At 47.0% G+C, this 56,015-nt stretch carries 23 protein-coding genes; 12 read left to right on the plus strand and 11 right to left on the minus strand.

The features are described 5' to 3' along the window. Positions 1–140: 140 nt before the first annotated feature. The 4 genes from IDZ20_RS04660 to IDZ20_RS04675 all read left to right on the plus strand — a co-directional run bounded on the left by IDZ20_RS04660 (position 141) and on the right by IDZ20_RS04675 (position 1,742). On the plus strand, positions 141–398 hold the full coding sequence (locus IDZ20_RS04660) for a type II toxin-antitoxin system ParD family antitoxin (RefSeq protein ID WP_188150273.1): 258 nt from the start codon (positions 141–143) through the stop codon (positions 396–398). A 5-nt stretch (positions 399–403) separates the two neighbouring features. After that, the gene (locus IDZ20_RS04665) at positions 404–703 is read left to right on the plus strand and encodes a type II toxin-antitoxin system RelE/ParE family toxin (protein WP_188150274.1); all 300 of its coding nucleotides are present in this window, start codon (positions 404–406) and stop codon (positions 701–703) included. 548 nt (positions 704–1,251) lie between these two features. Beyond that, positions 1,252–1,425: a methylation-associated defense system helix-turn-helix domain-containing protein MAD1 gene (gene mads1, locus IDZ20_RS04670; RefSeq protein WP_425443415.1), complete on the plus strand. Its 174-nt coding sequence runs from the start codon at positions 1,252–1,254 to the stop codon at positions 1,423–1,425. Beyond that, positions 1,422–1,742, plus strand: a complete 321-nt coding sequence (locus tag IDZ20_RS04675) for an SNF2-related protein (RefSeq protein ID WP_245792113.1) — start codon at positions 1,422–1,424, stop codon at positions 1,740–1,742. The genes mads1 and IDZ20_RS04675 overlap by 4 nt, the downstream gene beginning before the upstream one ends. A gap of 13 nt (positions 1,743–1,755) precedes the next feature. Here IDZ20_RS04675 and IDZ20_RS04680 read toward each other — a convergent pair whose 3' ends face one another. Then, positions 1,756–7,641, minus strand: a complete 5,886-nt coding sequence (locus IDZ20_RS04680) for an outer membrane protein assembly factor BamB family protein (RefSeq protein WP_188150275.1) — start codon at positions 7,639–7,641, stop codon at positions 1,756–1,758. A 560-nt stretch (positions 7,642–8,201) separates the two neighbouring features. Here IDZ20_RS04680 and IDZ20_RS04685 point away from each other — a divergent pair. After that, positions 8,202–9,716, plus strand: a complete 1,515-nt coding sequence (locus IDZ20_RS04685) for a methyl-accepting chemotaxis protein (protein ID WP_223144895.1) — start codon at positions 8,202–8,204, stop codon at positions 9,714–9,716. A gap of 162 nt (positions 9,717–9,878) precedes the next feature. On the opposite strand, the gene IDZ20_RS04690 is transcribed toward IDZ20_RS04685, so the two are convergent. Together IDZ20_RS04690 and IDZ20_RS04695 are read right to left on the minus strand one after the other, a co-directional pair. After that, complete coding sequence (locus IDZ20_RS04690) at positions 9,879–11,933, minus strand: cellulose binding domain-containing protein (RefSeq protein WP_188150276.1); 2,055 nt, start codon at positions 11,931–11,933, stop codon at positions 9,879–9,881. A gap of 309 nt (positions 11,934–12,242) precedes the next feature. Then, a complete protein-coding gene (locus IDZ20_RS04695) occupies positions 12,243–15,290 on the minus strand; it encodes a carbohydrate-binding domain-containing protein (RefSeq protein ID WP_188150277.1) in 3,048 nt (1,015 codons plus the stop codon). A 940-nt stretch (positions 15,291–16,230) separates the two neighbouring features. Between IDZ20_RS04695 and IDZ20_RS04700 the strand changes: the two genes are divergently transcribed. The 3 genes from IDZ20_RS04700 (at position 16,231) to IDZ20_RS04710 (ending at position 23,602) form a co-directional block, all read left to right on the plus strand. Then, positions 16,231–20,019, plus strand: coding sequence for an FG-GAP-like repeat-containing protein (locus IDZ20_RS04700; protein WP_188150278.1), 3,789 nt, complete (start codon positions 16,231–16,233; stop codon positions 20,017–20,019). A 329-nt stretch (positions 20,020–20,348) separates the two neighbouring features. Beyond that, positions 20,349–22,034: a hypothetical protein gene (locus IDZ20_RS04705; protein WP_245792114.1), complete on the plus strand. Its 1,686-nt coding sequence runs from the start codon at positions 20,349–20,351 to the stop codon at positions 22,032–22,034. Between the two features lie 302 nt (positions 22,035–22,336). After that, positions 22,337–23,602, plus strand: coding sequence for a glycoside hydrolase family 5 protein (locus IDZ20_RS04710; RefSeq protein WP_245792116.1), 1,266 nt, complete (start codon positions 22,337–22,339; stop codon positions 23,600–23,602). 185 nt (positions 23,603–23,787) lie between these two features. Here IDZ20_RS04710 and IDZ20_RS04715 read toward each other — a convergent pair whose 3' ends face one another. Next, positions 23,788–25,200, minus strand: coding sequence for a CotH kinase family protein (locus tag IDZ20_RS04715; protein WP_188150279.1), 1,413 nt, complete (start codon positions 25,198–25,200; stop codon positions 23,788–23,790). Positions 25,201–26,237: 1,037 nt separating this feature from the next. Here IDZ20_RS04715 and IDZ20_RS04720 point away from each other — a divergent pair. Further along, positions 26,238–28,055 carry a cellulase family glycosylhydrolase gene (locus IDZ20_RS04720; RefSeq protein WP_188150280.1) on the plus strand — a complete coding sequence of 606 codons (1,818 nt, stop codon included), beginning with the start codon at positions 26,238–26,240 and terminating at the stop codon, positions 28,053–28,055. Positions 28,056–28,279: 224 nt separating this feature from the next. Further along, positions 28,280–33,283, plus strand: a complete 5,004-nt coding sequence (locus IDZ20_RS04725) for a two-component regulator propeller domain-containing protein (protein WP_188150281.1) — start codon at positions 28,280–28,282, stop codon at positions 33,281–33,283. A gap of 106 nt (positions 33,284–33,389) precedes the next feature. Here IDZ20_RS04725 and IDZ20_RS04730 read toward each other — a convergent pair whose 3' ends face one another. From IDZ20_RS04730 to IDZ20_RS04740, 3 genes are all read right to left on the minus strand, one after another. Next, the gene (locus tag IDZ20_RS04730; protein ID WP_342745114.1) at positions 33,390–35,837 is read right to left on the minus strand and encodes a condensation domain-containing protein; all 2,448 of its coding nucleotides are present in this window, start codon (positions 35,835–35,837) and stop codon (positions 33,390–33,392) included. 128 nt (positions 35,838–35,965) lie between these two features. Next, positions 35,966–41,026 (minus strand): polyketide synthase, encoded by a 5,061-nt coding sequence (locus IDZ20_RS04735; RefSeq protein WP_188150283.1) that lies wholly within the window; start codon positions 41,024–41,026, stop codon positions 35,966–35,968. Between the two features lie 96 nt (positions 41,027–41,122). Next, positions 41,123–41,668 (minus strand): hypothetical protein, encoded by a 546-nt coding sequence (locus IDZ20_RS04740; protein ID WP_188150284.1) that lies wholly within the window; start codon positions 41,666–41,668, stop codon positions 41,123–41,125. A 992-nt stretch (positions 41,669–42,660) separates the two neighbouring features. Between IDZ20_RS04740 and IDZ20_RS16485 the strand changes: the two genes are divergently transcribed. Further along, positions 42,661–43,830, plus strand: coding sequence for a lytic polysaccharide monooxygenase (locus IDZ20_RS16485; RefSeq protein WP_425443416.1), 1,170 nt, complete (start codon positions 42,661–42,663; stop codon positions 43,828–43,830). Between the two features lie 222 nt (positions 43,831–44,052). On the opposite strand, the gene IDZ20_RS04750 is transcribed toward IDZ20_RS16485, so the two are convergent. From IDZ20_RS04750 to IDZ20_RS04760, 3 genes are all read right to left on the minus strand, one after another. Then, positions 44,053–45,186 carry a cellulose binding domain-containing protein gene (locus tag IDZ20_RS04750; protein ID WP_188150286.1) on the minus strand — a complete coding sequence of 378 codons (1,134 nt, stop codon included), beginning with the start codon at positions 45,184–45,186 and terminating at the stop codon, positions 44,053–44,055. Positions 45,187–45,716: 530 nt separating this feature from the next. Continuing rightward, a complete protein-coding gene (locus IDZ20_RS04755; RefSeq protein WP_188150287.1) occupies positions 45,717–47,339 on the minus strand; it encodes a hypothetical protein in 1,623 nt (540 codons plus the stop codon). A gap of 398 nt (positions 47,340–47,737) precedes the next feature. Continuing rightward, positions 47,738–48,184 carry an RrF2 family transcriptional regulator gene (locus IDZ20_RS04760; RefSeq protein WP_188150288.1) on the minus strand — a complete coding sequence of 149 codons (447 nt, stop codon included), beginning with the start codon at positions 48,182–48,184 and terminating at the stop codon, positions 47,738–47,740. Between the two features lie 240 nt (positions 48,185–48,424). Between IDZ20_RS04760 and IDZ20_RS04765 the strand changes: the two genes are divergently transcribed. After that, positions 48,425–50,695, plus strand: a complete 2,271-nt coding sequence (locus IDZ20_RS04765) for a nitric-oxide reductase large subunit (protein ID WP_188150289.1) — start codon at positions 48,425–48,427, stop codon at positions 50,693–50,695. A 94-nt stretch (positions 50,696–50,789) separates the two neighbouring features. Here the strand turns inward: IDZ20_RS04765 and IDZ20_RS04770 are convergent. Then, on the minus strand, positions 50,790–56,015 hold a 5,226-nt coding region (locus IDZ20_RS04770), incomplete at its 5' end, for a tandem-95 repeat protein (protein WP_188150290.1).

Below are 56,015 nucleotides of genomic sequence, written 5' to 3' on the forward strand. Positions count from 1 at the left end.
TTCTACGGATGAGCGGGAATAGATTGCACATCGCTTTAGCGTCTCCAACTCATCTCGCCCACTCCAACAATACAAACATTGACAATCTTTGTATTGTTGCCTAGCATAATTTGTATAAATGTCTACCCTTGGAGTTCATTATGCACGTGTCACTGACTAGCGAGCTAGAGTCTCGCGTTAAAGCAAAAGTTGAAAGCGGCCTATACAACAATGCCAGCGAAGTGATCCGCGAAGCACTGCGTTTTATGGACACACACGAAGACTGGATCCACGAAGTGAAATTGGCCCGCCTGCGTGAACAACTTAAAGTTGGCACTGACCAGCTAGATCGCGGTGAAGGCATTACCATAGAATCAAAATCCGCTTTAGATTCACTGTTCGATGACATTAAGGCTTAAACCACGTGCCAGCACACCAGCTCGTTATAGCCCCTGCCGCCAAAACAGATCTAAAAGATATCTACCAGTATGGGCTGCGGCAATGGGGACAAACCCAGTCCGAAAGTTACCTTGAGAGTATAAAAGAACAGTTCTGGGCCCTTACCGAACAAGCCCTGATCGGCGTAGATCGCTCTGAACTCCTATCAGGCGCCAGAAGCCTGCCTATTGAGAGCCATACCCTGTTTTACAGAGTCACGCCTGAAACGGTAGAAATTATCCGCGTACTACACGGCCGCCAAGACCCGCAGCGACACTTAAAATAGCTCAACAACCATCAATACCTAGCAGAAACTGAGCGAGTTCCGAACGACTTTTCATATTGATAATTGCCACCAAATACGAAACCCCAACTGTTATCAGTTGGGGTTTTTTATTGCCTGCAACCCGCGCTACAGCCCTTGTGCGGCAAGAGTTTACGGACTTCGCGTCATTTCTAATCTCGGACTATTTGAGGCATATATTCTCTGAATTGCCGACAAAATGTCTGGAACATTTTGTGCCGCCTCGCGCCCGTAGGGGTTAAGCCACGGATGGCTTAACGTACATACTCTCTGTGCCTCTCCCTGCCTCACAAGACCCAAGTCCATGACCAGAGAATAGAGAACCCTTTAAGATCAGTAGCTTATTATCGGACCGAGGAAAGGAGTTTGATTGGTAAATTGGGTAGGTGGAGGAAGTACCAAAACTAGTGCTCACTTTGCCATTGGATCAAACTAGGATTGATCCATGTACTTATTGCACTAGTTTGACAGTTTTTACCAGCCGTTAGATGGCCATGGGTAAATGAGGCGTAATCAAGAACGATGAAATACTGACAATTAAAGAAGTCGCCGATTTTTTGAAGGTCAATGAACGTACCGTTTACCGTCTAGCCGCTGCCAAGAAAATACCCGCTTTCAAAGTGGGCAATGCTTGGCGTTTTAAAAAGCACGATATTGAAACGTGGATTGCCCAACAAACCAAAGAAACCGGGGGCGAAAAATGATTTCACCCTACCACGCCAAATACTACGCCCACGAGCTCACCTACCTTCACGCGGCAGACAGTGTGGATCGGCTCTCACAGTCACTGTTCGATGCAACGGTAGATTTGAATCCTCATCAGATTGAAGCAGCACTTTTTTCATTGCGAAACCCCTTCCAGCAAGGTGTATTACTGGCGGATGAGGTCGGTCTTGGCAAAACCATTGAAGCCGCTCTCGTCCTTTGTCAGCACTCGGCGGAACGCCGACGTCGTTTGGTGATCGTTTGCCCTGCCGCATTACGCAAGCAGTGGGCGCAGAAGCTGGCTCACCGCCAATGAGCCAGCTGTTCAGTTATTGAAGGGAAATAGATGTGAGAGCACTACCTGAAATATAGAGCTTTCCGGCACTACTGATACTTAGCTGCCCAGCAGCCTCATAAGTCCAATCGATATCTCTTGTCACTCTGTTAATTGCATATGTCGATGCGTCATCACCAACGAAGATGTGAGTTTTGGTAACGACAATATTCGATGTCAAACTGCGGGCTGACCAAATCCAATCCGTTTCACCAGACGCTTCATCTATCGAATAAAGGGAATTATTTGCTAAAACAAATATCTTCCCGTCAGATGAGGAAGGCTGGCCGTGAAAGCCGCTGCTTAAGTGCTGCCAACTAATCTCACGATTATTCGTGTCAAATAGTACAAGCGACCCAGATTGCGTAACAACCACATTTTTTGACTGAGTAAGTACCGTTGCCACCCCGACAGAGTAGCCTCCCCAATTTAAATCTGGGAATTCAACCGCAAATGCCAGCTCACCTGTTAGCTTATCAATCACCTTTAAGTGTGTTGTAAATGCATAAACATATTGATCATCTACCGCGGGCGTGAAGTCGTCGTATTGAGGCCCTGAGTTAAACCATAACTGCGCTCCACTGACGCCATCAAAACCGTAAGTCCCACCGTAGTATCCACCGGCAATATAAACATCACCATCGTGGATGGTAGGCGCCAAATAGCTAGACCACTGATTGCCATAGGACGACTCAAAATTTAATTCTCCGGAAGCGGCGTCGACACTTCGAATAAACGAGTCTTCATGCCCCCCAGTCTGGAAATACACCTGGCCGTCACTATATGCAGGTGCATTTATCGAGTTAATGTCAGGGTAATTCAAAAACCATTCCGTATCGCCCGTAAACGCATCAACGGCAAATACCGACTGATAATCACCGTAGTGCGACAGGTTAGATACAAACACCTGTGATTCAGATGCTACTGCCGGAGAAAGCGTAGTCGCGCCGTCGAAGCTAACTTGCCAATCAAACACAAAATCAAGTTCGTCCAAAATCAACGGGGTATAACCGGTGTGTGAACTATCTCCTTGATACGTTCCCCACTCAATCGGCAGTGGATAATTAGAGCCCATATTAGGGTCTGTGCCAGCATAGAACTCTTCAAGGTTTGTAAACTGATCACTATCCCAGTCAAGTTCTGCATCAGTTGGGTCATTTAAATCCAAGCCATTTTCGGCTTCCCACTGATCATGGATGAGGTCTGAATCTGTATCGGCACTAACGGGGGATGAGAGATGAATAATAATTTCATCATAATCACTTAGACCATCCCCATCTGTGTCACTCAGGCCTGGGTTCGACCCTGCATCATGCTCTTCAAGGTTGGAGAGGCCATCTTCATCTTTATCATCAGAAGCATCGTCAGCAAGAGGATCTAATGAATACTCCACTTCGTACCCATCTTCCATTAAGTCAGCATCAGAATCTGAAAGTAGCGGATCGGTTAAGTGAGTTTGTAATTCATCGAAATCAGTGAGGCCATCATCATCTGTATCGTTGATAACTACCGATGTTCCCAACGCTACTTCTTCACCATCGAACAAACCATCAGAATCGCTATCGGCATTGAGAGGGTCTGAACCATGCGTAAACACTTCATCGCCATCACTTAAACCATCGTTATCGGAATCTGCAATCGTCGCAGAAGTGCGAGCGGCATACTCTTGAAGGGCCGTTAAGCCATCCTCATCATTATCTGAGCTTGCATCCGCGCTATCATTTCGGTTTAAGTCACTACCACCTTCCCACCAGTCTGGCAAACCGTCCGAGTCACTATCCAAGTCCGGCACCAGCGCAATAAAATCAGCGTCAAACGACAATTGCTCTGTACTTACAAAATCTTCTGACGTTTTAAAAACCTCACCTGAGCTATTAGAAATATAAATATCGCCATTGGCTCGCAGATCAATATCGTAAACACTGCCCAAAGCATTCAATCTTTTTTGTTCCACTGCACTCGAGCTGTAATGAATAATTTCCCCCGACCAAGCTCCGAGAAATAACTCACCACTTTCACTGACAGCGACGCTTCTAGAATCATCGACAATCAAAGTGTCAACCACGCTCATACTCGCGGGGTCGTATACATGTAGCGAACTGCCACTAAGTCCGTAGATATAGCCATCAAGACCAATATTCAGGTCAATAAGCGCAAACGACTCTGTATAACTAACCGAATCATCCTCTAGATCGAAAACTACGATGCCTTGAGTTGAACTCCCGCTAGTAGCCATATTCGTGGCGTACACCTTACTGCCGATCGCGCCGATACCTCCGTATGAGCTGTTATTAACCGTTGACCAAGCAGGTGCTTGAATATGCCGCCACTCATTACGCTCTGGAGTATATACGCTTAGTCTCGGCTCAAATGTGCCGTTAAATACAGCAATTTTCCCATCGTCCATCACCACTGCATCTCTAGCGTCCCAGTAATTGTTTATTCGAGGAATTTCGATAACTCGAATTACGTCTCCATCCAGGTCTACAAAATCAAGGTAGCGACTATCACGCACTGAAACATTACTTACACCGGAATCAAAAATATTGCGCAGAGGGGAGATGCGTATTGCATCCAAAAAGACCCCACAAGAAGCATCTGAGCTTTCAACCACTATTCGAATATCGTGATAGCCTGACGGAAGCGTTAAGTTCATTTCTTCCCAATCAAGCTGAGATGGCCAAATTGTCGTTAAAATTTCACCGTTAACACTGATTGAAACCTCTTTATCGTAGGATGAATAACAATTTGTTAAGACCGAAATCGAAAGATCCACTGGGACAAAATATTTAGCCCAAGAAATTTCTAGGTCAGAGCCGATATAGAGGCTTCTATCTCCAACTAGGGACTCGGAACTACTCAAACTGACCTGGCCCACATCCCCAGTAAGCACCCAGTCAGAAGGAATTTCACTATTTTCAAAAGAAATGGCTATATCACTTACAATCTCGGGAAAAGATGTTTCATCCTGAGGGTCAGTTTCCAATAGAAATTCGTAAAGGTTCTCAACACCGTCGTTATCTGCATCAAACAGAGCATCGGATGCATATGCACCATCAAGCCCATACTCTACTTCCCAGCTATCCGGCATAGAGTCGCCGTCAGTATCGGAAAGCAGTGGATTAAGAGAATAGGTATTAAGTTCTTCATCATCGCTCAATCCGTCAGCATCGGTATCTTCCAAGAAGGGGGATGTGCCGGCTATAAATTCTTCAGTATTACTCAAACCATCGTCGTCACTATCCAGGCTTGCATCACTGGAGTTCTGGTCATTCAAACCGTGTTGAAGCTCCCACCAATAGGGCAAACCATCTTTATCCGAGTCAACTAAAAGAGGCACCACCTCAATCGTCACCCCGCGAGAAAGCGACCGAAACGCAACAATGCCGTTCTCATAGGGTAGAATTTTTTCGTAACGGCTCTCACTTAACTCATATTCGAATACGGCATCACTTAAATCCGACGAATAACCGACAAGGCTATCGTGTTCCACACCTTGCGTAAGCGCGACACCGATGTTGGAAGTCCAGGCAAAATCCGTAAATTCAACTTCATTCGAGCCAGGTAATTTAAAGGTAAACCTAGCATCGCCATCAAGAAAGTCGGATACCACAGCAGCACCAGCTACAACCAAAGACTCGTCTGGAGAAACAGCAATAAATTGAGCATCAAGGCCATTACCCAATGAGTGGCTCAAAGTATTAGAAACGAGCCCTTCGTCATTAAATTGCACTGTATTAATATATTGCCAGGATGAGCCCTCAAGACGATAAAAATTACCCGTAGCGGTATATTTATACGCAATTTGCCTATCCCAAGAATCGTAAGTCTCCGTAACTTGGTCAGATGAATCCAAGGCAATGTAGCGTGTATCGTAGCCGTATTTGGTGATAAGAATTTTATTAGAACCAGCCACAAGAATTTGTTGAATGGCCTCAGAAAATAAATCAACGATTTCTGATTCATTCACACCACCATGCGCATATTTGAAGAGCGCGCCAGTAGAATAACCCACATATAATTCAGTCTCGTTTAAAACCCCTAGCGATTCTGGGCTACCATAACCGCCAGCCAGCAGAAGAATAGGGTTTAAATATGTCTGGCTCGCAATATCCCACAAATAGACGGCTTTATTCGCCGGACTTAACATATATATAACGCCGCCCAGTTCACTTACCTGTGTAATGCTATCTGGGGATACTCTTGAGTTAACATCACAAACGCCCTCGACACCGTGTTCACTTAAGTTACAAGCAGAATCTGATGGAAATGCATCTATAACTAAACCAGAAGTACTATCAGCCTCACTAAATCCACTATTCCATTCATCAGGGAATCCGTCACGATCACTATCTACCGAGGCTGCAATATCTGCTGGAAAATCATCCTCGACGTTTACCACGCCATCGCCATCGATATCATTGCTAACCAAATAAGACAGGGTGCGTAATGTGGCATCTTCAAAATACAAGATTGAGTAGGTGTCTGGCGTGGAAGAAGGGTAGATACCAACAAGATCGCCTTCTATTTCAAGCGCCTCAATGATTTGTTTTTCAGACGAGGTGCGGACCAAAGAGAAACTACCCACCTGCTGAGTCAGCAATATAAATCCACCGTCATCCAACCAAGCAGCGAAGTCAAAACCCAAACCAACAGCACCCTCGTGAACTAGGCTCTCTGCGTTATATATATCCCCCGAGCCAACTAAGACCTGAGATTCATCCGGTGAAACGATGATAGGTGGGTTATACCTATAATCGCCGTGATAAGGCGTTTCACCGTCGCTATCAATGGTCCCGGTAGCCTGGTTAATATATTCGTAAAGAAGGTCATTTGGGTTTGAAGTATCCCGAAAAAAATAGACTCTATCTAACGCATCATTCCAAGCGTAAACACTAGAGTAGTGATTCCACTCTACCCAATCTGTCTGTATACCTTGCTCGTTGAATATATAATGGCTTTCCCATGCGCCACTATTGTCTTGCGCTAAAAGGAAATTTCCAACAGCGGCAAGGCCATCCACTGCCTCAGCCGTGCTTGCAAAATCCAAGTTAACCGCGAGGGTTAGCGTATCTAAATAGCCAATATTGCCACTTTCGTATCCAACATATACACGCTGGTGGGCCGCCGAAAACACAAGTTCGTTAATCGAGTCCTCAGGGATATTTAGCGTATCTGTTTCAGCGTAGCTATTCGCGTTGTTATCAAATAAAACAGCAATCTGCGATGTTTCAACAAAAATAATCCAACGGTCGCCACCAATAGAAATAATATCTAGATTATCAACGCCCTGCTTACCCAGCCAGGTCGCATAACACTCGACCCCATTGCCTTCAGCGGATAGAGCACATGCATCGTGAAGGGGATAGACATCACTGTTGTCGCCCACACCGTCTTGATCGGTATCGGCCCACTCCGAAGCGTCAGTTGGAAATAAATCAACATCATTCTCCACCCCGTCACCATCGACGTCGGTGTCGGAATTATCACCAAACCCATCGCCATCTAAATCACTCGACTCGGCCGCATCCTCAGGGAAGACATCAACGTCATTGTCTACGCCATCTCCATCTCGATCTGGATCAGCGTTATCCCCGATACCATCACCGTCTAGATCAACTTGTTCTGTGGCGTCACGCGGGAACATATCTTCTGTGTTTAAGGTTCCGTCACCATCGATGTCGGTATCGGAATTATCACCAAGCCCATCGCCATCTAAATCACTAGATTCCAAGGCATTGTCTGGAAACGCATCTTGAGAGTTTGGAACACCATCCCCATCCCCATCCCTATCAGAGGTTGTGGTAGACCCACCGCCTCCGCCGCACGAAGCTAAAATAACAGCTATAAAAATTAAGATTAATAAACGAAAGCTCGGCACGACAATCTCCCTATCACATTATTGGACTACTTTGACGCCAAATTGTATAAAATCGTCGCTACCAAAGCACCAACATTTTTATAACCAGGTGAAATATGTTGAGGCTCGACAAAATTAGCAATTCAGGTAGCGCTTTTTAGGACAGGCATCATAAGCCCCACGCGCCAGCATAGCGGCGCCGAGATCATAGTGTGGAAATGCGACGAGCTGTAGTCGCCGCCATCATAAATGAATGAATCAATGTAATAACGCAGCGCGCTTACCCCAATAATGGGTTAAGTCAAAGAATCCTGCTTTTCATATCAGGATAATACTCTCTGATACTGCTTCCACACATCAAAGCCCATGACCACAGATTGGAGCCCCTTTAAAATCAATAAAGCACTAGGGCGTGTTTTAGGGCAGCAGGTTATCCCCATCACTAAAAACAAATAAGCAAACAAAAACAATTTCTTACATACATTAATGAGCGGCGCGCCAAACGGCGGTAATATTCTGCTAATCATCTAACCGCGTCTAGACTTCGTAAGAGTCTTTTAAGATTTTCAGAGGTGATTGCGGTGCGTAATGTAGATAGAGACCAGCTTGTTGATTTTGTGATGAATTATCGCGTGAAAATTGACAAGGTTATGATGTGGGTGACGCTCTGTGCGTGGCTAATGTCCTTTGCATTTGCCTCCGTGTACGGTACTTGGATGTTGGCGTTGTTTATCGGTGGCTTTTTTTCGTGCGTTAATTATTTTGCTATTAAAGTCATTGATCATCCGTATCTGACCCCCGCGATTATTGCGGTGGTGTTTATGTTATTTGTGTCTCTGCATGTACACCAAATGCACGGCATGATCGAAGCTCATTTTGGTTACTTCATTTTTTTGGCCGCTCTTTTTGTCTATCTCAGTTGGATACCTTTGGTGGTTGCCGCGGCGGCGGCGGCAATACTTCATGTCGTTATTCATATGATGCAGGACGCTGGTTTTCATATTTACTTATTCCCTGACCATATGCACTCTTGGTCTATTGTGGCCTTGCACGCCTTTTACGTAGTGATTGAAACAATTGTTCTCGTTATTATGGTGAACCTTGTTCAGCGCTTACTCTCGGTATCGCAGGAGCTTGTGCGGCTCACAGAAACGATGATTTTGGACGAGAAGCACATCAATATACATGCGCGAGCGAATGCGTCAGATAATGCCATACTTGGCCGACTCAATTGGTTGTTCGACGGTATTAGTGGCGTAATTACAATGGCGCTTTCCGCACAAAAGCAGGCCGATAAAAGCATGGCGGCACTGACAACAAACACTTCCCACCTTGTTGAAATAGCCAATCAATCGCGTCGCTCAGCGGCGGAGATTACTCAATCTATGGATAATATGCATGGGTCTTTTGTTGGTGTTTCAAGTCAAATTCAGCGAGCCGCTTTTTTGGCTGAAGAAACAGCCAATGCACAAAACACGGGAAAAACAGCTGTAAAAACTTCACGCGATGGCATTGCTGATTTGTCTCATATTTTGAATGATACGGCATTGTCGATTAATGGCTTAGCAACCGATTGCGAAGCGGTTACAACCACCTTGACGGAGATTCAAGGAATTGCAGAGCAAACTAACTTATTGGCGCTCAATGCGGCTATTGAGGCGGCGCGTGCGGGTGAACAAGGACGTGGTTTTGCTGTGGTTGCCGATGAAGTGCGAGCCTTGGCAAAACGTACACAAGTGTCTACTGAAAATATAAAAGTGATTGTGAATCGTTTGGTTATTGGCTCTTCAAATTCAGTGAAGGCGATGGAGGAGAGTCGCACCCGAGTAATGGAAAATGTAGACCACTCTGAGTTGGTTGAAAAAGTGTTTGTGCAAATAGCCAATGCTATTGACGAAATCAATGGCATTAGCCAACAAATCGCGGCGGCGACAGAGGAACAGACCCAAACATCGGAATTCATTGTTAAGCAAAGCTTACAGGTAAATACCTTAAGTGATGAAGCGGCGAGTATCGTGCAGCAAAATACCGATACCATCCGGGAGCTGGAAGGAGCCTTTGTCGAGTTAAACGCAGCACTTACAAAATTCGGGTAGTCATAAAATCAGCCACTTCTTACGTTCTTTCTTTTCTATTTAAAACGCAACAGCCTGCTCATTTTTGTCATAGCCTTGATCCAACCCAATAAAAAAGCCGCAGCGGGTTGCTGCGGCTTCACGTTCAATTGCTAGTGCCCGCTCTGCAAGTTCCGAGTAAATCTACTGAGTGAAAATCCTGCTCTCTCCGCAGGTTTGATAACCAACACAGCTCGCATTATTCAACCAGTGAAACCCAGTTAAACTGTGATCGTCACAGATGATGACTTCGTAACCGAACCAGTCACACCAAAGCACACCTTCCGGCGGTTCTTCTTCCTGAGCTTCCACGGTAACAATTTTTGTAATTGTATGGGTAAAGTTGTCGGTATCGCGAACGAAGAGTCTAAAACTGTATGCCCCCTCGGGAAGTGACGCGGTGTAGGTATCCACCCAGTAGGTATCTGTAGCGCGGTCACTACTTTGCAGACTTAGTTCCACGCCGTCGGGCGCCGTGAGGGATATTACAGCCAAGCCTGCACCGTCTTCGGCTAGTGCGGTTAAGGTGAATTCCTCATTCGCATAAATCACTTCCGGTACTTCAATTGTTGCACTAGGTATCGCTGATAGCGGGAAAACCTCTACCAGCAATTCGGCCGCCTCAATTCCTGCGGAGGTAGCCGTTAACAGGTAAGTACCTGGGTAATCGTAGGTAACGCCAAATGTCTTAGCCGTGGTGTAACCACCGGAACCACCGCCACTTGAGGAAGAACTGGATACACTGATGGTAGATTCAGGCTCAACGCTTAAAGACGGGCTATAAGGCACTCGCGTCGGATGTGAAGCGCTGACGGTAACGCTTGTCACATCCCCCGCCAGAACCGCTGTATTGGTACCGATACGAATAGATCCACCAGCGTCTTCGACGACCGTGAAACTAACCTGGTCAAGGCTGCGCTCGCCTTCCGCGTCGGTTGCAACCACTTCGATAACCATTTCACCTACCATAAACGAACCCCAGCTGGCCGCCAGGTTTTCCTCTCCCGTACCTTCGTAGTCCCTGTTCACCAATTCCACAGGATTTGTGCGCTCTCCGTCTACCATTTGGTAAATGACCATGGTGGCGTTCACAATATTACTTTCGGTATCGGTGATGGTTGCCCTGAACACAACGGTTTCGTTTTCGGTTGAATTGGGCGCGCTAGTTATTTCAACCATTGGTGGGGTATTGCTATCGCCCCCCTCTGCCGCAAGCACTTCAACACTAACGCGTTTATTATCTAAAAAGCCGTCTGGGTCTTTCGCTGATATAAAGAATTCATGCACGCCCTCGGGCAGAGCACCGGTGTACACATCGGTCCACAGCGTGTCGCTTTGGCGATCACTGGTTTGCAGGATAAATTCTGAATCTGTTGGCGGAGTGAGTGTTAACGACGCCAAGCTTTCTGTATCTTCGCCTACTAGGGTAAACGCGAAGGATTCGCTGGCGTATATCGCCGCTGGCACACTGTAATTCACGCTAGGGCGCGCACTTTCAGAAAAAACTTCTACCGTTTTTTCGGCGCTCAGGTTTAATCCAGACGATTCCGTCTTCCACAGGTAGGTGCCGGGGTTATCGTAAGACACGCGATACTCATAGTTCATCGTGTAACCAAAACTGGAGCCACTGCTTCCCGTGGAGCTGCTGAGCGAAAAAGTTGTATATGGAGCGACATTCAGGGAAGGCCTGCTCGGCATGGTGGAGGGGTGTGAAACAGAAACCATCAGGTTTTTTGTTGAGCCGACAAGTGCCTTTTCAACCGTACTAATGCCGAGACTACCTAGCGGCTCATTCGGGTCGGAACCAGTACTGCATTCGCCTCCCAAAACGGGAATGTGATCTTCCGCAGGTTCTCCCGCGGGCAGAGTAATCTGCATACCCACATACATACTGCCACCCGGTTGCAGGTCGGCATTCCACTCGTAGGGTGTAAAGGTGTAGGGGTTACTGCCGGTGATTGCGGCATTCCAAGCTTGCTGAATACTTACCCCTGCGCTAAACCCTGCCGTAAAGCTGCCAAGGGTAATCGCCGAGCTGGTATTGTTGCTTGCGTGCAACTCGGCTGTTGCACCGCCATTCCATTGATTGATATAGCGCCATTCACATTCAAGCGCCTGCGCAAAGCTGCTGACAGTTAACAAAACCATTAAAAATAGACGGGAAAATCTGGGTAATCTGCGGGAGTTATAGGGAATCATGAGGCGTCCTGTCGTTTTTGAGACACGGCCTATTTTCTGACGTGCCTGTACATTATTAGAGAGGCAGACTACTAACATCCTTGCCATTTTAGCGTTGAAATTATTCAACTATTACTTGCTGAAAACAACTGCTTAATCTCCATATTGGGCTCTATCCACCATTCCGATTTGGATACTAAACTACTGTTGCAGCCCATTTGTTAGTTAATCACTTTACGCTCTAACTCAACGTCCTCCTTTGCCCGTTGCATCACCTAAAAAAAAGACCGCTCAAGAGCGGCCTTTAGTGACTTGCTTTAAATTAACTATTTACCACCAGTATACAGACGCCCAGGAATAGTTTCCGGCGCTGATCTCAAAGTGATAATAATCACTGGCACCTTTTGCAGGTAAAGCGCCACCGACAACGGTGACCGCGGCGCCAGATCCGTTGATAGTTACCGAGATTGTTCTGCCAGAAAAGTTTGATGCGCCCCAACCACTAATAGTGTTTTGTGTTTTGAAACAGTAGGCGCCGGTAGTACCAACATTGCCAGACTGACCTCCTGATTTAATATTGTCACACTCCGTAGTGCCACCGCTCGACGATGAGCTACTTGAACTTGACGAACTAGAGCTACTTGAAGACGAGCTGCTTGAACTTGAAGAGCTAGAGCTACTTGAAGACGAGCTGCTGCAGTTATCCACTACACCACCATCGCCCGACTGATTGTTACAGGTATCTGTTCCAATACAGCTTGCACTGTTTTCCCAACCCCAGCCGCTGGTTTGGTTCGCGCATGAAGCATACAAAGTTCCGTACCAGTTACATTGCGTCGCACAGGCGCCACCACTGCTGCTAGAGCTGGAACTTGATGATGAGCTAGAAGATGAAGTTGAGCTACTCGAAGAGCTGGAACTGGAACTGGAACTGGAACTGGAACTGGAACTGGAACTGGAACTGGAACTGGAAGAAGAGCTTGAACTACTCGAAGAGCTCGAACTTGAAGAACTCGTGCTCGATCCACCACCAGGATTTCCGGCTTGAGTGTCCGCCATCATAATGCCGCGACCGTTAGTGCCTAGGTAGACGCGCCCATAAACACGGGGGTCACCGGTCAGAGCTTCACCCATGTTACCGAACTGATTGGCGTCGTCATTAATGCGTACCCAACTCCCGCCGATGTCATTTGAGCGGAATACGCCATGCACATCGTCTATGCGGCCGACGAGATAAATCGCCGGATACGTTGCCCCAGTGGGCCCCATACCAAAGCCAACATTGTCGCCTTCTTGAACACCCGAAGTTTGCGAGAACGTTTGCCCGCCATCGGTAGAGCGCCACAAACCGTGAGTGGTGACACTTGGATCGGTATCGTCAATGTAACCGCCGGCCAACCAAATATGACCTTCGTAACCTGGAACCGCTTTAAATTGCAGATGACCAGCTGTAGGTAAACCTGAAGCTGTAGAGGCCGTAAAGTTCGCACCACCATCCGTTGAATAATAGAAAGTACCACCGCTGTAAGCGTAAAACATGCTTGGGTTAACACGATCTGATTCGACTTTGGCTTCAGCGGGAACGCCATTCGAAGCTGTCCAGCTAGAACCGAAAGTTGTCGAATAGTGAACGCTTGAACCGCCGGGGCTCCAAACTATGCTGCCACCATCAGCCGATACGGATACCGTTCCGCCAGAAGTTGGCGCGCCAGCATTAGATGCCTGCCACCAAGAACTTCCGCCAGAAGTTGAAACTCCGATATAAACAAAGCCATCGGGAACGTCACCTACGGGATGGCCAACGCGAACCATAGTACCTGGGTTTAATTCAGCAAAATCAATACTGGTTGTTGTGCCATGGTATGGCGCTTGGTAAGGCAAGCCTGGGACAGCGGTTAGATCCTCGTGCATAAACCCGCCGATGTCGGCAAGCGCTGAGAACAGGTGTGGCCCCGTCGGTGGGCTTACCAAATCCTGAACGGCGGTTTCTTCCAAACCTTTAACCATTGGGCGAATAGTTACGAGGCTGCCAGTGGCGTCCCAAGTATCCCAGTTTGTTAGGTTGGTTGAACCATAAATAGTGGCGCCCGTACCGTAAAAGAAACGGTCGGAGTTGAAGGGGTCAATTTCGATTGACTCGTTCATCCAACCCAGTTTTAACGACTCTTCCGGTGGGCTGGGGTTGCCACCCAGATCCAGCCAGGGTACTTCGCTGATGTCTTGCTCGTAACGCTTGGAGCGAGATGGGTAGCTGGTCCAATCCCAGATTCGTGTCCACGTCGTACCTTGGTCGGTCGAGCGGAACATAATCAAGTCTGGCCACCAAGAATTTAAGGAGGCAACCATGATGGTGGATGGGTTTTGACGGTCAATTGTCAAACCGCTATAACCAAAATACAAATCGCCACTGGCGATGGTCATGGGCGAGATGTCGGTCCACACACCACTGTTTACATCATATTTCCACACTTCACCGGAGGCTCCATCGTAGGGGCCACCAGTATCACTGGTTGAAACGTAGAGAATACCGTTTACGTGGTCGAACTTACCTTTATGCGGTATGAATCCAGTAGGTTGTCCCGGAATAGCTCCCCAGGTCGCACCGCCATCTAGGCTTTGGTAAAGCGATTCATTAAGGTCTGCTACGCCGACAAAAATACGGTCGGAACCACTACCTGAAGAACCGGAAGAAGGGTCGAATGTTACCCAAACCACGCCCTGAATTTTGTTGAGGTAATCCCATTCGTCGTTAGCGTCCTGAATATAGGTGCCGACGTTAGGAAAGTTCGTGACCTTGTTCCAAGTTACGCCGTAGTCGGTAGAACGTAAGAGGCCCTCGCCTAATTCAGCACCGAAGTACAGCGTGCTGTTATCGTTAGGGTCAACATTTAAACGTTCACCCATACCGCGGCCGGCCATATTGCCGCCGACCTTGAAAGGCAGTTCGGTGACCTGCCAAGTATTACCACGGTCGGTGGAGCGGGCGATACCGCCGTTATTTGGATCCCAATCGTTAGTATACATACCCACGGCCATGTAGACGCGGTCAGTGTCAACTGGATCTGTGGCGAGGCTGAGAACACCGTAATAGCCCCAGTTGTCTTCGCCAACCCAGTCCGAAATTGGGTCCCATTCCTGATTGGGTTCATCCCAACGATAGGCGCCACCAATATCGGTGCGTGCATAAATTAAGTTGGGTTCACTTTGGTTAAAGATAATACCCGGAACAAAACCGCCGCCGTCTACACGGACGTTTTCCCAAGTATGGGCTTCTTCTGGAACCGCTAAACTGGTAATAGAACTTAAAGCTAATGAAGCGCCGAGCGCAGCGGATGCTACCCAACGCGCTCTATTGCGCGAGCATAATTTGAAAGTCATAAGAGACTCCTCATTTTATTGAGCTAATTATTTTATAAATGTGGTTAGCCATACCCAGCGTATTAGATGAGAAGGCTGCAACCCGAATTTTGAATTTAAAAAAGCGCTAGTATTATTTTTATATACAAACCAACAACCACATTTAGGCATGTAGCCGAAAGCTTCGCGCAGATGATATTGAGACGGAGATGGTCAAATCTTGCTCATTTGAGAGAAAAAACAACATTCGACAAATAATTGAAGTTTTTTTGCAGAAATTTATCGTGTATAGACGCGCAGGCCTTAAAAATTCAAATAACTACAGGCAATCAGCCTTAACTTTTGTCTTTACAGCAAAGAAACTCAACTTTGTTCTCGCTGATATTTAAAAAGATTTGTGGTGGTTAACCTAGTTATCCTGTCTCAATCGAGGGTATAGATTTTTGTAAATCCTGCTTCTTTTGTATTCGTTCAATGGGTAACCCCCTGCGAGCAGGCCCCATTCTGGTGCAACCATTATCTATAGATTTGATCGTTAACTAGAGCCCTTCTACGCCATTGGAATCGCAGTTTTAGATTCGTGACCATAAATGGCCGTCCGTTAATTATTATCAAGTTAATCAATTTTATCTGATATATCGAGTGTCGCTATAATTGTTGTGGTAGGATTTTCAAGAATAATTACCAGCGGTGACTAGCTGTGGAAAACACAACACTTTAGTAGTAAGTATTTGTATCTTGGTTTTAATTGTTACTACTTACTAAGTTGTTTCTACTTCTATCGCGGTGTAATTCGAACCTGTAAATACGCCGATATTTTTTACACCAATACTCCCCGTTAAAAAAATGTGGGCGCTACGACAACCAGGAAATCAATGGTACAAGCACATTTAGCTTCATTGGTACTTACCGTATAAAAAATACATTTTAAAACTACATCTTCGACAAGGAGGACTCATCGATGCATATCAAAAAGGGAACCCGACAGGGCCTATTTTTTTTCTCAATCGTTGCGCTAAATACTATTTGCGCACTCTCAGCTAATGCTCAAGCCCAGTTTACCAATGTAACGGTTGAAGCTGGTGTGGGGGGCGATGTGTATGAAAGTGTTAGCAACCACGTCACAGGCACGTGCTGGATCGATTTTAATAACGACTCTTATCCGGACTTACTCGTAACCAACGGGTACGAGTGGGACTCTCACTTATACCAGAACAACAAGGTAGGCACCTTCTCAAAGGTGGATTATTTGCTGCCTGAATTACCTAATGTTGAAATGTCCGGTTGCGTATTCGGCGACTACGATAATGATGGTGACTCGGATATTTATATTCAGGTTAACAACGAACAATTTTCACTGTTTGGGTTCAATTCGCCAGACGGCCCTGCCAATATTCTTCTTAAAAACCTCTGGGTAGAAAATGGCAACCAAGCCATATCTGGTGAGCCGTTATTTCAAAATGTTGCAGCCGCAGCAAACGTAGACGGTGAACTCGCGGTACCAATCGGTAGCTATTCCGCCAGTCGCGGCATGACGGGGGGATGGCTGGATTACAATCTGGACGGATGTCTTGATCTTTATGTCGGCAACTGGGTTCTCGATTCAGGCGGAGACGCCTCGAACATCGACAGCCTTTTTCAAAACCAATGTGACGGCACATTTTCTGATGTGACGGCGTCCAGTGGTGTTAACACCGGTGATGACCCAACCACATTTAGACCCACGCAGGCGTTCATCGGTGCGCACTTGGATGACGACTACTTTCCAGACATGGTCGCAGTCGCCACACATGACCCCGCGCCTTTTTATCATGACATCATCTTCAAAAATAATGGTGATGGCACCTTTATCGATGTCACTGGGTTAAGCCCAGGCGTTGGAGATGATGCGGGGAGTGGTATGGGTATCGATGTAGGCGATATCGACAATAACGGTACTTGGGATATCTATATTACCGACCGTTTTACATCAACAAACGATACTGCGCCTGCTGGTAACGTTCTGTACCTAGGCAACGGTGATGGTACGTTTCAGGACAATACCGCGCTTGCCGCCGGCATCGATGGTGAGTTTTCCTGGGGTATCGATTTTGTCGACATCGATCAGGATGGCTATGAAGACTTCCTGATGGCGGCAGCTTCTGGGCCCATGCTTTACATCAATAATACTGATGGCACATTTACCAAAGTTACCCTTGCTGGAAGCGGAGGCAGCCGGCCCACAGGGTTGGCCACGGCCGACTACGATCGCGATGGTGATATCGATTTCGCGGTGGTAAGTGAAGGCGATGGGTTCAGCACAGGCGGACTTCGCCTGTTTCGAAACGACACAGCTAATTCCGGCCGCTGGCTTCAATTTAAGCTTGTCGGCGCCGGAGCACCTCAATCCAACGTAGATGCTATTGGTGCGGTTATTAAAGTAAGTGCTGGCAGTGTGAATATGATGCGCCAGATAGTTGGAGGTATGAGTTCGCACTCGCAATCCAGCCTGGATGTACACTTTGGTCTCGGTGTTGCTAACCAGGCAGACTCGGTCGATATTCACTGGCCGAGTGGCGTCGTTACCTCTCTGACTAACGTCGAAGCGAACAAATGTTACAGCGTGTCGGAAGACGGAACAGTGGCTGCCGATTTAGGCTGCCTGCCCAACCCAACTATTCAGAACATCAGCCCTAATAACGCTGTTGTAGGGCAGACGCTTGAGCTGACCATCACAGGAACAGGCTTTCAGGAAGGCGCCAGTGTTCAGGTGTGTAAAAACCCGGGCGTTACCGTTAATTCTGTCACCGTGCTGGACGAAAACACCATTCTCGCTAGCGTTACTGTCGGCCCCGAATCCCACATTTCATGTGGCATAACCGTTACCAACACTAATGGTAAGACTGGTGCCGTACCGCGTGGTAGTTTCATAAACCTGCGCGACACAACGTCTGTTGCCCGCCAGTGGAATGAAGTTCTTTTGGATGCTATCCGGGCTGACTTTGCACGCCCTACCGTACATGCTCGTAATCTGTATCACACCGCCGCCGCTATGTACGATGCTTGGGCCGGTTATAGCCGTAGCGCAGATCAGGTATTGCATATCGATAAACGCCTGGGAACTGCTCGCGCCAATGTTCCAGCCTTCCGAGCAGAAGCCATCAGCTACGCGGCTTACCGCGTTCTGTCTTCAAGATTCGCCAGCTCCCCCAAGGCTGCCGAATCGCAACTGGCTTTCGACAACCTGATGGATTTACTGGGTTACGATAAAAACTTCACCACAGAGTTTATTGGCGGCCCAGCCTCGTTCGGTAACACTATCGCCGCGACTGTACTCGCATTTGGTGACTCAGATACATCCAATGAGGCTGGCGGCTACGCCAACCTGTTTTATCAGCCCGTCAACGACCCACTGCTCCCTGGCCGCCCCGGAAATCCAGATATGTCGGACCCTAACCGCTGGCAGCCGTTGGTTCTGAACTTCTTTATCGATCAGTCTGGAAACTTGGTTGTTGGTGGCTTCCCTGAGTTTCTCAGCCCTGAATGGGGTACTGTCACTCCGTTTGCACTGCAACCCGAAGACCTGACCATTCATACCCGTGATGGCAATGAGTACTGGGTGTACCACGATCCCGGTGCCCCACCTCACCTTGGTGGCGTGGGTGATGAATACTATAAGTGGGGTGTAGAGATGGTTTCCATTTGGTCTTCGCACCTCGACCCAACCGATGGCGTGATGATTGATATTTCACCCGCGTCATTCGGCAACTCTTCGTTACCCGCCGCAGACAATTACGAAAGCTACTATGACCATCTCACCGGCGGAGACTGGGGAGTGGGTTACACAGCCAACCCCGTAACCGGCCAACCCTACACACCACAAATTGTACCGAGAGGGGATTACACACGTGTTCTGGCGGAGTTCTGGGCTGACGGCCCAGACTCTGAGACACCTCCAGGGCACTGGCACACGATTTTCAATTACGTGAGCGACCACCCCTTGGTTGACAAGCGAATCGGTGGGCGAGGCCAAGACGTCGATGACCTCGAGTGGGACGTCAAAGGTTATCTCGTACTTGCTGGAGCAATGCATGACAGTGCTATTTCAGCTTGGGGAATGAAGGGCTGGTACGACTACACCCGCCCCGTTTCCGCACTGCGCTACATGGCAGACCTTGGACAATCCTCTGACATCAATGAAAGCTCCTACCACCCAGACGGCATTCGTTTGTATCCTGGGCTGATAGAAGTCGTCACTCAGAGCACGACGGCGGAAGGCCAGCATCATGCCCACCTTGCCGGAGAGGAAGGAAAAATTGCCGTATTTGCGTGGCGAGGGCCAGACTATATTGGCAACCCCGATACTGACGAGGCCGGCGTTGGTTGGATACTGGCGGAGAACTGGTGGCCCTACCAGAGACCAAGCTTTGTGACCCCGCCATTTGCTGGCTATGTCTCCGGTCACAGTACCTTTAGTCGCGCAGCTGCCGAAGTCATGACGTCATTCACTGGCTCGCCTTGGTTCCCTGGCGGTGTTGGTGAGTTCGAAGCTCCTAAAAATGAGTTCTTAGTATTCGAAGAAGGGCCAAGCGTCGACATCACCCTGCAGTGGGCTTCGTATCGGGACGCGTCCGACCAAACTAGCCTTTCTCGTATCTGGGGTGGAATACATCCACCAGCTGATGACCTTCCTGGACGTATAGCAGGTGAACAGATTGGGTTAGACGCCTACAATCAGGCGCAACTCTATTGGAGAGGCTCCAACCAATAAGGAACTCGGCTTGCGGGGGGCTTGCAGTAAGCTTCTCCGCAGCTTTTCGACACACTTTTATAGGTGCCTCCAATTGCCTACTCAAACACCACCCTGTAACGGATACCTTTACAGGGTTTGTATTGGCCACCAATTATCTAGGGAACCTCACCAAAGCAGTCGGTAACAGTACCCCTGCTCCGACTGAACCTCGGCATCGACGCAATTAATTATAAGTATTTAACTGCGATTGATACCCTCATCTCAAAATCAATAACTTTTACAATACTCAACCCTATTGCCATCTAATATCGTCACACAAGCCGATTAAATGTAGTTACGTTGTCTATATGTTATATATCGTTAAAAGTTACATCCGCATATTCTTATTTTTCAGTGGTGTTTTAGTTCTGACGGGCTGCGGTGGTGGTCAAAGTTCTGGCAATAATCTGGCAAACACGCCTTTACCATCCAGCGCACCCAGTGCAGAGCCCTCCGCTGAACCGGCAGTTACGCCGAGCCTCGAGCCCAGTGCGCCACCTACAGAAATAGCTACGCCTGTGCCCACCCCACCTATCTCGAGTGAACCGACCTTAGAACCGACACTGAAACCGACCGTACGACCCACGGTTTCCCCCTCTGAAGAACCTAACCCAACGCCAGAACCCACTGCAGAGCCAACGCCCGTCAATGATCCGTGTGACTCAACATCGGCGGTTTATACCAAACCTTGCTGGACAAGCTTCGTCGGTATTGTCGACGATACCGAGCCGCCCGTCTGGGCCAAATGGCAGCGGAGTTGGTTAACTACCATGACGGGGTTTTCCCTGATAGACGCGCCCGAGCGGGTGGATTTACTCATCGAAAAAGTGACAACCCGCCTGCAGCGGGGAGACATTTTATTACCCATACCCGGCTATTCCCGCAACGATGAGCGCATGGCCAAATACCTGGACTTTATCCACAACGGCGGAGTTGCCACATGGCAAGAGGCGGTCGCCCTGCAGGTTTCATCCTTGGCCAACCTGAATAGCGGTACCGGTAAAATTTACTATCAATTGGGCAATGAAATTACCGTAGAGTCCATGAGCGAAGCACTGCGTAACTGGGCATCCAGTCGAACTGTTGATATCGCTGGGCAAGCCCAAGCTTACGATCCGTACAGTATTCCATTTTATGTCGAGTACTACCTAGCACCTACAGTCTCGGCGGCTCGTAAAGCCAGCCAACAAATATACGGCGACCCAAACCGAGTGCAAATTATTCTTGGCTCACTTGGCGATGGCGGTACAACGGAAGCGAAATCCTGGTTAGATAAGTTGCTGAACTACGAAGCCGAAGGCACATTTGCTAACGATATGGCAGGCGTCAAAGTTTACGATATGGTCCAAACTGTTTCCGTTCACTACATAGGCAGTACCACCAACTTACAACCAATTTGGGACGATTGGGTGGGCGTGAGTACCATTCTGAACCTATGGACGACCGAAGAGATAGGCTCTCGCTCCGCATTGAGCGGCGAAGGTGCTGCGCGCGCGGCGCGAACACTGGCCGATCAGTTACATTGGTTTTATAGCAACAATCTGTCGCCAGAACAGAGTCGTGTCGCATTCTATGACTGGAATGTAGATGGCCCTCAAGCTGATACCAGCGCGGCAACCTCGGTTGATGATTTATTCGCGTTTTTGGGCCACACCCCATTGATGACCAACCTGCAAATTATCGACTCAGTTGATCTAGATTTCAGCCTTACTCAGGTCCGATTAGAGCCCTCGTTACAGACAGACCGCCAAGCACTGGTTTACTGGCCTGCTGATAGCGACCAGTCTCGTGTAATAACCCAGTTTGCACTGAGCTTTACCGGTTGGACCGCAGACGTGGAAATAACGGTACACCATTACTCCCCCAGTGGTGTAACCCGTGAAATGCATACTGTCTCTCTCGATAATGGCCAAACCGATCTGATCCTTGATCAAGCCATCCATCTCGACGGACGTGGCCATGCGATATTAATTACGGCTCAACATAACAATTAGACGGCGCAGACATGCTCCTCCTCGGGGCCGCTATCTAGCCCGTCCGCACCGGCCCGCTCACCTTCTACTTGCTTACTGCAAGACCTTACCCCCATTAACTATATTTATTAATAACAGGAAGGTGATACCCACACCCAATCCAGCCGCCGCTACAACATTCTCATATAGATGCGACTATCATTAACTTTTCTAAAAAAAGCTGTCACTTTTAGCAAATAACCTTTGTTTTGACCAAAACCGCTATCCATTGCGACGCTGTATTTAATACTCTGGTGTACTTAATAATTATAAGGTGTACAAAAATGAGAGTACTTAATGCGCTGTTTATTCTCAGCTCTCTGCTATTAGTTGCCGCATGTAGCGGTACTAGCAATTCTTCAAGTTCAAGTTCAAGTTCAAGCTCAAGCTCAAGCTCAAGCTCAAGCTCAAGCTCAAGCTCTTCAGGAAGTGCGTCCTTGTATCCTGATTACAATATTAATCCGCTTGCTCCGGATATGACGGGAATGGATAGCAGCGCAGTGGAAATAGCCAGCAACATCAATATTGGTTTTAACATTGGTAATACGCTTGAAGCGATGGGCGGGAAGTCTGAGACTTATTGGGGCAACCCAATGATTACGCCTGAATTTGTCAGCTTTGTAAAACAATCAGGTTTCAACGCTGTACGGTTGCCGGTTTCCTGGGATCAATATGCCAACCAAGAGACCGCCGAAATCGAAGCCGCGTGGCTAGACCGCGTAAAAGCGGTGGTTCAGTATTGTATTGATGCCGACCTCTACGTGATTGTTAACATTCATTGGGACGGCGGTTGGCTGGAATTAAATGTCACGTCCGAAATGCAGGAGGAAGTGAACGCAAAACAAAAAGCTTTTTGGCAACAGATAGCGACTCACTTACGAGATTTTGATGAGCGTGTGATCTTCGCAAGTGCAAATGAACCTCATGTAGATGACGCTACGGCCATGGCTGTACTCCTTTCTTACCATCAAACCTTTGTTGATGCAGTGCGTGCAAGCGGCGGAAAAAATGCTTACCGCAGTTTAGTGGTGCAAGGCCCAAGTACCGACATAGATAAAACTGAAGCGCTAATTACCGCCCTGCCCTCGGATACCGTAGCCGGTCGCATGATGATGGAAATCCACTTTTACTCTCCCTGGAACTACACAGGAATGCAGCAGGATGAAGACTGGGGAAATAGATTTTTTTATTGGGGTGAAGGGTTCCACTCAACTACCGATACGGCATACAACCCAACCTGGGGTGAAGAGGACTATGTGGATGCCCAGTTCACTAAAATGAAAACGCAATTTATTGATATGGGTATCCCTGTTGTACTGGGTGAATTTGGAACAGGAATTCGCAGTAATTTAAGCGGGGATGACCTACAGCTGCATCTCGATGGCCGGGCCTATTACTTTAAGTATATTACTCAACAAGCAAACACTTACGGCTTGCTCCCATTCTATTGGGATACCGGTGGACTGCTAGATCGTTCTAATAATGTGGTGTTGGACCAGCAAGCGTTTGATGGACTAATGCAGGGGGCGGCACAAAATGTAATTCAATAAAAAAGCCTATAAATACTTCAAGTATTGGGCTCTATTTGAATAAAATAGTTAAAGCGTTGCCCCTATTGTTACACCAGCGGGAAAATACTATACCTAACAAACTGGTGAACCTTCTGACGCCGCCTGTGTTGATTGCTTTCTCCGTTGCGGATGAAAGCAATCTTACATGAGGTAAAACAATAGAACTAATTGCTGAACTGCGCATCCATCCAATTGTATCGCGCGCGCTGCCAGCGAATCATTTCTTCCACTTCAAGGTCATAGCTGCCCAAAATAACGCGGGTATACCATTCTTCCCAGTAGAAAATCTGCCACAGATTAAAATTTCTTCGCTGCGGTGCTTGCAACCAGTTAGCTCTCGCTTCGGCATACATAAAAATTAATTCAAATTTTCCTTCGGCTTTCAGCTCTTGCCAACGGGCTTTTACTTTTGCTTCGAATGCAGGGTCTTCAAACAGGCGAGCAAACCAAGTGCCACTCCGGGTAAGCCAACCGTAAGTGGCACCTATACCGCCATACCCGGCATTACCCAAGGACAAATCAAAATCCCAAATTGGACCAAAAAACAATTTATCATCTCGCTTTTTGGTCAAGTAAGCGCTGGCAGTTGCACCATCGGGATTTTTAAAGAGTTCATTAATTAAGTAGTAGTTAATTGTCGATTCCACATCCAAATAAGCGGCGTAACCTATATCTGGGTCGCTAAAATTCTCGCCGAATAACGCCGCTTCGGTATTTGCAAAATAGTTTTCAATGTATTCTCGTTGCGCGGACCACTCGGGTTCGAGCAATGTTTCTGGCTCATCCAAACAGAAAGGGGCCATGCCATAATTTGAATCCAAACACAGCGTATCTTCTCTATCGGTATTTACGCCAGCGACACAAACTGGGTCCCAGGCGCTAGCGGGGCCTTGGCAGTATTCGTCGCTCATCCGAAAGTCGATTTCGAGCATATACCCGCCGGATATTGTTTCCGGGGTGGTATCGGTTACTTCCATCTCGTGAATATCAACGCGATCATTATCAATTCGAATATGTTCTACGAGTTGGTATACACCTTGGTATTCGCCATTCATCCAGACTTCTATGTGCTGAGACCGCGGCGTGTATTCCATTTCTAAGCTGCGGCTAAACATAAAAGCGATGTCGTTACGAATTAAGGTTTTATCGGCATAGTTAGCAAGGAGCACCCAATTTTTACTCTTTGGCATTCCCAGTAGCGGGGTTGAATCGTCTAATTTTAATTTGTAGGGTTTTTTAGGCCAATCCCAGGTTGAGTTGCCGCGACCGCGAATCCTGAGTGTGCCTTCAGTCAATTCTGGGCTGCCATCGCTCAAGGAAAAAGTCCCCGTTACATAGTCTTCTTTGCTTACGACGGGGGAGCTGTCATCTGTAAAGAGGTTTAAAGCTGGCAGGTCGTCCACTGCACCTTCGGGGAAGTCATCGGGTAAAACGATATTTCCGTTCGCTACAGTGCCGCTCGATGAACTTGAGCTTGAAGAACTCGACGACGAGCTTGGGCTTGTAGAGCTAGAACCACCGCACGCCGACAATATGAGCATGCAACAAACGACGAAACCACGACAAAACATGGACATAACATATTCCCTAAAATTACCATTATTCTTCAACACAGTTGCCCCTCATATTACACGTTATTGGCACCCAAGTTATTTCTCAATACTAGGGAAGCGCTGGTTAAGCCTCCGCTACAACGTTTCCGGCGGGCGATCCAACAATATAGGCGTTATTACACGCCTACCTCCCCTTGGCTTAGCATGGATTGCCCGTAATTCTCGAAAACGTTGCCGTGATGATATAGACGGCGCCATATGGGTACGACGTTTTCGATCAGCGGACGCACCAGCATCAACCAAAAACACCCAAAACTTAAAAATCAGCCCAACAAAAAGGAGCAACAGTGCGAGTGCCGCCGGACAGCTTCCATAGATGAGCCCCCTCGATTTATCGACCTCAACGCCCCATCCACTAACAAAGATGTGATCTAAATCTCACAAACACCACTAACGAACACGTAGATTCATCAATTACGCATGCGTTGAGGGTCGTTTTTTAGGTTGTTTTCTCATAAGTTTCCGCCATTCCACCAAGAGTCGGAATAACGCCTAGTACTTTGATGAGTTTTATTGAAGCCAAAATCGGAGGGAAATAAACACCTTTTGTGATAAAGGTCTCGCTTTTTAATGCCGCAAAATACGTTGTTAACGGAAGTTCATAACTTATACGACCTAAAACAGCCCGCTTTATACTTCCAACCCCCTTTTTCCTCCAAGTTCCAGAAAAAATACTAATAAGCTGCGCAAATCAGGAGCAAGGAACCAAACAACAAAATACGACAATAGTCTGATTAGTAATTACTATTTAGCATAAGCATGGTTGTTTTGTGCTCACACTTTATTATTGCCTCTCGGTTTCTATGTAACTTAGAATACCTATTCAATGATCTATGCGCCACGCTGATGAGCGTAAGAAAAGCGGTTAGCTTCATAGCTTTTTTAGTTCTCTCCTCACAGCAAATGCATCACAGGTATTGTTCTAGGTCGGACGACGGTTTAACGCACAGCCCTGTGAACCTAATAAATCAGCAAGCCCTTGAAACCTGAGGTTACGTACAATGAATAAGATCCTAAACCTACTAGTGCCCGCATTGTTTTGCGCGGCAAATGCCCAGGCGGCCGATTACTTGTGGATCGAAGCTGAAACCGGTGCTGAGTACAGCCCGATCGTCGTCAAAAGCGACCCAGCCGCATCTCAAGATATTTTCCTCGCCTCTTGGAAGTGGGGCGACTACGGCTCTCGCTCTGCGGATGACGGCGCCATCACCTTTAGTGTCAATATCGCAAACGGCGGTAGTTATGCACTATGGGGCCGCATGATCACCCCGTGGGGAGGAATTCGTCCTTATGAGGTCAGCGTGGACAACGTCAGCGATTACAATGACAACGCCAAATGGATGGAGTGGGCAGCAGACTCCCGTACCGATGCCGTTCGTCAAAACTGGAACTGGTCAAACTCGGGACTGACGTTAAATCTTACGGCTGGTACCCACACAATTACCTTCGTTCAGCACGAGGGTGGCCCTGATCTCAAGCTAGATAAGATTTTACTCACCAACGATTCATCATTTGTACCTAACGGGTCTGGCGACGCAGAACAGGCGAACAGTAACCCAAGCCCCTTCCGGTCTAATGTTGTTGATACCTATGGCAAATTGCAGGTTATTGGCACGCAATTAAGTGACCAGAATGGCAACCCCGTTCAGCTACAAGGGATAAGTACTCACGGTTTACAGTGGTTTCCACTAGTTGAACGCGAAACCATTCCGCACACCGCCGAGTTTTTTGGTGCCGAAGTTGTACGCTTGGCGATGTATATTGAAGACTACAGTCCAACCGATGCGACCGACTTTTGGGGCGGCTATATGTCCGATAAGGAAGCGATGGTACAGCGTACACGCAGCGCCATTGAAGATGCGATTGACGCCGGTATCTATGTGATAGTGGACTGGCATATCCATAATATCCCAACCAATTACACCCAAGAGGCTAACGAATTCTTTCGAATCATTTCTGAAGATTTCGGCGACTACCCGAACATCATTTACGAAATATGTAATGAGCCCCTTCCAGCAGCAGATTGGACATCCATCGTGTCGCCCTACGCTGATACGATTATTAAAACCATTCGCAGCAATGACCCAGACAACGTCGTCCTGGTTGGCACGCCAAGTTGGAGTCAAGACGTAGACAAGGCGGCAGCCAATCCACTGAGCTTCAGCAACATCATGTATACCTTTCACTTCTATGCCGCCACGCATGATATCAATCAGATGAAAGGCAAGGTCGAAAACGCTCTGGCTGCTGGCGCCCCCATCTTTATCTCGGAGTGGGGTTCATCAGACGTAGGTACCAGTAAGTCCAATCTACAGGTTGCAGAGCAGTGGATGGCATTTATGAACAAACACAAGCTCAGCTGGGTGAACTGGTCGCTGGGCAACAAGGATGAAGCGTCGTCTATCATCGCTCCTACCTCCTATATGGGTGGTCCCTGGACCGATGCCGACTTAACCAAAGCCGGCAAGTGGCTCAAACCTTATTTTGATGCGCCAAATGGCACCGGTGGCGGTTCGACACCTACACCTCAACCGACAGCGACGCCAACACCTGTACCGACGGCTACACCAACACCTGTACCGACAGCCACACCGACGCCAGCACCAACGGCTACACCTGCGCCGACAGCTACACCGACGCCAGCACCAACAGCTACACCTGCGCCAACGAGCGAGCCCTCAAATTCGACTGGAGCGCTCCAATGTAACTGGTATGGCTGGAAACTAAAGGTGTGCAAGACAACCCTTAGCGGTTGGGGTAATGAAAACAACGAGACGTGTATATCTGCGTTGGCCTGTGGCGACAATCTTTTAAACTAAGAAAACCCTATCGCAACCTGAAAAAGCCTCGGTTACGCCGGGGCTTTTTTACTGGGACGCCTTTACTGCGCGAACAGGAGAAAAGCGCTCATCGGCACGGTAGGTTAACAGCATACTAGTGGCACCTAAGTCTTTGGTCTAGAATGAGTAATAAACCCGTCGAGCCTTTAGAACAAATGCTGCTCTAAAGTATTCGCCCATTAGGTCTGACATTGCCGTTTACAATGAAAAGTATAATAAAACCCCTAACTTTTTCATCGTTTAAGAGGCTGAGCTGCAGAGTTACCTTTGCAACGCTGCTGGTGCTGAATACTTTCGCCTCGCCTTCTGCCGTTGCGGAGCGCTATAACCTCCGATTTGAACACGCGATAACGGACAATCAACTACCCATAGGCGAAACCAATGCGATCTTTCAAGACCATATGGGCTTTATGTGGTTTGGCGGTAGCAATGGGCTGGCACGATACGATGGCGTAGCCTTTCAACGCTATCTTCACAACCCCAAAAACAAAACCAGTATTAGTCACGATTTCATTTGGGATATTCTCGAAGATAGCCAGCAAACGCTTTGGGTCGCAACACCCAACGGGTTAAATCGATTTAACCGAGAAACCAATACCTTTACACGCTTTCAAAACGACCCGTCCAACCCCGACAGTCTTAGCAACAACGATCTCTACACAATGTTCGAAGATTCGGACGCGAATCTATGGCTTGGCACGCGTGACGGCTTAGACCTCTTCAATCGGGAAACCGGAAAGTTTTCCCATTTTCGCCATGACGCCAACGATCAAGAATCTTTAAGCGACGATATTGTTTTCTCGATACATCAAGATAAACGAAAACGTTTATGGATTGGGACACAATACGGCGGACTGAATTTATATGATCCCGTCACACAAACCTTCAGTCGCTTCAATTTTGGCGAGCAGGTGAGCGGCGGGGAAAGTGTCAGTATTCGCAACATCAAGTCAGATGTAAATAACACGCTGTGGCTGGCCACGGATAATGGACTCTACAGGTTTGAACCAGATACTGGCGCTATTCGTCTATTTCAGCATGATGAAAATAATCCTAACAGCCTCTCCACAAACCGGCTGTGGAGCATTTTTATTGATAATGATCAAACGCTCTGGATCACGTCAGACCACGGCGGCTTAAACATTTACAACCCGGCAACAAACACCTTTAGCCACTACCGACACAATCCATTTGATATCCGCACAATTAACAGTGACAAAGTTCGCGACGTTTACCAAGATACCAGCGGAAATTTCTGGGTTGCATTATTTCCGTCCGGAGTTGACTACATCAATCTACGCTCCAGCGCATTCAAGGTATACCGCAGCGACCCAGCCGATCCTAACTCCCTGCTCAGCAATGCAATCGATACCATTCACAGTGCGACTGACGGAAATATTTGGGTTGGCACTGAATCCGGCGCGTCACTGTTTAACCCGACAACTAACACCTTTACACATTACGTCCACCAGCCAACCGAGCCAACAACAATAGGCGCTAACGCAGTACTCGCAATAGAACAGGACGCCGAAGGCAATCAATGGTTTGGCACTTGGTCTGGCGGGTTGAATTTGTTTGATCCTGTCAGTCAAACATTTCAACGGTTTAAATCGGTCAATGACGATTCCAACGGTATAAGCAGTGACTACATCTGGGCGTTACTTGCGGATTCCGACGGGAATCTCTGGGTGGGAAATGAAGCCCGTGGTCTCGACCGAATGAATATCGCCAGCGGAGCAGTGACGCATTTCCGGCCTAACCCCAAAAACCCAGATGCTATTAGCCATCGTTTTGTTCGCGCCTTGGCTGAAGACACCAGAAAAAACATTTGGGTCGGTACACTTATCGGCTTAAATCGCTACGATTCCGCAACCGATACATTCGAAACATTTTTCCACGACGCCAACAACCCAAATTCAATTGTTCACGACAGTATATTTAGCCTGTTCGTAGATTCGGCTGATAATCTGTGGATTGGCACCGAAGGCGGGCTGAGTGTTTTAGATGCCGAAACCCAGAAATTCACAAACTACACAACCGAAAGTGGACTGCCACACAACTACATCACCTCCATCACCGAAGACCAAGACAGTAACATTTGGCTAACAACACTAAAAGGCATCAGCAAATTCGATCGACAGTCTGCTTCGTTTGAAAATATCAACAAAGATGATGGCATAGCAGGCAATATTATTAGTCGCAATGCCGCATATCATCACAGCGACGGCAACATGTATATTGGCTCGACACAAGGGCTGACCGTGTTCAACCCCCATCATATTGAATCGAATAAGTTTGTTCCCCCCATCCGTATTACCGACTTTCGCATATTCAATAAAGCCGTTGCTATTGGTGGTGAATCGCCGTTAAGCCAAGATATAAGCCTCACTAAAGAAATCACACTAAACTACGACCAGTCGATGATTTCATTCGAGTTCGCAGCACTCAACTATCAAAACCCAGAACAAAATCTTTACGCCTATAAACTCGAAGGCTTCGACAAAAACTGGATTGAAGCAGCCGACCGAAACACCGCAACCTATACCAACTTAAATGCCGGTAGCTATCTATTTAAGGTCAAAGGTTCAAACGACAATGGCGTCTGGAATGAACAAGGCACAGAGCTTCGCATAATTGTATTACCGCCGTTTTGGTTAGCATGGTGGGCCTACCTCATTTACCTTGCTATAGGCGCCGCAATTATCTACGCAATTTTCAGATCGCAACGCAATAAAATTCGAGCGGAACAGGCGCAGGTTGAATATTTACGCTCTCTCGACAAAATGAAAGATGAATTTTTAGCCAACACCTCCCATGAATTACGAACCCCACTAAATGGCATTATCGGGCTTACAGAATCGTTGATCGACGAGCATCAGGACGACCTACATTTAAAATCTCGATCGCACTTAAAGATGATTGCTGGAAGCGCAAGACGGCTTTCGAATTTGATAAATGACATCCTCGATTTTTCGCGCATCAAAACAGAAGGATTAGAACTCCACCTTAAGCCCGTTAGCTTGGAAGCGGTCTGTAATTCCATTGTAACCATGGTGTCGCCGCTTGCGGAAAAAAAGGATTTAGATATTACTCTAAACATTGATGCCAACCTGCCCAATGTTTTAGCCGACGAAGACAGACTGCAACAAATTCTTTACAACCTAATCGGCAACGCAATCAAATTTACCCACACAGGCCACGTTCGCATTGGCGCCGTTCAGCACAACAACAAGGTGCAGGTTTCCATTGAAGATACAGGAATAGGAATTCCCGACTCCCAGATCGAAAATATATTCGACTCTTTCGCACAAGGGCGCGGTGAAGAGTCACGAGAATTTGAAGGGACGGGTTTAGGGTTAACGGTTGCCAAAAATTTGGTTGAGCTCCATCGTGGCGCAATTACCGTTACCTCTGAGGTTGACCGTGGCTCGACATTTACGTTTGAGCTGGAGACCTCTGATCAACCTTTAGCGCTCGATGCTATTGCCACCAGCGAAATCATCAACAAAGTCGTTGAAATGTCGCACGTGGATGCAACCGAGGAGTTAGTGACTGAATCACCCAATATAGACCTCGGTCAGTTCCACATACTGGTTGTCGACGACGATCCGGTAAACCGTCAAGTGTTAATCAGCCAACTGTCACTACATAATTATCGCATATCGGAAGCTGCCGATGGCTTCCAAGCCATTGAAGTTCTCGAGCGAGACACGAGTATCGACCTAATACTCCTCGATGTGATGATGCCGCGCATGACGGGTTACGAAACAGCACTGCGTATTCGAGCCACTCACCCAGTTCACGATTTACCCATTATATTTGTCACAGCCAAACACCTTGCCTCGGATTTAGTAAAAGGCTTTGTCTCAGGCGGCAATGATTTTCTTGTCAAGCCCATTTCAAAGAACGAGCTATTATCTCGTGTTAAAACACATCTGCAACTTTTAGACATTACGCGCAACCTAGAGTCATTAGTAAATGAACGTACCAATACGCTTAAAGCCGCTCATATGGAGCTGGAACGTCTAGACAACGTTGTCACCTTGATTAATCGACAAAGTAGCATGGAAGGGCTTGTAAACGTCTTGCTTAAAGAGTCGGTTACGCTGTTTAAATATGCCGCTTTCTCTGGGTTTTGGTTGATTGACGATGCCAATGAAAACTTTCGTTTAGTCGCCTTAGAAGTGCGTAATAATTTTGATGACGCGGTTCCAGAATCCATCGATAGAAACCAGTTTTTCAATGGCCTAGGTAAATGGACGCAATCCTCTAAAGAGGGGGTTTATATTGTTAACCCCAAGAAAGTCAAAGTATTGAACAGCATGAGCAAGGCTCCCGAAAGCGTGCTTGTTATGACCATCCAGATTGAAAATGAAGTGGCGGGTTTGCTGATTATTGCCAACATGCTAGGCAGCAGCGTATTTCAGCAAAGTGATATCGACACCATGAAAAAGCTGCACTCACATGCGGTGTCGGCGGTATCGAAAGCGAAGATGCTTGAGCAATTGAAAATTCAAAATCAACAGTTAGAGCTTGCCAGCTATACCGACCAATTAACTGGACTACACAACCGACGGCATCTGCTTAAAAATATAGCAGCCGACATTGCAATTACCTCTCGCAAGTACGAGTCGCTTTCTAGCAACGATCAGTTTCCGAAAAATGCTAACCTATTATTTATACTGATCGATATCGACCACTTTAAACAAGTGAACGATACCTACGGCCACATTTCAGGCGATATGATCCTTAAACAGTTTTCCGAGCTGCTTACTCGCGTGTTCCGCACATCGGACTATATTATTCGCTGGGGCGGTGAAGAATTTATGGTAATCGTTCGCTTTTGCGATCGTTCCGAAGCTAGCCAATTAGCGGAACGGTTTCGACGAGAGGTAAAACAGGCTCATTTTGAAATGCAAAACGGGCTAGTGGTTCGAAAAACCTGTTCTGTCGGCTATAGTTATTTTCCGTTTTATCAGGATTTTCCCGCTGCATTCTCCTGGGAGCAGGTAGTCGATATTGCCGACCGCAGTCTATACGTCGCAAAAAACACCGGACGTAATGCATGGGTTGGGATTCATGGCCGCGCCAACAGTGCGCGCAAGCTGAACTACAACCAGCTTATTGACGACCTAGATAAAGCCAAGGATAACACCAGCATTATTGTGGAAACCTCGTTTCGCAGTGGTCAAAAGGTAAACTGGTAGGCAAGGATAAAAACCTAGACAACTCTAATACGAGTACAAACATAGGCTCAACATCACTAGCTAGCCCCTCAACTATGCTTTAGTGCACGTCAACCCAAAATGGCTTTTAAACTACCGCAGTACTGGGCTTAAAACCACCGTGGATATAGGTTGCTATAAGGTCTGCCGTAACCTTACTTTTTAGAATACCCAGATGCGATCCCGGAGCCTCAACATAGGTGACCGGACCTTTAAGTTTATCCCCCCAGCCTAAGTCTCGAGCTATCAGAAAGGTAGGGAAATTCGATTTATCTCCCGCACGTATAACCAAGCTTGGAATATGGCTAGTTTGATCGCCTCTTAAATAAGTTGTAGTAGATCGGCCACGTACGGCATCCCAAAAGCGCGCATTCTTTTTGTCACGGAAGTTAGTTTTAGCTGTGGTTGAGGGAAGATTTGAAGCTTTACGTTTAAGTTTTTTAAGTTTGCCTTGCAGTGTTCGTAAAATATTCTGGACTGTCGCTAACCAGTCGCGGGTCATCGCTTCTGGCAAAATAGTATCTAATATCACTAAACCTGGAACCGCCCCGCCGCTATGCTCTAACTGGCATGCAATTTCAAAGGCCATAATGCCACCAAATGAAACGCCGGCGATAACATAGGGGCCATCAGGTGAATGCTTTTTAATAGCGCGAACATAAAGAGAGGCCAACTGCGGAACAGTCATGCCAGATACCTCCTCATGTCGATTAAAAAACTCCTCTTCCTCCGAGACAAATATACCAAAACAATCAAAGTGTTCCTGAAGGTTATGGGCAAGCGGCGCATAAAGTGCGATACCACAAACGAAGAATAGCTTTGGTCGCCCTCGCTGCTGATTGAGAGAAACGACTAGATTACCCAGTTGCCCCCCCGCCTGTTGAACTAACTGCGCAAAATGTTTTACCGAGGGCTGCGCCTGTAAATCTTGCAGCGTTAGACGGACATCAAACACTCTATTAACACTTTCAACTAGTTTTTCAGCTAATTTACTAGTCCCTCCCAAGTGAAAAAAGTCACTCTCAACACTAAGATCCGCATGACCTAAAACCGAACTAAACATGCTCTTTAACTTCACTTCAATATCCGTTTTAGGTAGCGAAGTCTTAGCTGCAAGTATTTTTTCTTTGGACTCATTACTTAGCTCCAGATCTTGCAATAATGTCATAGGACTAACGCTGCCATAGAGCATAATCGTTTCCAGCTCACGTAAGCATTTCACCAGGTATTGCTGATTAAAACAAAGCGAATCACCGGTAACATAGAGACTGATATCATCCCCCCCTTGCAACATACTTAGACTGATTTGGTAAGTGTCAAACGCTCTGGGGATGCCCCTATAGTCTACCTTCGCATTACCAAAACGCAGCTCTTCTGGAGTATATTTGTGCACGGGTACAAATCGCGCCAACTTGAAAGCCGCTTTATCTTGTTCACTTTCCACGCCAAGGATGTCAATTATTTCATCTAAATCAAGTGCTGCGTGTTCTCGGCTATCTAGCAGTTGTTGATGCACGTGGTTACACAGATCAAGAAAGGTTTGCTCTTCATTAAAAAAACAGGTTACCGGCAGCATACTGACAAAATTGCCAACTGAATTTTCCATTTCTGCGTCAAGATGCCGAGCCACCGGAATGCAAATAGCCAACGCTTGAAGTTTAAGTTTTCGCTGCAACTGGATGGCAAAGCCTGCAAACATTAACGCGAACAGACTTAAACCCTGGGCCTTAGCAAAACGTTTAATCAGAGCCAACGACTCTCCTTTAATCACGTAGTTTTCAAAGTCAAAAGTCTGCTTATGTTGTTGCGTTATTTCCTCTTCAGCCAGAAGGGGTTTATTAGGTATAGTTTTTAGATTGTCTTTCCAGTACTCGGCACTTTTTTGTTTTTTCTCGGCGTATAGATCGGAGTTTATATGATCAACAAATACTTCGACTCCCAGTCTAGATGGATTTGGAAATCTCCCCTCCCCTAACATGGCAGTATATATTTTTCCTAGATCGTCCAACAAAACGTCGAGCGACCAACCATCACAGACAATATGATGAACAGATATAAACAATTGGAAGTCTGCCACATTAAGTTTAAGCAGCGATGCACGAAATAAGGGGCCGGTGGCCAAATCGAAAGGCTGGTGGCTCTGCCGGTATGCTTCTGCTTCGCATTGTAATTGTCGCTGCTGCTCATTGAGATGGGCGAGATCAAGCTGAATGATATTTAACTTACAATTATCAGGGATCAACAATGTAGTGCCGACTGCACTAAATCGGCCACCAATTACGGGGTGAATAATGGGTAAGCATTGCAAGGCCTTCAACAGTATCTCTTCGTCAACCACACCGAGTAGAGAGATACAAAAAGTCTCGTTGAAGGAACAGTTTTGTTGAGCCCCCAACTGAGCAAAGCGCCACATTGCCGACTGGCTTTTAGTCGCCAATAGCTGAAATACTTGCCGTTTATTCGGATGATCATGTGCAACCTGAAACGTCGTTACATCACCCGTTTCTCTCTCTGGACTGACCATAACCCTTCTCATTTTTAGCTAATATTTGTTCCAATTCCCCGTGTTTTTAAATATTTTTCTTATATCTAGCTATTCCATGTCTCATCTATATGGTTTTGTTTTCTCGTTTAGGCTTATCATTCCCCAGAAATCATGTTTTGCTATGACGTTCGAATTTGTCGAATCAATTCTGTGCTCTCATCACTCACGAACCAGGCTAGACAATTATGTTCATCTCGACCAAGTACAACATGTCGTAGCTCTTCTGCATTTAATCCTGCATTTAGCTCTGCATTTCGTTTTGTTTTGCTTTCCGGAATTTCGGCCGAGGAAACAGCAACGGAATCATCGATGACGCTGTTCACTTTCCGATTCCGCACTGTATCTGCAAGAATCTCGGGTGTGGTATAGGTGTCTAAAAGCTGTCGAAAATTTGCATCCAGCCCCAATCGATCTTTTACCAATCGCGACATTTGCATAAGCACTAAAGAATCGGCACCCAGCATGATGAAGGGTGTGGCTTCCTCACTTCGTTGTAGTTCGATACCCACCGTTTCGCTGATTATTTGTACGATAGCGTTCATGACGGAATCTCGCCCGCCAGGTGCTTGTTTAGTAACCTTTGCAGCGGTTTCTGATTCTAGCTCGCGCACCGATTCTTCAGTTTGATGAGCAACAAATTGCGGCGGCTTAAGCCAGTGCGAACTCGGTTCGAAAGGATAGGTCGGCAATGGAATACGAAGGCGTCGCTCCCCGGCATAATAAGCCTTCCAATCGATATTGGTGCCGTTTTGCCAAAGTGCTCCCATTGCCGACAAGACATCTTGCCACTCGTTTTTATTTCTATCTTCACCACTATTGGCGAGCGACGGAATTATTGCGCCTCGCCGATCACCCTTAGCTTGCTGCCGCGCTAAAGTCGTAAGTACATCTCGCGGCCCTACTTCAAGAAAGACACCCGACACGCTAGCCATTAAACTACTTATTGCGTTGCTAAACATTACCGGACTACGTAAATGCTGCCCCCAATACTCCGGCGATGTGGCTTGCTCTGGTGTCATCCAATCGCCGCTACAACTAGACATTAACGGCATGCTTGGCGCAGACAACTTAATCTTACTAACCGCCGCCACAAAATCGCCTACCACTGGATCCATCATGGCGGAGTGAAATGCGTGAGAGGTATGTAGGTGACGAGTAACTAAACCCTCTTTTTCTATCGCTTCTGCAAAACGGAGGATTGCTTCGGTAGGCCCTGCAACAACGCAAAGCTTAGGGCTGTTGGCCGCAGCTAACTGCACATCATCGTTGAGCTTATCTAAAATTTCTTCCGCGCTACAGCGAACAGAAAGCATTGATCCACTGGGTAAGCCACGCACTAACTTTGCTCGCAAGGAAATCAAGGGTAAGGCTTCTTTAAGTGAAAATACCCCAGCCAAACAAGCGCCAACAAATTCGCCCACACTATGCCCAACAAAGGCCTGTGGTTGCACGCCCATACTCATCCATAATTGGGCGAGTGAATATTCGATGGTGAATAATGCCGGCTGTGTGTAATAGGTATCTTTTAGAGACACGGTAGCACTTTCTTCATCGCCAGCTAGAGGAAATAAAAGCTCCCTTAGATCTCTTTCCATAATTGGGGCTAAAAGATCACAACAGCGATCTACATTTTCTCGAAAGATCGCCGAACTCTGATACAGGTCTCGACCCATGTTGGTGTACTGAGAACCCTGGCCAGGAAACATGAAGGTCACATGGGGTTGCAGTGTTGTGAGTCGCGTTACTGGTATGGCTTTATTTTCTTGTATTGCCGCTTTAACCATTTCAATATCAGCACACACTAAAGACCTTCTATATTCGAAATGCTTGCGACCTATTTGCAGTGTGTAGGCCGCATCAGCGAGGTCGAACTTTTGGTCCTCAGCAAAGCAGGCAAATTGATCGAGCATTCGTCCAAGTGCCGGTTCTGACTTGGCAGAAAAGACTAACAGTTTTTCTTCCCGTGATGGCCCCGAAGGTTGTTGCAGTGGGGCTTCTTCCAGCACCCCATGCACATTGGTGCCGCCGAAGCCAAATGAACTCACCCCAGCTCGCCTAGGGGTTTTAGTTCGTGGCCAAGTAGTCAAAGATGAAACCACCTTAAACGGGCTATTCTCAAAATCAATCCTTGGATTGGCTTTCTTAAAATGCAAGGTTGCCGGAATTTTTTCATGGTGTAACGCCAACGACGCCTTTATAAAGCCAGCCACACCGGATGCAATTGTAGGATGACCAACATTCCCTTTAATCGAGCCTATATAACAATGCTGTTTTTTGTCTGAGGTAATCCTAAACGCTTTGGTTAGCGCTTCAATCTCTATTGGATCACCCAAAGGCGTTCCCGTGCCATGAGCTTCGACATAGGAGATTGTGTCCGCGGTGACATTCGCCTGCGCCTGTGCCAAGGTAATTACCTGTGTCTGCCCTTCCACGCTTGGTGCTAAAAAGCTGACCTTATTGGAGCCATCGTTATTTTTAGCTATACCGAGAATAACGGAATAGATTTTATCGCCGTCGGCAATGGCGTTAGCTAAACGTTTGAGCACTACGATACCCGCACCATCACAAAACATCGTGCCAGTAGCCTCGGCATCAAACGGACGACAATGACCATCGATAGTAAAGGTTCCCCCCTGTTGATATATTTGCCCAGTCTTTTGAGGAACATGTATATCCACCCCACCAGCCAATGCCATATCGCACTCGCCGTCTTCTAAGGCCTTATAGGCCATGTCAATTGCCAGTAGAGACGTCGAGCAACCGGTGTTTGCACTCACACTCGGCCCAGTTAAATTGAGCGCGAATGAAACGCGTGTGGCGATGTAATCTTTTTCGTTGCCGTAACCAACAACGAGACTACCAACGGTTTTTATAAGATCTTTATGGCCGCGCACATTGCGTGTGTAATAGTGATTATCGCCAATGCCTGCATATACACCGATCATGCCCTTGAAATCTTCCGCGGTATAACCGACCTTCTCTAAAGCTGACCATGCCAACTCCAAAAACACTCGCTGCTGCGGATCCATTACTTTGGCTTCCAGCGGGCCAATGCCAAAAAACTTATTATCGAATTTATCCGCGTCGGCCAATATTCCTCGAAATGGAACATAGTTTGGATCTTTGCGTATTTCATCTTCAACCCAAGGGTCAAGTTCATCGGGAGCAAAGTGGGATATCGACTCCACACCATTTACTAAGTTTTGCCAAAGCACTTCCACAGTAGGTGCTCCCGGAAAGCGCCCCACCATTCCGATTACAGCCACCCCATCCGTACTGGCAGAAATTCTAGCATCGCGGGCTCTAGGCGCTCGTTCGCGGTACATCTCTGCAGCCGTCGTATTAACGACTCCCTCCAAGTAAGCAGCGAGCCTATCGATACAGCTAAATTCAAAAATCTTTACCACAGGTACGCTTTTTTTAATTGTATTTTGTATCGCGCTAGCCAAACGCACAGCGTTTAAAGAGTTACCGCCAATCTCAAAAAAATTATCTTTAATGCCAACTTTGTTCAGCGAAAGAATTTCGGCCCAAATATCTGCCAGCGTCATCTCCATGGTCGTACGCGGGGCAATATACATCTGGCTTAGTTCTGGCCGCTCAAAATACGTTGTTACCAAAGCTCTTCGGTCCAACTTGCCATTCGGCGTAAGCGGCATCGCTTGCAAATAAATAAACCGTGCCGGAACCATGTAATTAGGTAGATTCTTTAGCAGCCCTGCACGTAAATCCGAAACATTTAGCTCTTTTCCGTCTCCTTTTCTATTTGCCACTAGGTAAGCGACTAGCTCCCTATCTTCCAAGGAATTTTCACTGGCGACCACAACGGATTCTGCAATACCGGTAAGTTTCAAAAGAGCCGATTCAATTTCACCAAGCTCTATCCTAAAACCGCGAATCTTCACCTGATTATCGATACGACCACGATATTCAATATTGCCGTCACTTAAGTAACGGGCCAAATCGCCGGTTTTATACATTCTGGTGTTAGCTTCATTGGAAAATGGATTGCTAATGAATTTTTCTTCAGTCAATTCAGGTTTATTCCAATACCCACGCGCAACACCAACCCCAGCAAGATGAAGTTCACCCTCCTCTCCTAAAGCTACAGGTTGCAGCGACTCGTTTAAAATATAGGTTTGTATATTGGCGATCGGCTTGCCGATGGGAACGATTTTTTTATCCGCTTGTGGCGGCGAGCAGGGCCAATGGGTTACATCAATGGCGGCCTCTGTAGGGCCATATAAATTGTGAAGTTCTGAAGAGGGAAGCAAGTCGAAAAATCGTTTAGTTAACCCAAATGGCAGGGCTTCACCGCTACACATAACCTGCCTTAGGGAGGTGATGCGGTGCAGCGAATTCGAGGAAAGAAACAAACTTAGCATGGAAGGCACAAAGTGCATGGTAGTAATAGACTGCTGCACTATAGTATCGATTAGATATTCCGTATCTCGATGCCCTCCCGGACGGGCTATGACAATGCTCGCCCCCGTCATAAGAGGCCAAAAAAATTCCCATACGGAGACGTCGAAACTGTAAGGTGTTTTTTGCAATACCCTGTCGTTACCTGTGAGATTAAACGTTTCTTGCATCCACAGCAGGCGATTAACCAAACCTCGATGCTCATTTACGACACCTTTAGGCTTGCCTGTTGAGCCAGAGGTATAAATCATATAGGCCGCCGAGGTGGGCTCTGCGCACTCATCAAGATTAATCTTATCCTCGTCATCTATGTTCGCCCAGCTAGGCTCGTCTAGATACACTGATTCGAGCGAATCTGGCAAAGCTTGCCTATCCAAACTTTGCTGGGTTAACACTACTCGCACCTGAGAATCTTCGAGCATGTAGTTAAGGCGATCCAGAGGGTATTCCGGATCAAAGGGAACAAAGGCTGCACCAGCCTTAAGAATACCAACCAGAGCGACGACCATCTCGATACTACGCTCCATGTAGACGCCAACAAGCGTATCTCGCCCGACGCCTTGAGCTCGCAGATATCGGGCTAGCTTATTTGCTCGGCCTGTCAATTCAGCATAACTTACCCTCAACCCTTCAAAATAAATGGCTATAGCATCAGGTGTTGTTGAGGCCTGAACCTCCAACAAATTGACAAGCGAAAGATTCAGCGGGTAATCGCGCTTAGTGTTATTCCAAAGCTCTAACTCACGGTCGACTATCATTTCAGAAAACCTCAACGTGACGAATTTGAGCCTACCGCATATCACCCATAACAAGCAGGCAAGATGTAGCACTCACAACATACATTCAAACGGCAATTAAATTACAACACCGGTCTCTCCTTCTGCGACAAAAGACGTTGTGTCATTAACCAAAGGGTAAAATATGGCGCTAGCCGGACAGGGACTCTCGACCGTATTTTTAATAGAGTAGAGCACGCAAAAAAACGCAAAGAATAAAAATATCTCGACAGATAAAGACCAACTGGGAGGATTTATAATCAAAGAGGGAGGCGTTATATACGCCTGATTGAGAAATGTATTGGTAAAGAGTAATGAGATACTTAAACCGCAATATTTAACGGCAACGGAAGCGGCTATAATCACCAAGAGAACTACAACCACCAAGAGAACTACAACCACCAAAGCCTCTACAATCGCCAAAACAACTAAATAGATAGGCAATATTCCGGCAAGCCTAGCCTTGCAGCAGGCATATTTGTTGAGGTCCCGAGGCAAATAGGTGGTACTCATAGCAAAACCAGAAAGCGCAAAAAATGTCACCATTTGCGGCCCTGCTGTCAACAATCCATTACGATTTTTCACTCGGCGACTAAAGTGATTAGCATAAGAAGCATAAACCACCTAGGTTCCTGTTGCCACTACAATCGGACCTAAAATAGGTTATGTTTTTTAGTTCTTACGCTGAAATTTTGAGCGCAAGAACTTCCGTCCACACAATTACTTTTCTATTCTTTTGAACTAGTAAAAACAATATCTATTGACGAATAGACACAAAACAAACAACTTCTATAATCACTCATCGATAGGCACCCCCAATTAAACCAGTCATCACGAAACCCACAATCTTAATGAAAATTGGTATCTATTCGATTATCAATAGTACGACTTTAAATATTTTCCGCTATCTCCCCTAGCAATTTATACGAGTCAATATCAATATTTTTGTAGGTATCATAATTAGGAAATTCACCCGATAAAACTGCCACAAGCACGTGACATTATTTGCCAATAAAGACCATATCCGGGTGAGAGGTATCCACAACATTACTTCATCCAATATACGTATCTCGCTCGCTACGATTAAACATCGTACCCACCGAGGCGCGCGAATTTATAACAAACTGAATTTAAATCTCTACTAGGTCTATCGGTTAGCGATGACGTTTTCCAATAACTGTGATGAACGCCCCTTAACCACTGAGTTTTAATATATAAGTTATCGCTGATCATTAGGGAGTTTGACGCCACTATCTTTCGCATACAACAATTCAGAATATCGGCGATTATAGATATGGGGATACGGTATTGGGGTTTACCTTATTGATTACGATAGTGTTGTGCTGCTAACGGTTAAGCTCGTTAATTTCTGTAAAAATTGAGCTTGTTGGTGCTTTATGAAATGTAACCTGAATTCGGTTACCCGAAAAGAAAGATTAGGTGACATGCTCGCGACCTATGAGTCGGCCATGTATCGGCTCTCCATCTCACGCGCAGCAAAGGCTATATATCGGGCCCTGTTAGGGACGAAGCCAACAAAACAGTAAATGAAAATAATCAGGAGAGTATTCATGTTCGCATCGAAAATAATGAGAGCTACGGCAGCACTGGCTTTAATGTGCTTTGCCAACTTGGCGTTCAGTCACGGTTATATTGATTCCCCCCCTTCGCGCCAACAACACTGTGGCGTTGACGTAAAACCGGACAACCCTTCTAGCTCCAAGTGTAATGAAGCATTCGCAAATTGGAACGGGAACTCATCGGACTGGTATCAGTTTATGAGCGTCGTTAACCACCATCTTGGCCGCAAGGTTGTGAAGGGCACTACACACGTATGTGGTTTTGACAGTGAAAATTGGGGCGGCGGAGCAACCCCTTGGGACACGCCAGCTAACTGGCCAACATCATCCATCAACTCGGGCAATCAAAACATTTCGTGGAATATCAGTTACGGCCCACACTTCAGCGATACCATAGAATTGGTTCACTGGATTACTAAGCCTGGTTTCACTTTTGACCCTAGCCGCGAACTTACATGGAATGATTTTGACGCAGAGCCTTTCTGTGACGAACAGATAAGTTCGGGTAATTTCGGTTCAAACCCAAATATGAGCGAGAACCAAGGCGCCAGTACTATTTCCGCAAACTGTAACGTCCCTAGCCGCTCTGGCCGACACGTTATTTATGCTGAGTGGGGCCGAAGCCCATCAACCAACGAACGCTTTTTCAGCTGTGTTGACGTAGTCTTTGGTGGTGGAGGTGGTGGCTCCTCATCGAGCTCAAGTAGTTCCTCATCGAGTTCAAGCAGCTCTTCGTCCTCCAGTAGCTCGTCATCTTCTAGTAGTAGTTCTTCGTCCTCCAGTAGTTCAAGCTCATCAAGCAGTTCTGGCTCTGGCAGTGCGTGCGTTTGTCAGTGGTACAGCGAAGGCACTTACCCGCTTTGCCAAAACTCAAACGGCTGGGGCTGGGAAAATGGGCAAAGCTGTATAGGTGAGTCTACCTGTGAAAGTCAGAATGGCGGCAGTGGTGGTGTAGTGTGTGGTGGCGGCTCGTCGTCAAGCAGCTCTTCCAGCAGCTCAAGTTCTAGTAGCTCCTCTTCAAGCAGCTCTTCCTCAAGCAGTTCGAGCTCCTCTAGTTCCTCCAGCAGCTCTAGCTCATCCGGTGGCTCTGGTGGCACCTGTAGTTGGTATGGATGGAACGTTCCTATCTGTACGAATACCACAAGTGGCTGGGGCAACGAAAACAATCAAACCTGCGTTTCCCAATCGGCCTGTAATTCTCAGTAAGTTAGGGAAAAACGCGATAGAAAATGACCCAGCTACGGCTGGGTTATTTTTTGAAGCCATGGTTATGGGTCAAGCCTAAGCTAGCCGAGTTTTCAGCGTCGCAGTTGGCAAATTAATTCAACCACCTCTATATTAAAAAGCCATAATCAAAAAACCCCCGCCTCCGGAAGAGGTGGGGGTTTTGATTTAACGTCGACTAAACGATTAGTTCCAGTGGATTGGCTACATTGGATTGCCACAAGCTGTAATGCCAATACACGTTTCGCCGTTCTCATTGCCCCAACCGCTCGACTGGTTCTCGCAAATCGAAACGGGCCAACCGTACCAATTGCACATTTGGTTCCCACCACTACTGGAAGAACTTGAAGAGGACGATGAAGAACTACCCGTTGCCCCCTCCAATAAACAGTAACCCTCGTTGAGATCAAACTGGCTAGGGATAGTAGGATTGCCAGGCTGGGTTCGCTGAGCCTGAAAGCCAAACGAAATAGAGCCGTTAACTGGAATACTGCCATTCCAACGGCTAGCGCTATTCGAGGCTGTAACCCGTGTAGCATTACTGGTGTAATCGGCGTTCCAACCAGAAACAAAGCTTTCTCCTAAGCCTAGATCCCAACCAATATCGTAGCCTTCGATTGCGGCTTCGCTGCTGTTGTTGATAGTGAGGTTCACCTGATAAGTATTGCCCCAACTGCCGGTTATGTCGTAGTTCACCTCACACAGCTGGGGGGCCGCGTTTGGTGCTGCTGTGCAAGGCGCAGTTCCACCACCATAGCCGCAGCCTCCAGGAGCACCGCAATTTATACTAAGACCCAGCTCCAGATAATCAATATTAGGGCTGCCTGCATCCGAAGTCGTATACAAACTGGCCTTACTGTAACGGGTCACCCCGCCCTCAACTTGATAACGCTCTTCCTGCCACACATCCCAACCACCCGTCGGTTCAAACACAAATTCGACGGTGTGAGTCTCATCGCCATTACTTAACTCTAAGTTCATCGGTTTAGCTGTGGAACTACCGTTGGCATAGCGAATAAAAACAAGACCGTAACTCACCGCCGCGGGCCCACCTTCAAGAATGTACTCCGGAAAATACACGTAGCTTTGAGGTTCATCATTTGGATTAAAATAATCGTCGTTTACAGAACCGCTGTATACATGCTCAACAAAACCGTCACTAGTGTCGCATACCTCATCACCTTGCAAACGCAGCATATAAAAACTCCCTCCGGAGGAGGATGACGTAGAGGATGACGATGACGAGCTGCTACTAGCAGACGTTTGCGCAAACAAAAGCGGGCTGGATAGGCCTATAGTAATCGTAAGTAAAAGCTGTACTGCCGAATTGATTCTCATACCGATTCCTTTTTCAGGTTTATTGTTATCCTTGCGAGCACATCGCAGTCGCGATAGAACCCGGTTCGCAGAGAGGCGAGATTCGACAATAGAATTTATTTCTAATCACTTCAACAGTGACATGTGCCACAGCTCACTTTTTGGCAGATTATTTTGTAATTCAAGTGATCCTTGTGAGCACATTGCAGTCGCGATAACGCCTAGTTCTCAAACAAGCGATTTTTAACAATGGAATTGATTACATCAGTGATAAGCGTCAACGCTGTATTTTGGGTTTATATTTTGAGGTTCTAATTTCTTAGATAAAACACTTTTTAAAATTTTGATTCATTCGTAGATCCCGCTACTAAATTTCAACAAACACGGACATGAGGTTTGGCGTACACCTAGATATCCATAGGTGCAGCATTTGGCGTTGCTTTTGATGAAGACATATCCAAAAAAAGCCACGAACATAGTCGCGGCTTTTTGGCATGCCTAGATTTCAATCTAACAATGCAATAGAGACACTAGTCTTTATTGCTAAGCTATTATTGAAATTTATATGGTGCGAATCGAAATGCTCCCACCGCACCTAAAGCGTTATTACGATAGAGCGTGGTAGACACTTCGGTAATAACGTTTGTTTCAATACTCCCTAGCTCGGATGCACTGATCGCTATATCCATCCACCCCTCTTGCGCCGAATCATCTAGCACAGAAACCAATAGCTTTTTCTGATTCCACCAAATATCTCTAACAACAACCTCTAATTCCATGCCTGTACCTATAGCCTGACTAGGGATATAAACTCTCTGGGTAATAGTTTTACCACCCAAATTAAATGGCCTCTCCTGGAAGGTACCCACCCCCAAAGCAAGTTCCTGCTCTTGCCAATTCGGGATCAAAACGAACGCGTTTTCACGCCACTCAATGTCGTGCATTTCTTGGTAACCATCAAACCACTCATCTAAATACGATGCCCTAAACATATCCCATATAGTAAGTTTAGGTGGCGGAGTGCTGTTTACATAATTCCTAGCTTTTCTGCCGTCAAGCAATAAGCGATAGTTCAGTAGATCTAGCTGATTACTAACTATGAATTCTCGCCCCCCAAAGTCAAATACGATTTCAAATCGGCTAACACGATTTAAATTAAAGTTTTCATCCGCAGACACAAAGCTTTGGCGACGCATATATTTGTAGTCAAAATAGATCGGTTGACCAAAAACAAGATCACGGCGTCGAATATTATCGAGGCTCGCCACTCTTCCCGCGCCGTCGTAAAGACGAACATCCATAGAGGTAATATATTGTTCAAACTCAACTGGCAATTGAATATCAAAGCTCATCCTAGAATTTACAAGATCCATTTTCCAAGGGAAATCATAAGAAATGTATTCCAGCCCCGCTATGATTGTTTGGTCATATTGTAACTTCAGGTGATTTGATCGTTCCTCAGTATAAGCCGTGGAGCCTGTCAGACTATTTGTGCCCCAGCCCAGCCCCTGAGTCTTTAAAAACAGCCTATCATCGACAACGTCATTTGCTGCACCGTCTAGGTCAATCAACAAATTGTCGTAGCGAATGGCTCCGGTTACGTCTGGAATATCACCCAACGCGTGAATATTCACACCAACCGATGATATCTGCGTAAGGTCAAAACCCTCTTCAATGTAATCTAAATCGCGTTCGCCACGCAGAAACTCAAGCTGGGCAAATGTATCTGGATCGGCCATCCAAGGGCCCCGAAATTGAGTGCTCGCAACACGCCCTTCGGTATCGACTAAAATTACTGCACCACCAACTAAATATTGCATAAAGCCATCACCGTCTACCCAGCTATAAGCACTCGAATAAAGTACGTCAGCATAAATAGTGGCGTTCGTAAAATCGTACACACCGCCAAGGCTTGTGCCGTAACCGAAAAAATCATCACCGGCTTGCCACTCTGGGTAGAAAGCCAAGCTACCATCTTCATAGCCAAGGTTGGCCGTAGTTGCTAGGCCGCCGGTATACAACAGCTCCCAGCTCGCAACCGACTCTTCATTATCAAATGTAAAATCGAAGTCTGCATCAGCAGCAGATTGGGCGAATACCGTTGCGGCAAACCCCGATAAAAGCGTTGTACATACCAACGCACCAAAACGTTTTTTAATGTGGTTCAACGTCATACTAAGGATCCTTTTATTGGTCGAAAAGCCTAACTACGCAGACTTATAAAGCAGATATTTTTGGGATTACTGTTCAAGCACTAATACTTCCCCTAACTACATTACAATAAAAAAGTATGGGAGTTAGACCACGGAAAGGTGTGACTAGCGGCTTATATTAAGAGTGAACGGCTTGAATACTATCAGTACGGAAATCATAAAAAATAGGTTACTAACCGCTAATGAACCCAACATCAGGTTATTCATCAATCCGAGAAAAAAGTATTTTTTTACCCCGGCGCGAGAATAACATGGGTTATGGGTTTTTAGTAAGCAGCCCAGAAAAAATAGGGGCGCTTTTTATACAGTGGCATACTACCTATAAAGATGTGCCGCGTTGGCGATGTACGTATGGAGAATTATTCGGTATCGGATAAAATCAACAGCGACTTAAGCTCTGCGCGTCGGGATCCACTCAACATATCCGCCAAAGTATACTGTTCAAGACAGCTAAAAAAACTATCCATCGCCTCGGCAAACATTTGTTTTAGTTGACATGCAGGGGTAATCACACATTGATTATCGGCACCAAAACATTCCAGTAGTACCGAATCCTCCTCAACCATCCTGACAAGCTGGCCGATATTAATCTGTTCTGGCTCGCGACTTAATCTGATGCCGCCATTGTTTCCCCTAGTAGCAATGATAAACCCTTTGCTACTCAAATCTTGGACAACCTTCATTAGATGGCTTTTAGAAATTTTGTATCGCTCCGCCACCTCCTTGATTGTGACAAGCTCATTCTCTTTCAAAGCTAAGTAAATAAGAACCCGCAGGGAGTAATCGGTAAAGCGCTTAATATTCATAATTCTCGTTCTGTTCGTCCAGTTTGCCGCTCAATATATAAACCCAAAACATTCCCCACCAAAGATTCAAATTGGTTGCATCTTTAAAACTTAGAGGTACAATACAATTATCAAAGATGCATATCAAGTGTATGTTTGATGACTGGGAATCTACTATGTCACACCTTAATTGGCCTATTAACAAAATAGCAACGGAAATACTACACGCGCTACTGCTGTTTAGAACAGCTGGAGAATACAATGAAAGACTATAAACGACTGTGGTGGAGCCTGATTGGCGTAGTTGGCGTCACCTTTTCAATACTAGGTTATTTCGGTACTGAGATTTATCGGGTTGCACCGCCTATACCGGAGGCTTTTCAATCCAGCCAAGGTGAAATTGTAACAACGAATAAGCAAATATTAGATGGTCAGACTGCGTGGCAGTCAATCGGCGGGATGGAACTCGGCTCTATATGGGGACATGGGGCTTACCAAGCTCCGGACTGGTCTGCGGACTGGCTCCACCGCGAACTTATGAGCTGGCTTGAACTGGCGGCTGAAGCCAAGCACAACAGTACCTATGACGCGCTGCCCGATAAACAAAAACACGCGCTCCGTTACGACCTTAAGTCGGAATACCGAACGAATACGTTTGACTCGGAAACAAAGACCGTGATTTTGTCGGACCGTCGCATTCAGGCCATTCAACAAACCGCGGCATACTATGATGCCCTTTTTGGCGGCGCAGCCGAGTTACAACAAACTCGCGAGCACTACGCTATGAAAGAGATCACCTTGCCAAATGATGTGAGACGCGCAAGGTTAACCGAATTCTTTTTCTGGACCGCATGGGCCGCATCAACCGAACGTAATCCCGGCGAGGCAACTTATACCAATAACTGGCCCCACGAGCCTTTAATCGACAACAAACCGACCGCCGAAAATATTGTTTGGTCAATTGTCAGCGTGGTTATTTTAATTGCAGGCATTGGTGGGCTAGTTTGGGGATGGTCATTTTTACGAAAAGAAGAGCACCCTCCTGTTGCACCAGAAACGGATCCCATCTCCTCATTTAATTTAACGCCGTCGCAAACAGCGTTGGGCAAATACTTGTTTGTGGTTGTAGCGCTCTTCACTTTTCAAGTGTTCCTGGGCGGGTTTACAGCTCACTACACTATCGAAGGCCAAGGTTTTTATGGCATCCAAACCTCGGAGTGGTTTCCCTATAGCTTGGTGCGTACATGGCACATTCAAGCGGCTATGTTTTGGATTGCCACAGGCTTTCTTGCCGCAGGATTGTTTTTAGCGCCTGTGATCAATGGGGGCAAAGATCCGAAGTTTCAAAAACTTGGAGTCGATATACTTTTTTGGGCACTAATAGCCGTCGTTGTAGGCTCTTTTACCGGAAACTATCTCGCCATTGCGCAAATTATGCCCGCAGAGCTGAGCTTCTGGTTAGGGCATCAAGGTTATGAATATGTCGACCTTGGCAGAATCTGGCAAATAGGTAAGTTTATTGGCATTGTACTTTGGTTAGTGTTAATGCTGCGCTGTATTGTCCCCGTATTAAAACAAAAGGGCGACAAAAACTTATTAGCGTTATTTACCGCCTCGGTTATCGCGATTGGGCTGTTTTACGGCGCAGGGTTTTTCTACGGTGAGCGCACCCATATTTCGGTAATGGAATACTGGCGCTGGTGGATAGTCCACTTGTGGGTTGAAGGTTTCTTTGAAGTGTTTGCCACCACTGCGCTTGCTTTTATTTTCTGTAGCATGGGTTTAGTAACCAAGCGGATGGCTACTGTTGCGTCACTTGCATCAGCGTCTCTGTTTTTACTTGGCGGTGTTCCCGGCACCTTTCACCATTTGTACTTCGCAGGAACCAGCACTCCGGTAATGGCGGTTGGTGCTACGTTTAGTGCACTTGAGGTAGTACCCTTAATCATATTGGGCTATGAAGCTCGGGAGCATTACAACTTAAAAAGTCGCACACCTTGGATGATCAAAATCAAATGGCCACTAATGTACTTTGTCGCGGTTGCCTTCTGGAATATGTTGGGCGCGGGCGTGCTTGGATTTTCAATCAATCCGCCGATAGCGCTGTATTACCTTCAAGGTCTAAATACAACGGCAACCCATGCTCACGCGGCGTTATTTGGTGTGTACGGATTTTTAGCCCTCGGATTTACGCTACTTATTTTGCGGTATATTCGTCCGCAATTAACCTTTAATGAAAAGCTGATGAAAACATCTTTCTGGTGGCTTAATGGCGGGTTGGCACTGATGCTGTTTACCAGCCTTCTGCCGGTCGGCATCATTCAATTTGTCGCTAGCGCATCTGAAGGACTTTGGTATGCACGAAGTGAAGCACTACTGCAAAGTGATGTACTTGTCACCCTACGATGGGTACGCACCTTTGGTGATGTAGTCTTTATTGTTGGTGCTTTAGCCGTAACGTGGCAAGTTGTGAAAGGTGTATTCGGTTTCGGAGTAGCGGCTAATATTGAACCAGAAAGTTCACATACATAAATCGGAGTAGAGCCAAAGGCAAGTCACGACACCCGCTACCATTGTGGTTGGTGTCGTGACTTTCACGTTTTAATAAAAGTTATATATCAACGCTTTAAAAACTTACGTTAAAAACAGCCCCCGTTAACGAAACACTTTGATCATCCAAGACGTGGTACTGATATTTCAAGCCTATCGAGACGTTTTCATTTAACGGCACTGCAGCGCCAACGGCAAAGTATGGGTCGATACTGCCATCCAAATCTGTATCGGCATTATTTGCAATCGATACAACATCACCCTGCCAAACAAATACGCCCGCTTCTACGAAGCCATTAAGCTTGCTATATAAATCTCGCTGGTAACGTGCGCCTAGGGTTAAACCTGAACCCGTATATGGATGATGTTTTTTTATAGATCGGCGCAAACTCTCATCATCATCCGCGGGCAGGTTAAAATCCGCCGCGACTTCGCCTAAATCTAAATAGCCAATAGTCGCAGAAAAATTGTCGTTGTAGTGATAACCAAGTAACAACTGAAAGGTAGTAGATTTAGTATCGTAATGGGTTGTTGTTACCGCTAAGCCATCTTGCTGCATACCCCTCTCAAAGTCGCTTTTGCTTTGTGAACCGCTTGCGCGGCCCACACTCACTTCTGCAAAGCTATCTTTTGCTATTGCTTGCCAGTCTAAAGCATAGGATTTTTCTGTTGGAAAGCTTAACGCTATTGCAGCTAGAGCCGATGCCGCTACGTTGCTTTTTATACCCCACACTTTTTTTCCACTAAGGTTTGGGTTCACCTTTGTTTGGTTATTGGCTTTTTTAGCCAAGGGCTTTTTCCTGCTTGCCCAAGCCAAACCACCAAGTAACACCAGTAGTAATGGCCCAGTGCTGCCACCGCCACTCGCGCGGGTACTGACCGTTTGGGTTTTTTGTACGGCTATGCCACCTGGGTCTTCTACCGATGCGTTTACAACACCATCTGCATCGTTCGGTCCGCCATCTTCGATAGTCAGCTGTACACAAAGATACCCTTCAATTAATCCCGATTGGTAAGAGTCAGCGCCCGGAGGTGGACAGTAACCCAGCTCACCGGCGCTGGATTCGAGACTATTATTTGCATCTTCAACAAACGTAGACCAAACACCATTCATGAATTTACGGTACACACCATTCGCAGGAACAGGCTCTTGCAATGGAATGACAATACGAACCGTTTGCCCAGCGCTAGGCAGCTCGGCCAATTCAAAGTCGAACAGATCTCCAGCCAACGTAAAGTAAGGGTCGTCGCTAAGGTCAGCTTGCTCGGCAATATCGTCCTTGCCTAATCGCGCGCCACCAGACTGACCGGCTTGCGCAAACAAGCCGAGTCGACAATGAACACCCGGCTCACATTCCAGAAGGAAGGCGTCGGTTTCGTTTGCAGCTGCAGGCAACACGTTAGTTTCGGCAATGTTATCCAAGTAATCGGGGATACCATCGGCATCGGCATCAGCCGTGCCTTCGCTTGCATCGTCGATTCCGTCGTTATCACTATCGGTAACCGCACTCAGTACCGGCGTTGCCGCGACGACCACAAGGTTTACTGTTTCGGTATCGCTTGCGCCAGCCGAGTCGGTAACGGTTAAGGCGATTTTGTAAGCGCCGTTTGCGGTATTGCTTGGGTCGAAGGTAAAGGTTGCATCACCGCTATTGCCGTCAACATCGGTTAAGTTACCGCGGCGATTTGCCCAGCTATAGCTGTGGGTGTCCGCACTGTTGGGGTCGATAACAGAAGCGCTTACAGTTACCGTTCCGCCATCACGAGCGACCAACGATGTCGGTACACCATTTTGTCGTGCCGCTAAGGTAAGCTGTGGCGCAACGTTTCGCTCTATAATTGTTAACCTGTGAACCACTCTTGTACCAACGTTAATATCGTAGATATCCGCATCGAAGCCGTCCTGTAAATCTTCTGCATTCGTGGTTTGATCATCTAGGCGAACAATTAACTGCTCGTCGTTTTCAGCCACATCATCCTGGGTGATATTGACGTTCAGTTTTACGCTTGTTTGCCCTTGGTTAAAGGTAATAACACCTTCGACGAGATCGTGGTCCGCGCTGGTGGTGGTACTGTTTGCGTCAATAATGTAAGGCACTTGGAATGGATAGAATGGCGCTTTGCCGTTTAACATAATACGGATTTCAGCCACACCACCTTCGGTGTTAACACTGTCGTTGCTTAGCGAAACCAACGGTCGAATATAAACTTTTTGCGTAACCTCGGTCGTATTGTTTTTGTTGTCCGTAGCGAGCCAGACAATATTATTTACGCCGGGAGCGAATTTGTATTTATCGCCAACCGCGCCAATCGGATAGAGATTACAACAACCGTTGCCGTCGACATTGTCGCTCACTAGTTCAGCTATAGCGGCATCAACTAGGTCGCTGTCTGCATTCGCGGGCAAGCCAAGTAATTGCGCCGTGTTAACCTCGGTGAACAGGCCAATTGCATCCAGCAGAATATCGTTAGGCGCGGTAAGATCTGGCGGTGTTAGATCTAAATAATCGGCGCTGTTATTCGGGTCGGTGCCGTCTTTACCTTCTTGATAATCGGTAATGGTGTCGCTGTCGGTATCGACCCTTGCCACTACGGTAATATCAAACGCCGGTAACACAACGCTACTAGAGCCATCGCTCACACTTATTTGAATACCACTCGCGACACCGACATCAGCCGCACTGGGCATGCCCATTAATGTTCCGCTGCTGGCATCGAAACTTAGCCAGCTTGGCGCGCCCGTTACGCTGTAGGTTAAATCAAAATTGCTATCACCTACCGTTACCTCAGGCGTGAAACTGTAGTTACCATCTTCTTCTACATCGGCACTTGGTGTACCTGTTAGCAGCGGCGCAGCGGCGGGTACAAATTGAATTTGTACCGTAGCGGCATTGGATGTAGCTCCACTGTCGTCGTTAACGGTGTAGCTGAAGGTGTCGCCCGCCGTTACATCGGCACCAGCATTAGCGGTGTAGGTTACCGTTCCATCCTTGTTATCGGTGAGCGTACCTTGGCTAGGCGCAAGGGTAACTTCGATAGTTGCGGGGTCTACACTGCCATCGATATCGCTGTCGTTGGCGGTAAGGTTTATTGATGTAGCAACACCAATAATCACTTCCGCGCTATCGGCGTTCGCGAGCGGTGCATCGTTAACATTTTCAACGGTAAGACCAACATCGGTCACGTTGGATACTGCACCGTTGTTATCGGTAACCTGATAGCTAAATACATCGTAACCAATAAAGTTATTGTTTGGTGTATAGGTAACGCTACCATCGGCGGGGTCTACTGCTACCACGCCTGAGCTAGGGTCCAGAACGATCACAACAGATGCGGCCACTAACGAGCCATCCACATCCGTGTCGTTACCTAACACGTTAATGGTTAAACTCGCGTCTTCTAATAAGTTAACCATATCGCTATTCGCCACCGGCGCATCGTTTACGCTGGCAACAGTGAGGTTAACCGTAGCCGCTACCGAGGTTGCGCCAAGGTTGTCTTCTACGGTGTAGGTAAACGCGTCGCTGCCGAAATAGTTACTCGCGGGTGTGTACGTAATTTCACCGGTTGTAGTATTAATTGCGGTGGTGCCATTTGTCGGCGCGGTAGTTACAACAACAGTACTGGTCTCTAGGCTGCCATCGCCATCGCTATCGTTGGCAAGAACATTTATAACAACCGCAGTGTCTTCATCGGTAGTTGCATTATCATCCACCGCAACAGGTACGACATTGGGGTCGATAACCGTCACTGTCACCGTAGCCACATTTGACATCGCCGCGTTACTGTCATTTACGGTGTAAGTAAAGGTGTCGTTACCGGTGAAGTCTGCGGTGGGTGTGTATTGAATTTCGCCAGCAACCACAACGGCGCTGCCGTTACTCGCAGCAGAAACAATCGCCAAGGTGGACGCATCGGGCGCATCGCCAATATCAACATCCGTATCGTTGGCAACCACATCAATGGTGGTAACGGTATTGAAGTTCATCGAGGTCACATCGCCAACGGCAACCGGTGCATCGTTAACGGAATTAACCGTAATCGTTACCAGTGTAACAACAGATGTCGCCCCCGTAGCATCTTGCACGGTGTAGTTAAAGGTGTCGGCTCCGTAATAATTTGCAGCGGGCGTGTAGGTAATAACACCGCTAGCGGTATTCACACTCGTCGAACCATTCGCCGGTGCTGTGGTTACGGTAACGCTTGCCGCGTTAATCGCATCATCGGAATCAGCATCGTTTGCCAATACGTCCACCATAACGGCATTATCTTCGTTGGTGGTTGCAGTGTCGGCGGTGGTTTGCGGTGCATCGTTTTGAGTTGCAACGATAATGGTGAAACTAAAATTGCTACCGCCATTATTACTTAAATTGCCGAGGCCATCGGTAAGTGTAAAGGTGAAGGCATCACTGGTTGTTTCGCCGCCATCGTGATCGTAATCGACTAGGCCGTTTGCAATATCCTCTTGCGTAAATGAACCACCATTCGCTAAGGGCGAACCATTTAAAGTAAGCGAACCATTCGCTGGCGCACTGACAATTCCGTAGGTCACGTTCGCAGCGACACTAACGTCATCGCTGGCCGCCAGTTCGGTTGCGGTAATCGGCTGGCCGGTATCACCTTCGTTTATGGAAATACCAAGGTTGGTAGTTAAAGTTGGGCCAGAAACATCCACCACAAAACTGGTGAGTGTAATCACATTACTGGTGTTAGATGCCGCATCCGACACGGCGAGTGTACAGTCGTTGTAACTGCCACTAGCTAAGCCACTAGTATTATCCGGCTGTGTAAGCGCAATAGTTTGGCTACCAGAACTGATTGCCCCTTCGCTTGCGCTACCACAACTACCGCCAACAATTAAGGTACCCGCTTCGGTAGAAGAAAAGGTAACGTTCGGCGTGGTGTCGTTGCTCGGTGTAGTAACCGCAGTAACTTCGGCGAGAACAGGTGCAGCAACATCCACTACAAAAGACGTGAGTGTTAACACGGTACTTTCGTTACCTGAGCTATCCGTAACCGTTAGCGCACAATCGCTGTAGGTTCCTTCGGCAAGCGGCGTGCTGTTGTCGGATTGCGTAAGGGTAATGGTATTGCTGCCCGAACTTATCGCGCCCTCTGCCGCACTGCCGCAACTTCCGGTCACAGCTAAGGTACCGGCTTCTGTTGTCGAGAAGGTTACATCTGGTGTGGTGTCGCTACTAGGCGTAGCCACCGCGGTAACTTCGGCTAGGGTTGGTGCAGTTAAATCAATATCGAAACTGGTAAGCGTAACCGGCGTGTTTGCATTGCCCGCGGCATCGGT

Origin of the sequence: Teredinibacter waterburyi (assembly GCF_001922985.1) — a bacterium.
Lineage (GTDB): Bacteria > Pseudomonadota > Gammaproteobacteria > Pseudomonadales > Cellvibrionaceae > Teredinibacter > Teredinibacter waterburyi.

Excerpts from the sequence above, each read along its gene's own strand:
- IDZ20_RS04660 (WP_188150273.1), top strand. The coding sequence starts at position 141 with ATGCACGTGTCACTGACTAGCGAGCTAGAGTCTCGCGTTAAAGCAAAA.
- IDZ20_RS04675 (WP_245792113.1), top strand. The coding sequence starts at position 1,422 with ATGATTTCACCCTACCACGCCAAATACTACGCCCACGAGCTCACCTAC.
- IDZ20_RS04690 (WP_188150276.1), bottom strand. The coding sequence starts at position 11,933 with ATGATTCCCTATAACTCCCGCAGATTACCCAGATTTTCCCGTCTATTT.
- IDZ20_RS04695 (WP_188150277.1), bottom strand. The coding sequence starts at position 15,290 with ATGACTTTCAAATTATGCTCGCGCAATAGAGCGCGTTGGGTAGCATCC.
- IDZ20_RS04700 (WP_188150278.1), top strand. The coding sequence starts at position 16,231 with ATGCATATCAAAAAGGGAACCCGACAGGGCCTATTTTTTTTCTCAATC.
- IDZ20_RS04705 (WP_245792114.1), top strand. The coding sequence starts at position 20,349 with ATGTTATATATCGTTAAAAGTTACATCCGCATATTCTTATTTTTCAGT.
- IDZ20_RS04710 (WP_245792116.1), top strand. The coding sequence starts at position 22,337 with ATGAGAGTACTTAATGCGCTGTTTATTCTCAGCTCTCTGCTATTAGTT.
- IDZ20_RS04715 (WP_188150279.1), bottom strand. The coding sequence starts at position 25,200 with ATGTCCATGTTTTGTCGTGGTTTCGTCGTTTGTTGCATGCTCATATTG.
- IDZ20_RS04720 (WP_188150280.1), top strand. The coding sequence starts at position 26,238 with ATGAATAAGATCCTAAACCTACTAGTGCCCGCATTGTTTTGCGCGGCA.
- IDZ20_RS04725 (WP_188150281.1), top strand. The coding sequence starts at position 28,280 with ATGAAAAGTATAATAAAACCCCTAACTTTTTCATCGTTTAAGAGGCTG.
- IDZ20_RS04730 (WP_342745114.1), bottom strand. The coding sequence starts at position 35,837 with ATGAGAAGGGTTATGGTCAGTCCAGAGAGAGAAACGGGTGATGTAACG.
- IDZ20_RS04735 (WP_188150283.1), bottom strand. The coding sequence starts at position 41,026 with ATGATAGTCGACCGTGAGTTAGAGCTTTGGAATAACACTAAGCGCGAT.
- IDZ20_RS16485 (WP_425443416.1), top strand. The coding sequence starts at position 42,661 with ATGTGCTTTGCCAACTTGGCGTTCAGTCACGGTTATATTGATTCCCCC.
- IDZ20_RS04750 (WP_188150286.1), bottom strand. The coding sequence starts at position 45,186 with ATGAGAATCAATTCGGCAGTACAGCTTTTACTTACGATTACTATAGGC.
- IDZ20_RS04755 (WP_188150287.1), bottom strand. The coding sequence starts at position 47,339 with ATGACGTTGAACCACATTAAAAAACGTTTTGGTGCGTTGGTATGTACA.
- IDZ20_RS04760 (WP_188150288.1), bottom strand. The coding sequence starts at position 48,184 with ATGAATATTAAGCGCTTTACCGATTACTCCCTGCGGGTTCTTATTTAC.
- IDZ20_RS04765 (WP_188150289.1), top strand. The coding sequence starts at position 48,425 with ATGAAAGACTATAAACGACTGTGGTGGAGCCTGATTGGCGTAGTTGGC.